This window comes from Luteimicrobium subarcticum (genome assembly GCF_002798015.1).
GTDB classification, from domain to species: domain Bacteria; phylum Actinomycetota; class Actinomycetes; order Actinomycetales; family Cellulomonadaceae; genus Luteimicrobium; species Luteimicrobium subarcticum.
Window position 1 is genome coordinate 1 of sequence record NZ_PGTZ01000008.1, and the last position, 56,748, is coordinate 56,748.

General features: G+C 73.5%; 51 protein-coding genes, 2 tRNA genes and 1 pseudogene (1 of these 54 only partly in view). 36 read left to right on the forward strand and 18 right to left on the reverse strand.

Features of this window, described 5'->3' with window-relative positions; translation table 11 throughout:
- The first annotated feature begins 144 nt into the window (after positions 1-144).
- The 11 genes from gatC to ilvC all read left to right on the forward strand — a co-directional run bounded on the left by gatC (position 145) and on the right by ilvC (position 13,432).
- Positions 145-441: an Asp-tRNA(Asn)/Glu-tRNA(Gln) amidotransferase subunit GatC gene (gene gatC / locus CLV34_RS08805; RefSeq protein WP_100349945.1), complete on the forward strand. Its 297-nt coding sequence runs from the start codon at positions 145-147 to the stop codon at positions 439-441.
- Between the two features lies 1 nt (position 442).
- A complete protein-coding gene (gatA, locus tag CLV34_RS08810; protein ID WP_100349946.1) occupies positions 443-1,957 on the forward strand; it encodes an Asp-tRNA(Asn)/Glu-tRNA(Gln) amidotransferase subunit GatA in 1,515 nt (504 codons plus the stop codon).
- Positions 1,954-3,459, forward strand: a complete 1,506-nt coding sequence (gatB, locus tag CLV34_RS08815; protein WP_100349947.1) for an Asp-tRNA(Asn)/Glu-tRNA(Gln) amidotransferase subunit GatB — start codon at positions 1,954-1,956, stop codon at positions 3,457-3,459. The genes gatA and gatB overlap by 4 nt, the downstream gene beginning before the upstream one ends.
- Before the next feature lie 3 nt (positions 3,460-3,462).
- Positions 3,463-4,041 carry a GNAT family N-acetyltransferase gene (locus tag CLV34_RS08820; protein WP_100349948.1) on the forward strand — a complete coding sequence of 193 codons (579 nt, stop codon included), beginning with the start codon at positions 3,463-3,465 and terminating at the stop codon, positions 4,039-4,041.
- 81 nt (positions 4,042-4,122) lie between these two features.
- Positions 4,123-5,691 carry a peptide MFS transporter gene (locus tag CLV34_RS08825; protein WP_100349949.1) on the forward strand — a complete coding sequence of 523 codons (1,569 nt, stop codon included), beginning with the start codon at positions 4,123-4,125 and terminating at the stop codon, positions 5,689-5,691.
- Between the two features lie 77 nt (positions 5,692-5,768).
- Complete coding sequence (ilvD, locus tag CLV34_RS08830; protein WP_100349950.1) at positions 5,769-7,496, forward strand: dihydroxy-acid dehydratase; 1,728 nt, start codon at positions 5,769-5,771, stop codon at positions 7,494-7,496.
- A gap of 112 nt (positions 7,497-7,608) precedes the next feature.
- Positions 7,609-8,658 (forward strand): ATP-binding cassette domain-containing protein, encoded by a 1,050-nt coding sequence (locus tag CLV34_RS08835; RefSeq protein WP_245859127.1) that lies wholly within the window; start codon positions 7,609-7,611, stop codon positions 8,656-8,658.
- Positions 8,655-9,626 (forward strand): ABC transporter permease subunit, encoded by a 972-nt coding sequence (locus CLV34_RS08840; RefSeq protein WP_100349951.1) that lies wholly within the window; start codon positions 8,655-8,657, stop codon positions 9,624-9,626. Before CLV34_RS08835 ends, CLV34_RS08840 begins: the two co-directional genes overlap by 4 nt.
- A gap of 311 nt (positions 9,627-9,937) precedes the next feature.
- A complete protein-coding gene (locus tag CLV34_RS08845; RefSeq protein ID WP_100349952.1) occupies positions 9,938-11,821 on the forward strand; it encodes an acetolactate synthase large subunit in 1,884 nt (627 codons plus the stop codon).
- 13 nt (positions 11,822-11,834) lie between these two features.
- Positions 11,835-12,359 carry an acetolactate synthase small subunit gene (gene ilvN / locus CLV34_RS08850; RefSeq protein ID WP_100349953.1) on the forward strand — a complete coding sequence of 175 codons (525 nt, stop codon included), beginning with the start codon at positions 11,835-11,837 and terminating at the stop codon, positions 12,357-12,359.
- A 47-nt stretch (positions 12,360-12,406) separates the two neighbouring features.
- Positions 12,407-13,432 carry a ketol-acid reductoisomerase gene (ilvC, locus tag CLV34_RS08855; protein ID WP_100349954.1) on the forward strand — a complete coding sequence of 342 codons (1,026 nt, stop codon included), beginning with the start codon at positions 12,407-12,409 and terminating at the stop codon, positions 13,430-13,432.
- An 85-nt stretch (positions 13,433-13,517) separates the two neighbouring features.
- Here the strand turns inward: ilvC and CLV34_RS08860 are convergent, their stop codons facing one another.
- The gene (locus tag CLV34_RS08860) at positions 13,518-14,732 is read right to left on the reverse strand and encodes an ROK family transcriptional regulator (protein WP_170044634.1); all 1,215 of its coding nucleotides are present in this window, start codon (positions 14,730-14,732) and stop codon (positions 13,518-13,520) included.
- Positions 14,733-14,908: 176 nt separating this feature from the next.
- Between CLV34_RS08860 and CLV34_RS08865 the strand changes: the two genes are divergently transcribed.
- Together CLV34_RS08865 and CLV34_RS08870 are read left to right on the forward strand one after the other, a co-directional pair.
- The gene (locus tag CLV34_RS08865) at positions 14,909-15,970 is read left to right on the forward strand and encodes a 3-isopropylmalate dehydrogenase (protein ID WP_100349956.1); all 1,062 of its coding nucleotides are present in this window, start codon (positions 14,909-14,911) and stop codon (positions 15,968-15,970) included.
- 74 nt (positions 15,971-16,044) lie between these two features.
- On the forward strand, positions 16,045-17,184 hold the full coding sequence (locus CLV34_RS08870) for a branched-chain amino acid aminotransferase (RefSeq protein ID WP_100349957.1): 1,140 nt from the start codon (positions 16,045-16,047) through the stop codon (positions 17,182-17,184).
- Between the two features lie 57 nt (positions 17,185-17,241).
- On the opposite strand, the gene CLV34_RS08875 is transcribed toward CLV34_RS08870, so the two are convergent.
- The 4 genes from CLV34_RS08875 to CLV34_RS08890 form a co-directional block, all read right to left on the reverse strand.
- Complete coding sequence (locus CLV34_RS08875) at positions 17,242-20,127, reverse strand: ABC transporter permease (RefSeq protein ID WP_100349958.1); 2,886 nt, start codon at positions 20,125-20,127, stop codon at positions 17,242-17,244.
- Complete coding sequence (locus tag CLV34_RS08880) at positions 20,124-20,921, reverse strand: ABC transporter ATP-binding protein (protein WP_100349959.1); 798 nt, start codon at positions 20,919-20,921, stop codon at positions 20,124-20,126. Before CLV34_RS08880 ends, CLV34_RS08875 begins: the two co-directional genes overlap by 4 nt.
- Positions 20,918-21,598, reverse strand: coding sequence for a PadR family transcriptional regulator (locus tag CLV34_RS08885; protein ID WP_100349960.1), 681 nt, complete (start codon positions 21,596-21,598; stop codon positions 20,918-20,920). Before CLV34_RS08885 ends, CLV34_RS08880 begins: the two co-directional genes overlap by 4 nt.
- A 165-nt stretch (positions 21,599-21,763) precedes the next feature.
- Positions 21,764-22,330 (reverse strand): DUF6069 family protein, encoded by a 567-nt coding sequence (locus CLV34_RS08890; protein WP_100349961.1) that lies wholly within the window; start codon positions 22,328-22,330, stop codon positions 21,764-21,766.
- Between the two features lie 492 nt (positions 22,331-22,822).
- On the opposite strand from CLV34_RS08890, the gene cimA reads away from it, so the two are divergent.
- Positions 22,823-24,412: a citramalate synthase gene (gene cimA / locus CLV34_RS08900; protein WP_100349963.1), complete on the forward strand. Its 1,590-nt coding sequence runs from the start codon at positions 22,823-22,825 to the stop codon at positions 24,410-24,412.
- Between the two features lie 6 nt (positions 24,413-24,418).
- Here cimA and CLV34_RS08905 read toward each other — a convergent pair whose 3' ends face one another.
- Positions 24,419-25,093, reverse strand: coding sequence for a hypothetical protein (locus CLV34_RS08905; RefSeq protein WP_100349964.1), 675 nt, complete (start codon positions 25,091-25,093; stop codon positions 24,419-24,421).
- Positions 25,094-25,253: 160 nt separating this feature from the next.
- Between CLV34_RS08905 and lplAB the strand changes: the two genes are divergently transcribed.
- Positions 25,254-26,324, forward strand: coding sequence for a lipoate-protein ligase LplAB (gene lplAB / locus CLV34_RS08910; RefSeq protein ID WP_100349965.1), 1,071 nt, complete (start codon positions 25,254-25,256; stop codon positions 26,322-26,324).
- Between the two features lie 92 nt (positions 26,325-26,416).
- Entirely contained in the window at positions 26,417-27,151 is a 735-nt protein-coding gene (locus CLV34_RS08915) for an MIP/aquaporin family protein (protein WP_100349966.1), read from the forward strand.
- 19 nt (positions 27,152-27,170) lie between these two features.
- Here CLV34_RS08915 and CLV34_RS08920 read toward each other — a convergent pair whose 3' ends face one another.
- Positions 27,171-27,959 carry a YggS family pyridoxal phosphate-dependent enzyme gene (locus tag CLV34_RS08920; RefSeq protein WP_100349967.1) on the reverse strand — a complete coding sequence of 263 codons (789 nt, stop codon included), beginning with the start codon at positions 27,957-27,959 and terminating at the stop codon, positions 27,171-27,173.
- Positions 27,960-28,032: 73 nt separating this feature from the next.
- Here CLV34_RS08920 and CLV34_RS08925 point away from each other — a divergent pair, with 73 nt between their 5' ends.
- Positions 28,033-28,464, forward strand: a complete 432-nt coding sequence (locus CLV34_RS08925) for a YccF domain-containing protein (protein WP_100349968.1) — start codon at positions 28,033-28,035, stop codon at positions 28,462-28,464.
- A 50-nt stretch (positions 28,465-28,514) separates the two neighbouring features.
- Here CLV34_RS08925 and ybaK read toward each other — a convergent pair whose 3' ends face one another.
- Together ybaK and CLV34_RS08935 are read right to left on the reverse strand one after the other, a co-directional pair.
- Positions 28,515-29,018 (reverse strand): Cys-tRNA(Pro) deacylase, encoded by a 504-nt coding sequence (gene ybaK / locus CLV34_RS08930; protein WP_100349969.1) that lies wholly within the window; start codon positions 29,016-29,018, stop codon positions 28,515-28,517.
- Between the two features lie 22 nt (positions 29,019-29,040).
- Positions 29,041-31,710 carry a DEAD/DEAH box helicase gene (locus tag CLV34_RS08935; RefSeq protein WP_245859128.1) on the reverse strand — a complete coding sequence of 890 codons (2,670 nt, stop codon included), beginning with the start codon at positions 31,708-31,710 and terminating at the stop codon, positions 29,041-29,043.
- A gap of 81 nt (positions 31,711-31,791) precedes the next feature.
- On the opposite strand from CLV34_RS08935, the gene CLV34_RS16970 reads away from it, so the two are divergent.
- Positions 31,792-32,436: a hypothetical protein gene (locus CLV34_RS16970; protein WP_245859129.1), complete on the forward strand. Its 645-nt coding sequence runs from the start codon at positions 31,792-31,794 to the stop codon at positions 32,434-32,436.
- A gap of 62 nt (positions 32,437-32,498) precedes the next feature.
- Here the strand turns inward: CLV34_RS16970 and CLV34_RS08945 are convergent, their stop codons facing one another.
- Positions 32,499-33,422: a 3-methyladenine DNA glycosylase gene (locus tag CLV34_RS08945; protein WP_100349972.1), complete on the reverse strand. Its 924-nt coding sequence runs from the start codon at positions 33,420-33,422 to the stop codon at positions 32,499-32,501.
- Positions 33,423-33,518: 96 nt separating this feature from the next.
- Here CLV34_RS08945 and CLV34_RS08950 point away from each other — a divergent pair, with 96 nt between their 5' ends.
- The gene (locus tag CLV34_RS08950; protein ID WP_100349973.1) at positions 33,519-34,151 is read left to right on the forward strand and encodes an FxLYD domain-containing protein; all 633 of its coding nucleotides are present in this window, start codon (positions 33,519-33,521) and stop codon (positions 34,149-34,151) included.
- A 114-nt stretch (positions 34,152-34,265) separates the two neighbouring features.
- Here the strand turns inward: CLV34_RS08950 and CLV34_RS17265 are convergent.
- Positions 34,266-34,598 (reverse strand): annotated as a pseudogene (locus CLV34_RS17265) (CHY zinc finger protein); the annotation flags it as partial.
- A complete protein-coding gene (locus CLV34_RS08960) occupies positions 34,523-35,533 on the reverse strand; it encodes an aldo/keto reductase (RefSeq protein ID WP_100349975.1) in 1,011 nt (336 codons plus the stop codon). The gene CLV34_RS08960 and the pseudogene CLV34_RS17265, both read right to left, overlap by 76 nt.
- A gap of 83 nt (positions 35,534-35,616) precedes the next feature.
- Between CLV34_RS08960 and CLV34_RS08965 the strand changes: the two genes are divergently transcribed.
- The 8 genes from CLV34_RS08965 to CLV34_RS08995 all read left to right on the forward strand — a co-directional run bounded on the left by CLV34_RS08965 (position 35,617) and on the right by CLV34_RS08995 (position 41,131).
- Entirely contained in the window at positions 35,617-36,525 is a 909-nt protein-coding gene (locus CLV34_RS08965) for a class I SAM-dependent methyltransferase (RefSeq protein WP_100349976.1), read from the forward strand.
- Positions 36,526-36,550: 25 nt separating this feature from the next.
- On the forward strand, positions 36,551-37,348 hold the full coding sequence (locus CLV34_RS08970; RefSeq protein ID WP_100349977.1) for a fumarylacetoacetate hydrolase family protein: 798 nt from the start codon (positions 36,551-36,553) through the stop codon (positions 37,346-37,348).
- Positions 37,349-37,423: 75 nt separating this feature from the next.
- Positions 37,424-38,869 carry a glutamate--tRNA ligase gene (gltX, locus tag CLV34_RS08975; protein WP_100349978.1) on the forward strand — a complete coding sequence of 482 codons (1,446 nt, stop codon included), beginning with the start codon at positions 37,424-37,426 and terminating at the stop codon, positions 38,867-38,869.
- On the forward strand, positions 38,866-39,639 hold the full coding sequence (locus tag CLV34_RS08980; protein ID WP_100349979.1) for an HAD family hydrolase: 774 nt from the start codon (positions 38,866-38,868) through the stop codon (positions 39,637-39,639). Before gltX ends, CLV34_RS08980 begins: the two co-directional genes overlap by 4 nt.
- A gap of 132 nt (positions 39,640-39,771) precedes the next feature.
- Positions 39,772-39,843 (forward strand) — tRNA-Gln (locus tag CLV34_RS08985).
- 98 nt (positions 39,844-39,941) lie between these two features.
- Positions 39,942-40,014, forward strand: a tRNA-Glu gene (locus CLV34_RS08990).
- A gap of 219 nt (positions 40,015-40,233) precedes the next feature.
- The gene (locus CLV34_RS16565) at positions 40,234-40,401 is read left to right on the forward strand and encodes a hypothetical protein (protein WP_170044636.1); all 168 of its coding nucleotides are present in this window, start codon (positions 40,234-40,236) and stop codon (positions 40,399-40,401) included.
- Positions 40,402-40,408: 7 nt separating this feature from the next.
- On the forward strand, positions 40,409-41,131 hold the full coding sequence (locus tag CLV34_RS08995; protein ID WP_157803775.1) for a PH domain-containing protein: 723 nt from the start codon (positions 40,409-40,411) through the stop codon (positions 41,129-41,131).
- Here CLV34_RS08995 and CLV34_RS09000 read toward each other — a convergent pair.
- A complete protein-coding gene (locus CLV34_RS09000) occupies positions 41,112-41,831 on the reverse strand; it encodes an IclR family transcriptional regulator (RefSeq protein ID WP_100349981.1) in 720 nt (239 codons plus the stop codon). The two genes, CLV34_RS08995 and CLV34_RS09000, sit on opposite strands and share 20 nt — an antisense overlap.
- A gap of 155 nt (positions 41,832-41,986) precedes the next feature.
- Between CLV34_RS09000 and leuC the strand changes: the two genes are divergently transcribed.
- Both leuC and leuD read left to right on the forward strand, forming a co-directional pair.
- Entirely contained in the window at positions 41,987-43,477 is a 1,491-nt protein-coding gene (leuC, locus tag CLV34_RS09005; RefSeq protein ID WP_100349982.1) for a 3-isopropylmalate dehydratase large subunit, read from the forward strand.
- Positions 43,478-43,567: 90 nt separating this feature from the next.
- On the forward strand, positions 43,568-44,206 hold the full coding sequence (gene leuD / locus CLV34_RS09010; protein ID WP_100349983.1) for a 3-isopropylmalate dehydratase small subunit: 639 nt from the start codon (positions 43,568-43,570) through the stop codon (positions 44,204-44,206).
- Positions 44,207-44,237: 31 nt separating this feature from the next.
- Here leuD and CLV34_RS09015 read toward each other — a convergent pair whose 3' ends face one another.
- A complete protein-coding gene (locus tag CLV34_RS09015) occupies positions 44,238-45,083 on the reverse strand; it encodes an LLM class flavin-dependent oxidoreductase (RefSeq protein WP_100349984.1) in 846 nt (281 codons plus the stop codon).
- A 286-nt stretch (positions 45,084-45,369) separates the two neighbouring features.
- On the opposite strand from CLV34_RS09015, the gene murA reads away from it, so the two are divergent.
- From murA to CLV34_RS09030, 3 genes are read left to right on the forward strand one after another with little or no spacing between them, the layout of a single operon-like run.
- Positions 45,370-46,686, forward strand: coding sequence for a UDP-N-acetylglucosamine 1-carboxyvinyltransferase (gene murA, locus CLV34_RS09020; protein ID WP_100349985.1), 1,317 nt, complete (start codon positions 45,370-45,372; stop codon positions 46,684-46,686).
- A gap of 31 nt (positions 46,687-46,717) precedes the next feature.
- Positions 46,718-47,467: a lysophospholipid acyltransferase family protein gene (locus tag CLV34_RS09025; protein ID WP_245859130.1), complete on the forward strand. Its 750-nt coding sequence runs from the start codon at positions 46,718-46,720 to the stop codon at positions 47,465-47,467.
- Positions 47,464-48,495, forward strand: coding sequence for an NAD(P)H-dependent glycerol-3-phosphate dehydrogenase (locus CLV34_RS09030; protein ID WP_100349986.1), 1,032 nt, complete (start codon positions 47,464-47,466; stop codon positions 48,493-48,495). Before CLV34_RS09025 ends, CLV34_RS09030 begins: the two co-directional genes overlap by 4 nt.
- 6 nt (positions 48,496-48,501) lie before the next feature.
- Here CLV34_RS09030 and CLV34_RS09035 read toward each other — a convergent pair whose 3' ends face one another.
- Positions 48,502-49,665 carry a trans-sulfuration enzyme family protein gene (locus tag CLV34_RS09035; RefSeq protein WP_100349987.1) on the reverse strand — a complete coding sequence of 388 codons (1,164 nt, stop codon included), beginning with the start codon at positions 49,663-49,665 and terminating at the stop codon, positions 48,502-48,504.
- A gap of 57 nt (positions 49,666-49,722) precedes the next feature.
- Between CLV34_RS09035 and CLV34_RS09040 the strand changes: the two genes are divergently transcribed.
- Complete coding sequence (locus tag CLV34_RS09040) at positions 49,723-50,868, forward strand: D-alanine--D-alanine ligase family protein (RefSeq protein ID WP_245859131.1); 1,146 nt, start codon at positions 49,723-49,725, stop codon at positions 50,866-50,868.
- 43 nt (positions 50,869-50,911) lie between these two features.
- Here the strand turns inward: CLV34_RS09040 and CLV34_RS09045 are convergent, their stop codons facing one another.
- Positions 50,912-51,388: a DUF3515 family protein gene (locus tag CLV34_RS09045; protein ID WP_245859132.1), complete on the reverse strand. Its 477-nt coding sequence runs from the start codon at positions 51,386-51,388 to the stop codon at positions 50,912-50,914.
- Between the two features lie 54 nt (positions 51,389-51,442).
- Between CLV34_RS09045 and CLV34_RS09050 the strand changes: the two genes are divergently transcribed.
- Positions 51,443-52,507 carry a thiamine-phosphate kinase gene (locus CLV34_RS09050; RefSeq protein ID WP_100349989.1) on the forward strand — a complete coding sequence of 355 codons (1,065 nt, stop codon included), beginning with the start codon at positions 51,443-51,445 and terminating at the stop codon, positions 52,505-52,507.
- A gap of 8 nt (positions 52,508-52,515) precedes the next feature.
- On the opposite strand, the gene CLV34_RS09055 is transcribed toward CLV34_RS09050, so the two are convergent.
- On the reverse strand, positions 52,516-53,043 hold the full coding sequence (locus CLV34_RS09055) for a GNAT family N-acetyltransferase (protein ID WP_100349990.1): 528 nt from the start codon (positions 53,041-53,043) through the stop codon (positions 52,516-52,518).
- A 181-nt stretch (positions 53,044-53,224) separates the two neighbouring features.
- Positions 53,225-53,416, reverse strand: a complete 192-nt coding sequence (rpmB, locus tag CLV34_RS09060; RefSeq protein ID WP_100349991.1) for a 50S ribosomal protein L28 — start codon at positions 53,414-53,416, stop codon at positions 53,225-53,227.
- Positions 53,417-53,718: 302 nt separating this feature from the next.
- On the opposite strand from rpmB, the gene CLV34_RS09065 reads away from it, so the two are divergent.
- Positions 53,719-55,365: a DAK2 domain-containing protein gene (locus tag CLV34_RS09065; protein WP_157803776.1), complete on the forward strand. Its 1,647-nt coding sequence runs from the start codon at positions 53,719-53,721 to the stop codon at positions 55,363-55,365.
- Positions 55,362-56,748, forward strand: partial view of an ATP-dependent DNA helicase RecG gene (locus CLV34_RS09070; protein ID WP_100349993.1) — the 5' portion only. 878 nt of this gene lie beyond the right edge of the window; only the first 1,387 of its 2,265 coding nucleotides appear in the window; the start codon lies at positions 55,362-55,364; its stop codon lies beyond the right edge, outside the window. The genes CLV34_RS09065 and CLV34_RS09070 overlap by 4 nt, the downstream gene beginning before the upstream one ends.

The following is a 56,748-nucleotide window of genomic DNA, read 5'->3' on the forward strand; positions in this document are numbered from 1 at the left end:
ACACCCATTCACTGCAGGCCACCCCCGACCCCGGGGGTGGCCTGCGGCATATCCAGAACCCTTCACCGCCGCGCCGCCCGTCCACCGAGCCGCGCACCCCCGATGAGGCCTCGGGCGGACGGTCCGGCACCGTAGGATGGGGGCATGTCCTCCATCTCTCGTGACGAGGTCGCGCGCGTCGCGGCCCTGGCGCGGATCGACCTCGACGAGGCGGAGATCTCCCGGCTCGCCGGCGAGCTCGACGTGATCGTCGACGCGATCGCCCAGGTCAGCTCCGTCGCTACGCCGGACGTCCCCGCGACGAGCCACCCGCTCCCCATGACGAACGTCTTCCGCGCGGACGTGCCGGAGCCGTCCCTTCCCGTCGCCGCCGCGCTGGCCGGTGCGCCGGACGCCGACGAGGGCCGTTTCCGCGTCCCGCAGATCCTCGGGGAGGAGTGACATGAGCGAGCTCACCCGTGACTCGGCGGCACAGCTGGCCGCCCGCCTCGCCGCGCGCGAGGTGTCGAGCGTCGAGCTGACGCAGGCCCACCTCGACCGGATCGAGGCCGTGGAGCCCGCCGTCGCCGCGTTCCTCCACGTCAGCGGCGAGACGGCGCTGGAGCAGGCCGCGGAGGTCGACCGCCGGCGCGCGGCCGGCGACGACCTGCACCCGCTCGCCGGTGTTCCCGTCGCTGTCAAGGACGTCGTGGTCACCGAAGGCGTCCCCACCACGGCCGGCTCGAGGATCCTCGAGGGCTGGGTGCCGCCGTACGACGCGACGCTGGTGGAGCGGCTGAAGGCCGCCGGCCTGCCCATCCTCGGCAAGACCAACATGGACGAGTTCGCCATGGGCTCGTCGACCGAGCACTCCGCGTACGGTCCCACGCACAACCCGTGGGACCTCGACCGGATCCCCGGCGGATCCGGCGGTGGCTCGGCGGCGGCGGTCGCGGCCTTCGAGGCCCCGCTCGCCATCGGCACGGACACGGGTGGCTCCATCCGCCAGCCCGGGGCGGTCACCGGGACCGTCGGCGTCAAGCCGACCTACGGCGGGGTGTCGCGCTACGGCCTCATCGCGATGGCGTCGTCGCTCGACCAGGCCGGTCCCGTGACGCGGACGGTGCTGGACGCGGCGCTGCTCCACGAGCTCATCGGCGGGCACGACCCGCGAGACTCGACGTCGATCCCGGAAGCGCTCCCGCCGCTCGTCGACGCGGCACGTCAGGGCGCGCTCGGCGACCTGCGCGGCGTGCGCGTCGGCGTCGTGACGGAGCTGGGCGGCGACGGTTACCAGGACGGTGTGCGCGCCCGGTTCGAGGAGTCGCTCGACCTGCTGCGCAGCGCCGGCGCCGAGATCGTCGAGGTCTCGTGCCCGCACTTCCAGTACGCGCTGGGCGCGTACTACCTCATCATGCCGAGCGAGGCGTCCAGCAACCTGGCGAAGTTCGACGGGATGCGGTTCGGTCTCCGGGTCGAGCCGGAGGACGGTCCGGTCACCGCGGAGCGTGTCATGGCTGCGACACGCGGCCAGGGCTTCGGAGACGAGGTCAAGCGCCGCGTCATCCTCGGCACCTACGCCCTCTCGGCGGGGTACTACGACGCCTACTACGGCAGCGCGCAGAAGGTCCGCACGCTCATCCAGCGCGACTTCGCCGCAGCCTTCGAGCGCGCGGACGTCCTGGTCTCGCCGACGGCTCCCACCACGGCGTTCCGCCTGGGCGAGAAGCTCGACGACCCGCTCGCGATGTACCTCAACGACGTCGCGACGATCCCGGCCAACCTCGCGGGCGTGCCCGGCATGTCCGTGCCGAACGGGCTCTCGGACGACGGGCTGCCCGTCGGGTTCCAGATCCTGGCACCGGCCAAGGCCGACGACCGCATGTACCGCGTGGGAGCGGCCCTCGAGGCCGCCCTGGAGAGCTCCTGGGGCGGTTCGCTGCTCGCCCAGGCGCCTGAGCTGGAGGTGTCCCGATGACCGTCACCGACGTCGACCTGGTGTCCTACGACGACGCCGTCGAGCGCTACGACCCGGTCTTCGGCATCGAGGTCCACGTCGAGCTGGGCACGCGGACCAAGATGTTCTGCCCGGCGGAGGTGAGCTTCGGCGCCGAGCCCAACACGCAGGTGACGCCAGTCTCGCTCGGGCTGCCTGGCGCGCTCCCGGTCGTGAACGGCACGGCGGTGGAGTACGCGATCCGTATCGGCCTGGCGCTGAACTGCCAGATCGCGGAGTCGTGCCGCTTCGCCCGCAAGAACTACTTCTACCCGGACGTCCCGAAGAACTTCCAGACGTCGCAGTACGACGAGCCGATCGCGTTCGACGGATGGATCGACGTCGAGCTCGAGGACGGCACGGTGTTCCGGGTCGAGATCGAGCGCGCGCACATGGAGGAGGACGCCGGCAAGAACACCCACGTGGGTGGTGCCGCCGGCCGCATCCACGGCGCGGAGTACTCGCTCGTCGACTACAACCGGGCCGGGATCCCGCTCGTCGAGATCGTCACCCGGCCGGTGGCGGGCGCGGGCGCGCGCGCTCCCGAGGTGGCACGTGCGTACGTCCAGACGCTGCGCGACATCTTCCGGGCGCTCGACGTGTCCGAGGCTCGGATGGAGCGGGGGAACGTCCGCGCGGACGTCAACCTGTCGCTCCGTGCGACGCCCGACTCCCCGCTCGGGACCCGCACCGAGACGAAGAACGTCAACTCGTTCCGGTCGGTGGAGCGCGCGGTGCGCTACGAGGTCTCGCGGCAGGCCGCGGTCCTCGACGCGGGCGGGACGATCGTCCAGGAGACGCGGCACTGGCACGAGGACACGGGCGTCACGACGTCCGGGCGCGTCAAGTCCGACGCCGAGGACTACCGGTACTTCCCCGAGCCGGACCTCGTGCCCGTCGAGCCGAGCCGGGCGTGGGTCGAGGAGATCCGCGCGGCGCTCCCCGAGCTTCCCGCCGCGCGCCGTCGCCGGCTGCAGAGCGAGTGGGGATACACCGACCCCGAGATGCGCGACGTCGTGAACGCCGGTGCGATCGACCTCATCGAGGCGACGGTCGCCGCCGGCGCGAGCCCCGCGGGCGCTCGCAAGTGGTGGATGGGCGAGCTGGCTCGCTTCGCGAAGGAGCGCGAGCTCGAGCTCGCCGACGTCCCCGTGACGACGGCGCAGGTCGCCGAGCTGCAGTCGCTCGTCGACGCCGGCACGCTCAACGACAAGCTCGCGCGGCAGGCGCTCGAGGGCGTCCTGGCGGGGGAGGGGTCGCCGACGGAGGTCGTCGAGGCCCGCGGCCTCGCCGTGGTGTCGGACGACGGCCCGCTGCTCGCGGCCATCGATGACGCGCTCGCCGCTCAGCCGGACATCGCGGAGAAGATCCGCGGCGGGAACCTCGGCCCCGTCGGCGCGATCATCGGCGCCGTGATGAAGGCGACCAAGGGCCAGGCCGATGCCGGACGCGTCCGGGAGCTCGTCCTCGAACGGGTCGGCTGACCCGTGCGCGGACCGGTCATCGAGGGTGAGATCGCCCGCCTCCGCCCGATCGAGCCGCGTGACGCGGACGAGATGTGGGAGAGCCTCCAGGACGACGAGGCGATGCGGCTCACGGGGACGACGCGGAGCTTCACCCGCGGTGAGATCGACGCGTGGGCGGCGGACGTGTCGGACCGGCCCGGTCGGTACGACTGGGCGATCGTGCCGGCGGCGCGGCGGGACGGGAAGCCGCTGTCCGACCGGATGATCGGCGAGATCGTCGTCAACGAGATCGACCCGGACGTGCGCAGCGCCAACCTCCGGCTCGCGCTGCTGCCGAACTACCGCGGTCGCGGCTACGGTCGCGACGCGATCTTCCAGGTCATGCGGTTCGTGTTCGACGGCACGCCTGAGGTCGAGGGTCCGCGGCTGCACCGGCTCGGGCTCGACGTCCTGGGCTTCAACCCGCGTGCGCGCATGCTCTACGAGTCGCTGGGCTTCCGTGAGGAGGGCCGGCAGCGCGACGCGGTGCGCGACGGAGACGGCTGGTCGGACGTCGTGATCATGGGGATCCTCGAGGACGAGTTCCGCGCGTCCGTGTGACGCCCGACGCGGCCGCCGTGCGCGCACCGCGGCGACCGCGCACGAGGTGCCGACCGCGGCGGGCGGTGGCAGGGTCGTCGCATGACCGGGTCGAGCGGGGCGTCGGGGCCGGACGCGGGGGACGCTCCGAACGGTCGCGCGGAGTCGCGGCCGGGTGGAGGCGACGGTCCGCGCGTGCCGGGCGACCGGGCGTTCTTCGGTCAGCCGATCGGCCTGATGACGCTCTTCACCACCGAGCTGTGGGAGCGGTTCAGCTATTACGGCATGCGCGCGATCCTGCTGTACTACCTGACGGACACCCTCGCCAACGGCGGCCTCGCGCTGCCGCAGACGACCGGCCTCGCGCTGGTGTCGATCTACGGGACGAGCGTCTACCTCCTGTCCGTGGTGGGCGGCTGGGCCGCGGACCGCCTCGTCGGCGCCCGACGGTCGACCCTGTACGGCGGGATCGTCATCGCGTCCGGCCACGTGAGCCTGTCGGTGCCGGGGGTCGGCTTCTCGGCGGTCGGGATCTGTCTCGTCGCGATCGGGACGGGTCTGCTCAAGCCCAACGTGTCGTCGATGGTGGGCGAGCTGTACGCGCGGGACGACCCGCGGCGGGACTCCGGCTTCTCGATCTTCTACATGGGCATCAACATCGGGTCGCTGGTCGCGCCGATCCTCGTGGGCGTCGCCCGGGACTGGGGCGGCTACCACGCGGGCTTCGCGGTCGCGGCGGTCGGCATGGCGGTAGCGCTCGTCTTCTTCGTCGCGGGGCGGCGCTATCTGGGTGCCGCGGGGAGCGCGGTCGCGAACCCGATCCGGCCGGAGGAGCACCGCACGCTGGTGCGCAACGGCCTCGTCATCCTCGCGGCGATCCTCGTCGTGCTCGGCGTCGCGGCGCTCACGACGAGCACCGGCGGGCTCGACGTCTTCATCAACACGATGTCGTACCTGGCGTTCCTCGCGCCGATCACCTACCTCACCGTGATGTACCGCTCGCCGCGCGTCACCGTCGCCGAGCGGGGGCGGGTGCTCGCGTACGTGCCGCTGTTCGTCGGCGCGATGCTGTTCTGGATGATCTTCGAGCAGGCGGCCACCACCCTGTCCGCGTTCGCTCAGGACCGGACCGACCGGCACGTCCTGGGCATCGGCGTGAGCCCCGAGTTCTTCCAGTCGGTCAACCCGGCGTCGATCATCGTGCTGGCCCCGCTCTTCGCCTGGATCTGGGCGCGGACGCACGACCGTCCGCCCACGGCCTACAAGTTCGCGATGGGGCTCGCGCTCGGTGCGCTCTCGTTCGTGTTCCTCGCGGCAGCGTCGGCCGTCGTGGGGGACGGGCTGGCCCCCGCGTGGGTGCTCATCGTCGTCTACGTGATCCAGACGCTCGGCGAGCTGTGCCTTTCGCCCGTGGGGCTGGCCGCGACGACGCTGCTCGCACCGAAGGCGTTCCGCAGCCAGGCGCTCGCCGTGTGGTTCCTCGCCGAGTCGGCGGGGCAGGCGATCACCGCGCAGCTCGTCAAGGCGACCGAGGGCGCCTCGGACACCGCGTACTTCGGGTGGATCGGCGCGGTGACGTTGGTCGTCGCGCTGGCGCTGTGGGCCGTCGCTCCCTGGGTGACACGGCAGATCCGGCGGTCCGACGCGCTCGAGCACGCTCCGATCGGCTGACGGCGCGGGCCCGGCGCCGGGGCGTCGGGGTCGGTGTCGTCGCGCGGCCCGGTGGGGCCGGTGCCAGACTCGCAAGCATGGCGACGACGACCCCCCGACCCGGCTCCGGCACCCCCGACGTCGACATCAAGCCGCGGTCGCGGCAGGTCACGGACGGGATCGAGGCGACCGCGTCGCGCGGCATGCTGCGAGCGGTCGGGATGGGCGACGAGGACTTCGCCAAGCCGCAGATCGGCGTCGCGTCGTCGTGGAACGAGATCACGCCGTGCAACCTGTCGCTCGACCGCCTCGCCCAGGCCGCGAAGGACGGCGTGCACGCCGCCGGCGGGTACCCGCTCGAGTTCGGCACCATCTCGGTGTCCGACGGGATCTCGATGGGGCACGAGGGCATGCACTTCTCGCTCGTGTCGCGCGACGTCATCGCCGACTCCGTGGAGACGGTGATGCAGGCCGAGCGGCTCGACGGGTCCGTGCTGCTCGCCGGGTGCGACAAGTCGCTGCCGGGGATGCTCATGGCGGCCGCGCGCCTGGACCTCGCGTCCGTCTTCCTCTACGCGGGCACGATCGCGCCGGGCTGGGCGAAGCTCGAGGACGGCACCGAGATGCAGGTGACGCTCATCGACGCGTTCGAGGCCGTCGGGGCGTGCGCGCGCGGGCTGCTCAGCGAGAAGGACCGCGACGCGATCGAGCGGGCCGTCTGCCCGGGCGAGGGCGCGTGCGGCGGGATGTACACGGCCAACACGATGGCGTCGGTCGCCGAGGCGATGGGCATGTCCCTGCCGGGGTCCGCGGCGCCGCCGTCCGCCGACCGGCGCCGGGACCAGTTCGCGCGACGGTCGGGCGAGGCGGTGGTGAACCTGCTGCGCGAGGGCATCACGGCCCGGCAGATCATGACGAAGGACGCGTTCGAGAACGCGGTCGCGGTGGTCATGGCGCTCGGGGGGTCGACGAACGCGGTCCTGCACCTGCTGGCGATCGCGCACGAGGCCGAGGTCGAGCTCACCCTGGACGACTTCGACCGGATCGGTGACCGGGTGCCGCACCTGTCCGACGTGAAGCCGTTCGGCCGGTACGTGATGAACGACGTGGACCGGATCGGCGGGATCCCGGTGGTCATGAAGGCGTTGCTCGATGCGGGCCTGCTGCACGGCGACGCCCTGACCGTGACCGGGCGGACGGTCGCCGAGAACCTGGCCGAGCTCGCGCCGCCCGACCCGGACGGCAAGGTGCTGCGTGCCGTCGCCGACCCCGTGCACCACAGCGGAGGGATCACCGTCCTGCACGGGAGCCTCGCACCGGACGGTGCCGTCGTGAAGTCGGCAGGTTTCGACGCCGACGTGTTCGAGGGCACGGCGCGGGTGTTCGAGCGGGAGCGTGGCGCGCTCGACGCGCTCGAGGACGGGACCATCCGCGCCGGGGACGTCGTCGTGATCCGGTACGAGGGCCCGAAGGGTGGCCCGGGGATGCGCGAGATGCTCGCGATCACGGGCGCGATCAAGGGCGCCGGGCTCGGCAAGGACGTCCTGCTCGTCACCGACGGGCGGTTCTCTGGCGGGACGACGGGCCTCTGCGTCGGCCACATCGCGCCGGAGGCCGTGGACGGCGGCCCGATCGGGCTCGTGCGCGACGGCGACCGGATCCGGCTGGACGTCTCGGCCAAGACGCTTGACCTGCTGGTCTATCCCTCCGAGCTCATGATCCGACGCCAGACCTGGGCGCCGATCCCGCACGGGTACACGCGCGGCGTGCTCGCGAAGTACACCAAGCTCGTCCAGTCGGCCTCACGGGGAGCGGTCCTCGAGTAGCTCCGGGTGCGGTCTCTCGTTCTGGCCCATTCCGCGTCTTTGTCTGAACTGTGCGGATGCTTGTACTCTCCGCCTGATGGCTCGACCGTGAGCCGTCAGGAGGGGGACGGCCGTGGCCGCCACTGCACCGGCGGGGGACGCTCCCGCCATCGTCACCAGGGGTCTTCGTAAGACCTACCGCACCCGCAGGGGCAAGCGGCGCGTCGCGGTGGAGGGGCTCGACCTGACGGTCCCGCGCGGCGGCGTCCACGGGTTCCTCGGCCCCAACGGCTCGGGCAAGACCACGTCGATCCGCATGCTCCTGGGGCTGGCACGTGCCGACGCCGGAACCATGGAGATCTTCGGCACGCCCGTGCCGGCGCGGCTCCCCGACGTCGTCGCCCGGGTCGGCGCGATCGTCGAGCAGCCCAAGTTCTTCCCCGCGTTCACGGGGCGCAAGAACCTCACGCTGCTCGCGGCCGCGATCGGCGTCCCGAGCCAGGAGGTCGGACGCGTCCTGGAGACGGTCGGGCTGGGGGAGCGTGCCGACGACCGCTTCAAGTCCTACTCGCTGGGCATGAAGCAGCGCCTCGCGATCGCCGCGACGCTGCTCAAGGACCCTGACCTGCTGATCTTCGACGAGCCGACGAACGGCCTCGACCCGGCCGGCATCCGCGAGATCCGACACACGATGCGCGGCCTCGCCGACCAGGGCAAGACGGTCCTGGTCTCCAGCCACATCCTCGCCGAGGTGCAGCTCGTGGCCGACACCGTGTCGATCATCGGTCACGGTCGGCTGCTCGCGAGCGGTCGCGTCGAGGACCTCGTCGGTGGCGCCGCGGGGCACGTCCGCGTCGGCGTCGACGAGGCCGACCGCGCGGCGGGCGTCCTGGAGGCGTCCGGCTGGACCGTCCGGCGGGAGTCGCCGCACCTGCTCGTCGAGGGCGTCGACGACGCCGCGGCGATCACGAGGGCGCTGGCCGCCGAGATGCTCTTCGTCCGCGAGCTCGTCCCCGTGAAGGCGGACCTCGAGCAGGTCTTCCTCGAGCTGACGTCGGGCGTCGACTCGGCGGGCGGCGACGTGCACCCCGAGGAACCACGGCACGCCGCGCCACCGGACGGCACAGGTACGGCAGCAAGGCAGGGCTCGACCGACGACACCACCACGGAGGACGCACGATGAGGCTGCTGAGGGTCGAGCTGACCCGGTTCGCGTCCCGCCGGCTCGTGCGCTGGGGGCTCCTGGTGGCGGTCCTCGGCATCCTGGCGATCGCCGTGACGAGCTGGGTCGGTGCCCGGCCGCCCAGCGCGTCGGAGGTCTCCCAGGCGCAGGAGTACGTCCAGCAGCAGAAGGACTACTGGGCGCAGGACGGCGCCGCGCAGATCCAGGACTGCAAGGACCACCCGGAGAACTACTGGGACGGGGTCGACTGCGAGCACGACCTCTACACCGAGCCGAAGGTCGAGGACTTCCTCCAGGCCCCGGGGTCGTTCGCCGCCGAGGGCATCGACACGGTCGGCATGGAGGCGATCCTCGTCGCCGTGCTCGCCCTGGTGCTCGGAGCGGCGTTCGTGTGCGCCGAGGTGGCGTCGGGCGCGCTGGGCAACTGGCTCACGTTCGAGCCGCGACGTGGCCGCGTGTACACGTCGAAGATCGCCGCGGCCGCGATCGGCGCCGCCGCGTTCGCCGCGGTCGTGCTGCTCGTCGCGACCGGGGCGGAGTGGACCGCGTTCGCGATCGAGGGACGCGCCGGAGCGTCCGGGCACGACTGGTGCCAGCTCGCGGCACTGGCCGGTCGGGCGGTGGCGCTCGCGGCGGGGCTCTCCGCGCTGGGTGCGGGGCTCGGGTTCTTCGTCCGGCACACGGCCGCCGTGCTCGGTGTCGTCGCGGGCTGGATGGCGGTCGTGGACGGCGCGGTGCTCGGCGCCCTGGGACAGCAGCGGTGGACGCTGCGGCTCTCCGGGCAGGCGTGGGTCGACGGTGGTGCGACGTACTACGTCGAGAAGTGCACCCCTGCCGACGGGGGGCTGTCGTGCGAGTCGGTCGAGCGCCATGTCTCGACCGTCCACGGCGGTCTGGTCCTGCTCGTCGTGGTCGTCGTGGTCGTCGGCCTGGGATGGTTCGTGTTCCGGCGTCGCGACGTGTCCTGAGGCCGGAGGCCGCGCCGCGAGGGATCGCGTCTCAGAGACTGGGACGCGATCACTCGCGGTGTGACATCCGCGAGGGGAGGGCGTAGCGTGTGTGCCGTGCAGACGATCCTCCTCGTAGTACTTCCTGAGCGCGCCGGCTGAGGCCACCGCACAGGTCTCGTCAGCGCGCACCCCTCGAAGCACCCGTGGACCGGGTCGAGGGGTTTTTTCGTGTCACGGTCCAGCACAGCCCAGCACCAGAACCCCGCCGAAACACCGCCCGCACGGGCAGCGTCGCCGCTGCCACGGGTGCAGAACCGAAGGAGGCACCGATGGTCCAGGGACCCACCCCTGCGCCGTCGCGGACCGGCTCCGCGACCGTGTCAGCACGGCCCGCGGCCCGCACCGCACCGGCTGCGAAGCCCGGCCGTCCGACGACCGGCACGACGGTGAGCGTCCCCGCGACGCCCGTCACCGGCGCCGAGTCGATCGTCCGGTCCCTCGAGGCGGTCGGTGTCGACACGGTCTTCGGCATCCCCGGTGGGGCGATCCTCCCGCTCTACGACCCGCTGATGGACTCGACGAAGGTGCGGCACGTCCTCGTCCGGCACGAGCAGGGCGGCGGCCACGCCGCGTCCGGCTACGCGCACGCGTCCGGCAAGGTGGGCGTGTGCATGGCGACGTCCGGGCCCGGCGCGACGAACCTGGTCACGCCGATCGCCGACGCGAACATCGACTCCATCCCCATGGTCGCGATCACGGGGCAGGTGGGCGCGGCACTCATCGGCACGGATGCGTTCCAGGAGGCCGACATCGTCGGCATCACCATGCCGGTCACCAAGCACAACTACCTCGTGACCGACCCGGCCGACATCCCGCGGACCATCGCCGAGGCGTTCCACATCGCGAGCACCGGGCGTCCCGGTCCCGTGCTCGTCGACATCGCGAAGTCCGCCATGCAGGCGCAGACCACGTTCTCGTGGCCCCAGGAGCTCGACCTCCCGGGCTACCACCCCGTGACCAAGCCGCACGCGAAGCAGATCCGCGAGGCGGCCCGGCTGCTCGCCACGTCCCGCAAGCCGGTGCTGTACGTCGGCGGCGGCGTGCTGCGGGCGGACGCGACGGCCGCGCTGCGCCGGCTCGTGGACCTGTCGGGCGCACCCGTCGTCACCACTCTCATGGCGCGCGGCGCGCTGCCCGACTCGCACCCGCAGAACCTCGGCATGCCCGGCATGCACGGCACGGTGCCCGCCGTCGCCGCGCTCCAGCAGGCCGACCTGATCGTCGCGCTCGGGGCCCGGTTCGACGACCGGGTGACGGGCAACCTCGACTCGTTCGCGCCGAACGCGACGATCGTGCACGCCGACATCGACCCGGCCGAGATCGGCAAGAACCGGACGGTCGACGTGCCCATCGTGGGCGACCTGCGCGAGGTGCTGGCCGACCTGCTTCCCGAGCTCGAGCGCGAGCACGCGGCGCAGGGCAAGCCGGACGTCGAAGGTTGGTGGCGCCTCATCGACTCCTGGCGCGAGACCTACCCGCTCGGCTACACGCCGACGGCGGACGGCCTGCTCGCCCCGCAGCACGTCATCGAGCGGCTCGGCGCGCTGTCCGGGCCGGAGTCGATCTACGTCGCGGGCGTGGGCCAGCACCAGATGTGGGCCGCGCAGTTCATCCGGTACGAGAACCCGCGCACGTGGATCAACTCGGGCGGCCTCGGGACGATGGGCTTCTCCGTGCCGGCGGCTATGGGTGCCAAGGTCGCGCGCCCGGACGCCACCGTGTGGTCGATCGACGGCGACGGCTGCTTCCAGATGACCAACCAGGAGCTCGCGACCTGCGTGATCAACGAGATCCCGATCAAGGTCGCCATCGTGAACAACTCGTCGCTCGGCATGGTCCGGCAGTGGCAGACGCTGTTCTACAACGAGCGCTACTCCAACACCGACCTGCACACGGGCCACGGCTCGCGCCGCGTCCCCGACTTCGTCAAGATGGCGGACGCCTACGGGGCGGTGGGGCTGCGCTGCGAGAGCGAGGCCGACGTCGACGCGACGATCAAGCGGGCGCTCGAGATCGACGACCAGCCCGTCGTGGTCGACTTCACCGTGTCCGCCGACGCGATGGTGTGGCCCATGGTCGCGGCCGGCGTGTCCAACGACGAGATCCAGTACGCCCGGGGGCTCACGCCGTCCTGGGACCGCGACGAGGACTGAGAGCGAGCGAACCATGAGCAGGCACACCCTCTCGGTGCTGGTCGAGAACAAGCCCGGCGTGCTGACGCGCGTCGCGGGGCTGTTCGCCCGCCGGGCGTTCAACATCCACTCGCTCGCCGTCGGCCCGACCGAGCACGACGACATCTCGCGCGTCACCGTCGTGGTGGACGTCGACGAGCACCCCCTCGAGCAGGTCACCAAGCAGCTGAACAAGCTCGTCAACGTCATCAAGATCGTCGAGCTCGAGCCGACCTCGTCGGTGCAGCGGGAGCTGCTCCTCGTGAAGGTCCGTGCCGACCAGGGCACGCGCACCGCGGTCCTCGAGGTCGTCGAGCTGTTCCGCGCCAAGATCGTCGACGTCCACCCGGACGCCGTCGTGGTCGAGGCGACCGGGACCGCCGAGAAGCTCGCCGCGCTGCTCGCAGCGCTCGAGCCGTACGGGGTCCGCGAGATCGTGCAGTCCGGAGCCGTCGCCATCGGGCGCGGACCCCGGTCGATCACCGACCGCGCGCTCGAGCGCGTGGCCCGCACCGCCTGAGCCCACCGAGATCCACCCGAACCCCCGATATCGCAAGGAGAACCACCGTGGCTGAGCTGTTCTACGACGACGACGCAGACCTGTCCATCATCCAGAGCAAGAAGGTCGCGATCGTCGGCTACGGGAGCCAGGGTCACGCGCACGCGCAGAACCTGCGCGACTCGGGCGTCGAGGTCGTCATCGCGCTCAAGGAGGGGTCGAAGTCGACCGCCAAGGCGCAGGACGAGGGCTTCGAGGTGAAGTCCGTCGCCGACGCCGCCGCCTGGGCCGACCTGATCATGATCCTCGCGCCGGACCAGCACCAGCGCTCGATCTTCGCCGACTCGATCAAGCCCGCGCTCACCGAGGGCAAGACGCTCGCGTTCGCGCACGGCTTCAACATCCGTTTCGGCTACATCGAGGCGCCCGAGGGCGTCGACGTGATCCTCGTCGCACCGAAGGCGCCGGGCCACACCGTGCGTCGCGAGTTCGTCGCGGGCCGCGGCATCCCGGACATCATCGGCGTCGAGAAGGACGCGTCGGGCAAGGCGTGGGACGTCGCGCTGTCGTACGCGAAGGCGATCGGCGGCACGCGTGCCGGCGTCATCAAGACGACCTTCACCGAGGAGACCGAGACCGACCTGTTCGGCGAGCAGGCCGTCCTGTGCGGTGGCGTGTCGCAGCTCGTCCAGTACGGCTTCGAGACCCTCACCGAGGCCGGCTACCAGCCGGAGATCGCCTACTTCGAGGTCCTGCACGAGCTGAAGCTCATCGTCGACCTCATGTGGGAGGGCGGCATCGCCAAGCAGCGCTGGTCGGTGTCCGACACGGCCGAGTACGGCGACTACGTCTCGGGCCCGCGCGTCATCGACGCCCGCGTGAAGGAGAACATGCAGGGCGTGCTCGCCGACATCCAGTCGGGCGCGTTCGCCGAGCGCTTCATCGGCGACCAGGACGCGGGCGCCCCGGAGTTCCTCGCGCTGCGCGAGAAGGCCGCCCAGCACCCGATCGAGAAGGTCGGCAAGGAGCTGCGCGCGCTGTTCGCCTGGAAGCAGCAGGACGCGGACTACGTGGACGGTTCCGCCGCGCGCTGACGCGTTCCGCACCGACGACGACGGCCCGGCCGCGACGTCCCGGAGACCTCGGTCTCGACGGGGCGGGGCGGCCGGGCCGTCGTCGTCAGGACGCCGGGACGGTGTCCGCTGCGGCGGTGAGCATCTGGGCGCGCACGAGGTCCGTCACCACGGTCCGTGCGCCCAGCAGCACCGGGTCCGTGACGACGGTCGCGGTCCGGACGGTGGTCGACCAGCCGTCGGGCCGGCCGAGCCGAGCGACGCGCTCGGCCAGCGGGACGCCGAGGGCGGAGCCGACGGTTCCACCGATGACGAGCTCCTCCGGCTCGACGACCACGGTGACCCCCGCGACGGCGTGGGCGACACGCTCGGCGTAGTCGTCGAGGAACGCCGCCGGGAGCGTCTCGGGCCCGTCGGCGCAGACGCGTGCGCAGAAGGTGTCCACGTCGGGCACGTCGAGGCCGTGCCGGCGGGCGAGCCGGACGACGGCGAGCCCGCCGACGAGGTCCTGCAGCTCGTCGGCGTCGGGCTCGAGGGCGGCGGCCGCGCGGCTGAGCGGCAGGTAGCCGATCTCTCCCGCGGAGCCGGACGCGCCGGCGAAGGGCAAGCCGTGGGTGTGCAGGCCGAGCCCGATGCCGGACCCGAGCCAGAGCAGCGCCGAGCTGTCCAGCGGCACGGTGGCGGCACGGTGCTCGGCGATCGAGGCGAGGTTCACGTCGTTCGCGATGGTCACGGGGACGCCGAGCGCCGACTCGAGGTGCTGCCGCGTGCTCGTCGTCGGCCAGCCGACGACGTCGCCGAGCAGCTTGAGGTCGCCCGTGCGGGGGTCGACGGCACCGGGCACGCCGATCGCCACGGCGCGGACGGCCTGCGTCGGCACGCCCGAGTGGTCGGCCGCCCGATCGAGGACGTCGCGCAGCACCGGCAGGACGTCGGGCAGGCTGCCGGTCCGGAGGCGGTCGGCGCGGTCCGTCGTGGTGGTGGTGACGGTCGGCTCGGCGAGCACGTCGCCGCGCGCGTCGACGACGGACGCCCGGATGGAGCGGGGCTGGACGTCGAGGGCGAGGCCGCAGTAGTCCGACGTGCGGGCGTCGTACGTGAGGGCGTGGGGCCCGCGGTTGCCGGCGAGGTCGCCGACGGTCTCGATGAGCCCGGAGAGCTCGAGCCGGGCCACCACCTGGGACGCGGTCGGCCGCGAGACCCCGGTGAGCTCGCTGATGCGTACCCTGGTGAGCGGGCCGGAGTCGAGCAGAAGGCCGAGGGCTGCGCGGTCGTTGATGCTCCGCAGCAGTCCGGGTGTGCCGGGGATGGGGCTCGACACGGGGGCGCCTCCTCGCGCGACGGGGTCGGAACCCGTAAACAGTAAACTTTCCTGACAGTTCGCGCCAGCGACGCGCCGAGGCGATGACGAGCAAGAACGAGTGGACGTGCCGGGCCGAGGGTCAGAGTGTGAGACGCCCGTCCCGCACCATGACACAGCCACGTACGCTGCCCGGCATGACGCGCAACATCGAGCTCGCCGTGGTCGCGGGCGACGGCATCGGCACCGAGGTGGTCGAGCAGGGTCTCCGGGCCCTCGACGCGGTCCTCGCGGGCAGCGGCACGACGGTCTCCACGACGGAGTTCGACCTCGGCGCCCGCCGCTGGCACGCCACGGGCGAGACGCTGAGCGACGAGGACCTCGCCGCGATCCGCACGCACGACGCGATCCTGCTCGGCGCGATCGGCGACCCGACCGTGCCGTCGGGAGTCCTCGAGCGCGGCCTGCTGCTCAAGCTCCGCTTCAGCCTGGACCACTACGTCAACCTCCGTCCGTCGAAGCTCTACCAGGGCGTCACGAGCCCGCTCGCCGAGCCCGGCGACATCGACTTCGTCGTCGTGCGCGAGGGGACCGAGGGCCCGTACACGGGCAACGGCGGCGCGCTGCGCGTCGGCACGCCGCACGAGGTGGCCACCGAGGTCTCCGTCAACACGGCCTTCGGGATCGAGCGGGTCGTGCGCAACGCGTTCGAGCGCGCGCAGGCCCGTCCCCGCAAGCAGCTCACGCTCGTGCACAAGCACAACGTCCTCGTGCATGCCGGACACCTGTGGCGCCGGACCGTCGAGGCCGTCAACGCCGACTTCCCCGACGTCACGACGGACTACCTGCACGTCGACGCCGCCACGATCTTCCTCACGACGAAGCCCAGCCGCTTCGACGTCATCGTGACCGACAACCTGTTCGGCGACATCATCACCGACCAGGCGGCCGCGATCATCGGCGGCATCGGCCTCGCGGCGTCCGCGAACATCAACCCGGACCGCAACGCCGACGGCAGCTTCGTCGCCCCGTCGATGTTCGAGCCCGTGCACGGCTCCGCGCCCGACATCGCGGGCCAGGGCAAGGCCGACCCGACCGCGACGATCGCGTCCGTGTCGCTGCTCCTCGACCACCTCGGCCTCCCGGACGAGGCGGCGCGCGTCGAGCGTGCCGTCGCGGCCGACCTCGCCGAGCGCGGTGGCCGAGTACGGTCGACGGCCGAGGTGGGCGACGACCTCGTCGCGCGCATCGCCGGCTGACCGGCTCACCCGCCGGCCTGCCGCCCCTCGGCCGTCCTCCCCGGTACATTCGGACCCGAGGAAAGGCCACCTTCATGACCACCACAGAGCAGACCAGCGCCGACACGACCGCCGCGAGCGAGCCGGTCACGGCATCGTCGTTCGACGTCCGGCTCACCGACACCCCGACGTCCGACGCGGACCGCGAGGCCGCGCTCGTCGCTCCGAAGTTCGGGACCGTCTTCAGCGACCACATGGCGCGCATCACCTGGACGTCCGTGGACGGCTGGCACGACCGGCGCGTCGAGAAGTACGGGCCGCTCCAGATCGACCCCGCCACCGCGGTCCTGCACTACGGGCAGGAGATCTTCGAGGGTCTCAAGGCGTACCGGCACGCCGACGGGTCCGTCTGGACGTTCCGCCCCGAGGCGAACGCACGCCGGTTCGCACGCTCCGCGCGGCGTCTCGCGCTGCCCGAGCTGCCCGTGGACGACTTCGTGGCGTCCGTCGAGGCCGTCGTCCGCACGGATGCCGCGTGGGTGCCGGCCGGTGAGGAGACCAGCCTCTACCTGCGGCCGTTCATGTACGCGTCCGAGGCCTTCCTCGGGGTGCGGCCGTCGCTCGAGGCGGAGTACCTCGTCATCGCGAGCCCGGTGGGCCCGTACTTCGCGGGCGGCGTGAAGCCGGTCTCGATCTGGGTCACCAGGGACTACTCCCGTGCGGGTGCCGGCGGGACCGGCGCCGCGAAGTGCGGCGGGAACTACGCGTCGTCCCTCCTGCCGCAGCAGGAGGCCTACGACAAGGGCTGCGAGCAGGTCTGCTTCCTGGACGCCGCGACGGGCACCGTGCTCGAGGAGCTCGGCGGCATGAACGTGTTCGTGGTCCGCGCCGACGGATCGGTCGAGACGCCCGAGCTCACGGGTTCGATCCTCGAGGGCGTCACACGGTCGTCGATCCTGCAGCTCCTCACGGACCGGGGTCACGAGATCTCGGAGCGGCGCATCCTGCTCGCCGAGCTGCTCGACGGCCTGGCCGACGGCTCCGTGACCGAGGTGTTCGCCTGCGGGACGGCTGCTGTCGTGACGCCGATCGGTCGGCTGGCGGGCGACGCCTTCGACGTGACGATCGGCGGTGGCCAGCCAGGAGCGGTCACCACGGCGGTGCGCGACGAGCTCACCGACATCCAGTACGGACGCGCGGACGACCGCCACGGCTGGATGCACCGGCTCGTCTGAGCGGCATGTCGGCGAGGGGCCCGCGGTCTCGACCGCGGGCCCCTCGTGTGTCCGGTCCTACCGGTCGAGGCGCCGCGTCATCGGCAGGCGGGACCGGCTGACTCCCCACGACGCGAGCGCGCCGAGCACGGGGATCGACACCACCAGGGCGGCCACCCAGAGCCACGGCACCTCGACCATCCAGCGGGGGTCGGGCACCGCGCCCCTCTCCCGCTGCGCGATGACGACGGTCGCCCCGATCACGAGCCCGGTGGCCGCCCCCAGCACGGCACCGGTGATCGTGATGACGGACGACTGCGCCGCGGCGAACGTGCGGCGGGTGCGCGGGGGAGCGCCCACCGCCTGCAGCGTCGCGAGGTCCGGGAGGGACTCCGTCCCGGCGAGCGCCGTCGCGATCCACGCGGCGGCGAGCGCGACGAGCAAGGCCCCGACGGTGATGAGGAGCAGCGCGAGACCGTCGTCGCCAGACATCTCGGGGTGCCCCTCCTCCTCCCAGACCGAGGTCGCCGAGATGTTGTCGCGGCCGGACTGGTCGACGGCGCCGAGGAGATCCGCGTAGAGGCTGTCCCCCACCGCGGTGCTCCACGCACCCGGCCGGACGCGTCCCGCAAGCGCCCCCGTCCCGACGCTCAGGTCCAGCGAGCGTGCTACCGACGGGGGCATGATCGGTAGGTTGGTCGGCGGGTCGAGCAGGCCGCCCACCGCGGTCGCGGGCAGGTGCCGGACCACCGGGTCGGGCATGGTCCCCTCAGCGGCGTCGCCCTCGGGCGGGTAGACCGTGACCTCGACGGTGCCGTCCGTGGCGACGTATCCCGGGGGTACGACGACGCGGCCGGCGGCGAGCGCGGCAGCAGCCCGGTCGGGGTCGGGGACGCCGAGCAGCCGGAGGCGCTCAAGGTCCGAACCGTCGTCGACGACCGACTTGAGGCCGGAGTAGCCCAGGTAGCTGTCGGTCCCTGGTGCCGACACCGCGCTCCACCCCAGGCCCATCCACTCGGCGCCGGCGCTGTGCACGACCCGCTGGACCGGTACCAGCGGACCGTCGGTCACGCCCGCCTTCTCGACGACCTGCCGGACGACTGCGGCATCGGCGTCCGACAGGCCCGGCCCGTCGCCCCCCAGAGGACCGACCAGGACCGTCCCGGTGGCCGCCTCGGGCAGGTAGGTGAGGCGGTCGTGCTGTGCGGCCGCGGCCGAGACGACCAGGCCCGCCACGGCGGCGGCTGTCGCGGCGAGGACGGCGGCGACCGCGGGCGCGGTGCGGGCGCGGTGGCGGGCGGCGTCACGCAGCGCCAGGCGCGGGGTGCCGGGCAGGTGTCGCGCCAGGCGCCCGATCCTGCCGACGATCGCGCCCGCTGCGACGACGAGGCCGACCTCTGCCATGACGATGCCGGCGACGAGCAGCATGACGGCCTGTCCGGTCGCGGCACCGACGAGTGCGGTAGTGATGCCGATCGAGGCCAGGCATCCTCCGACGACGCCTGCTCGGCGCCGCACGGGCGGATCGGCCCTGCGGCCGGCGAGCACCAGGACGGGGTCGAACCGTGCGGCCCGGCGAGCGGGGAGCCATGCGGCGCCGAGCGCGATGACCATGCCGACCAGCACGAACACGCCGAGCCACGGCCACGGGACGACCGGCTGGATGTCGGACCACGCGCGGAGCCCGGCCACAGCGGCCGCGGCCCCGACCGACGTCGCCGTGACAGACGCGAGCGTCCCGACGACGAGCCCGCCGGCGAGCACCGCGCGACGGACGGTACGCGAGTCAGCGCCGTTCGCGGCGAGCAGCGCGAGGTCGCGGGCGGCACGCCGGGCCCCGACCTGGAACGCGGGCCCGATCATGAGCACGCCCTGCAGGAGCCCGAGCACGGCGGCGCCCGCGACGACGGCCATCGAGGTGGCTGAGACGGCGACGCCGCTCTCGGGGTTGGCGGCGTTCCACGCCGCGACGGCGTCCGCCGGCGGGTGCAGCACGACGTCCCGGCTGAAGACGGTCGAGCCGAGGGCGTTGGCCGCCGTGATGTCCGCCCAGAGCACGGGGCGTGGACCGACGACGAGCCACGTGAGGTTGGAGGTCCTGGTGCTGCCTGGCGTCTGGTCGCCGCGCCAGAAGTCGAACGCGGTGGGCGCGTCGAGCGGTCCTGCGGCGCCCATGACGAGCGAGCTGTCGCCCGGGACGACCGCCGCGACCGTGTACCGTCCGATCTGGGTCGTGGCTCTGTCGCCGGACGTGTAGGCGCCGTGCCCGTCGTAGCGCATGACCGACTCCTCGCCGTCCGCCGCGGTGACGCTGACCTCGTCGCCCACCTGGACGTCGATGTCGCGAGCGACGTCCGCGCTGACGGCGACCTGGCCCGCAGCGAGGGGCGCGTCGAGCGAGAATCGGGCGCCCGCCTCGGGTGTGGCCAGCTGGTAAGCGTTGACGTTCCGGTGCAGCGCGCCGTGCGCGGTGGGCGCGACGGACATGTCCCACTGCTGGAGCACCGGCGCGAGGGAGTCCCCGTCGGGCAGCGTCGCGGCGAGCGCGCGCTCGTAGTCCGCCACGGAGACGGGCAGGACGTCGGCGGTGTCCGCAGTCTCTGCGGCGCCGTCCTCGGTGCGGAAGAGGTCCGACGCTGCGACGGACTCGCCCGACGTCCCGTACTGGGTCGCCGTCGGGTCCTGAGTCACGGTCCCCGGTCCGATGAAGGCTACCGATGCCTGGACGCTCGAGTCCGGGCCGAGCTCGGCGGCGACGCGGGACGACGCCGTGTCCGACGTCGAGCCGGCCAGGACGGCGGCCGCCGCACCCAGACCCGCAGGGAGCGCGACCATGATCGCGACGAGCGCGGTCCGGCCCTTGTGGCGCCGGGCGTCGCGGGACGCGTAGCGCAGGGCGACGCGCCAGCTCCCGCGGCGGGGGCGCAGGCGCGGTCCGGGCGCGGGGTCGGCTCGTCGGCTCACCGCTCGCCCTCCTGCGGCGTGCGGGGAGCGGCGGCGAGCAGGTCGTCGGCCTGCGCGGGGCGACCGGTGGAGTCGACGAGGCGACCGTCCTTGAGGAACACCGTGCGGTCGGCCCACGCGGCGTGCCGGGCGTCGTGCGTGACGAGCAGCCCGGCGGCGCCGGCGTCGACGCGGTCCCGCAGCACGCGCATCACGGACTCGCCGGACACCGAGTCGAGGGCCCCGGTGGGCTCGTCGGCGAGCAGCAGGCGTCGCGGGCCGACGAGGGCGCGGGCGATCGCGACGCGCTGCCGCTGGCCGCCGGACATGTCGTCAGGGAACCGGTCGGCGAGGTCGGCGAGGCCGACGGTCTCGAGCGCGTCGAGGGCCTCGCGGCGCGCGGCGCGCGCTCCGAGGCCGTCGAGCTCCCGAGGCAGGGACACGTTCTCGGCGGCGGTGAGCGCGGGCACGAGGTTGAAGTCCTGGAACACGAACCCGACGTGCCGGCGGCGCAGCGCCGCCCGGCCGCGGGCGTCGAGCGACGCGACGTCGACCCCGCCGACGACGACGGCACCGTCGGTCGCCGTGTCGAGGCAGCCGGCCAGGTTCAGCAGGGTCGACTTGCCCGACCCGGACGGTCCCATGACGGCGACGAGCTCGCCGGGGGCGACCTCGAGGCTCACGGCGTCGAGGGCTCGCACCGCGGTCGGGCCGCTGCCGTGCACGCGCGTCGCACGGTCGAGACGGAGCAGGGCGGCCGGCGCGGTGGGCTCCCGCGGCGCGGCGGGGGAGGGTTCGACGGCGACGGTGCTCATCGGCGTGCCTTCCTGGGGGTCGGGGTCGGGGTCGGGGTCGCGTGCGAGCCGGTGGCGGCCGCGGCGGAGGTCTGGCCGGTCGACGGCGGTGTGCGCCGCGCGGTGGTCCGGGCGGCGAGCACCCGTCCCTCGACGTGGTCGAGCCAGCGCATCTCGGCCTCGGTCTGGAAGATCAGCGCGTCCAGGACGAGTGTCCAGGCGAGGTCGGACCCGCCGGTGTCCGGGCTCTCGTGGCCCGAGCCGTCCGGCACGCCGCCCGCGGTGCGGTCCGGCCCGCGGCGCTTGAGCCGCGTGTAGTCCTGCAGGGCGCGCATCGACTCGGTGCGCTGCACCCGGACGATCGCCTCGACGTCGACGCCCGGGAGGGTGACGGCGAGGGCGAGCTTGATCGCGAGCTCGTCGCGGGCCGGGGCCCCGCGCTCGACGGGAGCGTGCCACCAGGCGCGGGCCTCGGTGCGGCCGCTGTCGGTGAGCTGGAACCGCTCCGGCTCGTCCGACGACGTGGAGGGCAGCGGCTCGACCAGCCCGTCGCGCTGGAGGCGCTGGAGGGTGGTGTACGCCTGCCCGATGTTGAGCGGCCAGGTGCCGCCGGTGCGGCCCTCGAACTCCTGGCGCAGCTGGTACCCGTGCATCGGACCGGTGTCCAGCAGCGCGAGCATGGCTTGTCGGATCGACATCGTCCCCTGCTTCCTCGACGCTGTAGTTACCGGGTAAGTCCCGGCGACGTGCACATAGTTACCGAGTAACCATGTCGCGTCAAGCGCCGTCCGCGTGCGGAGACGACGACGGCCCACCTCCGCTGAGGAGGTGAGCCGTCGGGGGTGTGCGGCGAGCGGTGGGCGTCAGCTGCCCGGCGGGATGCTCGGCGGGTACTCCGGCCGGGCGGGCCGCACCGGCGCCGGAGGCGTGACCGGACGGATGGTCCGCGTCGCCACGCCGGCGAGCAGCGACCACGTCGCCACGCCCATCACGAAGTTCACGAGAGCCGTGAGGATCGCGCGGTCGGTGTGGCTCGTCCATGCGAAGGGCAGCAACGTCACGAGGGCGATCGCCAGCACCATGATCCAGCCGAAGAACCGCTTCGGGCGCGGCGTCGACACGACGAGCAGCGCGAGCACCCCGGACGCCAGGAGAGCAAACAGGGCGCTGTCGATCGCGAAGGTCGCCGCGTGCGACCCCGAAGAGAACAGGTCCGGTGGCGGCACCATCGTCTGGTCGAACACGCCCTCGATGATGATCACGCCGATCAGCCCGACGAGCGCCGCGACGAGCGCCGTCGCCAACGCGCCCGCGACGAACCGTCCGGCGTCGAGGGTGAGCTTCGGGTCGAAGGGCTCGGTCGGGGTCGCCGGGGTGAAGTCGGACCCCGGGTCTTCCGGGACCTCGGCGGGCGGGTAGGGCTGGCTCACGGGCTCGTCCTCCTCGGTACGGCGCTGCTGGTGCGCCTCATCGTGCCGCTCGCGGCAGGTACCGGCACGCTGGACGGCCTCTTGTGCACGGTGCGCCCCGACGTGGCGGACGCGGCGCACCCCTCCTCACGGGTGTGCGCATCCTGGACGGGCGTGACAGCGACCCCGCTCGTGTGGCACCATCGCCGTGTGACCCACCCGGCTGCGGAGCTCATTCTCACCTAGCGCGTTCGACACACCTCGTCGGACGCGCAGACCTCCCGCACCCCGGGGGGTCTTTTTGTTGCCGGACCCACCACCGTCCGGCGCTGAGACTGACTCACCGGTCGTGACCCGACCGGGACAGATCGCCTGGGCCACGTCGTCGGGCTCGCCCGCACCAGCACGGTGCGGGCGGGCCGACGAGATGCCGCACCACCCGCCGCTCCGTGCGGCGACAGCCCCCGATCGTCGTGGCCCGGGCCGGCCCGGCGCTGAGAAAAGAGCACTCCGATGACCTTCCACGTCTACGACACCACCCTGCGCGACGGCGCGCAGCAGGAGGGCATGAACCTCTCCGTCGCGGACAAGCTCGCGATCGCCCCCCTGCTCGACGAGCTGGGTGTCGGATTCATCGAGGGCGGCTGGCCGGGCGCGGTGCCGAAGGACACGGAGTTCTTCAAGCGGGCGGCCAAGGAGCTCGAGCTGAAGAACGCGGTGCTCGCCGCGTTCGGCGCGACCCGCAAGGCCGGCGTCCGCGCCGTCGACGACGCGCAGGTGCGCGCGCTGCTCGACTCCGAGGCGCCCGTCGTGACGCTGGTCGCGAAGAGCGACATCCGGCACGCCGAGCGGGCCCTGCGCACCACGGGTGAGGAGAACCTCGCCATGATCACCGACACGATCGAGCTGCTCGTGCGCGAGGGCCGCCGCGTCGTCCTCGACGCCGAGCACTTCTTCGACGGCTACCGCTTCGACGCCGACTACTCGCTGCAGGCGGTCCTCGCGGCGTTCGGCGCCGGCGCCGAGGTCGTCGCGCTCTGCGACACGAACGGCGGGATGGTCCCGCGCCGGGTGACCGAGATCGTCGAGGCCGTGCGCGGTGCCGTCGGTCCCGACGCGATCCTCGGGATGCACGCCCACAACGACTCCGGCTGCGCCGTCGCGAACACGCTCGCCGCCGTCGACGCGTCCGTGGCGCACGTCCAGGGCACGGTCAACGGCTACGGCGAGCGGACCGGCAACGCCGACCTGCTCACGATCCTCGCGAACGTCGAGCTCAAGGAGGGCCGCCGGCTCCTCGCAGGGGACGGCCTGCGTGACGCGACCCGCATCTCGCACGCCATCAGCGAGATCACGAACATCAGCCCGTTCGCGCGCCAGCCCTACGTGGGCGTGAGCGCCTTCGCGCACAAGGCCGGCATCCACGCGAGCGCGATCAAGGTCGACCCCGACCTCTACCAGCACATCGACCCCGTGCTCGTCGGCAACGACATGCGCATGCTGGTCTCCGACATGGCGGGGCGCGCGTCCATCGAGCTCAAGGGCCGCGAGCTGGGCTTCGACCTCGCGGGCCAGGGCGAGCTCCTGTCGCGCGTGACGCACCGCGTCAAGGACGCCGAGGCGCAGGGGTACACCTACGACGCCGCCGACGCGTCGTTCGAGCTGCTGCTCCGCGAGGAGATCGACGGCCAGCGTCCCGGCTACTTCCGGGTCGAGTCCTGGCGGACCATCGTCGAGCGCAACGGCGGCCGCGGAACCGCGGCCACGGCCGAGGCGACGGTCAAGCTGCATGCCGGCGGCGAGCGCCAGGTCTCGACCGGCGAGGGCAACGGCCCGGTGAACGCGCTCGACCACGCGCTGCGGCAGGCCCTCGTCCGCGTCTACCCGGAGATCGAGGAGTTCGACCTCATCGACTTCAAGGTCCGCATCCTCGACCAGGAGCACGGCACCGACGCGACGACCCGCGTGCTCATCGAGACCACGGACGGCCAGACGTCCTGGTCGACCGTCGGCGTCGGCCCGAACCTCATCGAGGCCGCCTGGGAGGCGCTCACCGACTCCGCGATCTACGGCCTGCTGCACGCCGGCGTCGCGCCGCGCTGACGGACGTCAGGCGGCCGACCACCCGAAGGTCACGCGAGACCCGGCCAGCTGGTCGCTCATCGCGTTCAGCGTCTGCTCCGTCAGCGGACCGACGGCCGCGCCGGGCTCGTGACCGAGGTGCAGCGCGACGCGCACCGGGTACGACGTGCCCGCCGCCGCCGGCACGATGCCCTTGACCTTGTCGGTCGTCACTGCGCGGAGCGTCGCCTGGACCAGGCCACGCACCTCCGCACGGGTCGACTCGTCGTCCGAGCCGACGTGCGCGACGAGGTCGACACGGAGGATCCCGGCCTCGTCGTCCCACACGGGTGCCGCGCCGCCGCGCGGGTACGTGACGACCCCGAGCGGTGCGACGCCCTGGAGCCTGCCCGTGAGATCCTCGGCCTCGTGGCGGGTGTACGGGCCGAAGTCGTCGTCGCACAGCGCGACCTCGAGCCGCACCGACGCACCGGAAGCCCCCTCGGGCATCGAGTGCCCGAACGCGCCCTCCTGCACGCCCCGGACGACACCCAGCACTAGGTCGGACAAGGCCTCGGCGGTCTCGCGGTCCTCGTCGGCGGCCTCGTCGAGGGACGCGCGCAGCACGACCTCGTTCGTGGACGCGCGCCACGTCTCGGTGACGTCGTCGGGGACGGGGGGCAGCTCTGTCGCGGCCTCACGCCGGGCGAACGGGTTCTTCATGCGCCCAGGGTGGCACACGCCACGTCCTGTCCCGGAATCGTCCGGCACCGGGCGCCGTTCCACCTGACGGTGCCCCGTGTCACGGCGGCGCCGCGTCCCGCCCGAACCGCGGGACCCCGACGAACCGGGTCCGGTCGGGCCCGCAGGACGGAGCGCACAGGTGCGAGGCGAGTACAAGGTCCCGGGCGGCAAGCTGGTCGCGGTCGACGTCGAGGTGCGGTCGGGTGACGACGGTGACGTGCTCGCGGCCGCCGCGGTGAGCGGCGACTTCTTCCTCGAGCCCGACGACGCGCTCGAGCTCATCGACGCGGCCCTCGTCGGCCGCTCGGCGCAGGCCGGGGTTGCCGAGCTGGCGGACGCCGTCCGCGGCGCCCTCGCCGCGGCGCCGTTCGAGGTCACGATGGTCGGCTTCGACGCCGAGTCGGTGGCCATCGCCGTGCGCCGCGCGCTCGGGCACGCGTCCGGCTGGCACGACCACGTGTTCGAGGTCGTGCACGAGGGGCCGCAGAACCCCGCGATGCACATGGCGCTCGACCAGGCGCTCGCGGAGAGCGTCGGGCGCGGCGAGCGCCGGCCCACGCTGCGCATCTGGGAGTGGGGCGCGCCGGCCGTCGTCATCGGGTCGTTCCAGTCGCTGCGCAACGAGGTCGACGCCGAGGGCGCCGCGAAGCACGGCATCGAGGTCGTGCGCCGCGTCTCCGGCGGCGGCGCGATGTTCATCGAGCCCGGCAACACGATCACGTACTCGCTCACCGTCCCGTCGTCGCTCGTCGAGGGGCTCAGCTTCGAGCGCTCCTACGCGTTCCTGGACGACTGGGTGCTGGGCGCCCTGCGCGACGTCGGCGTCGAGGCGACCTACCAGCCCCTCAACGACATCGCGTCGCCCGCCGGCAAGATCGCCGGTGCCGCGCAGAAGCGCATGGCCGACGGCACCGTCCTGCACCACGTCACCATGGCGTACGACATCGACGCCGACAAGATGCTCGAGGTGCTGCGGATCGGGCGCGAGAAGCTGTCCGACAAGGGCACCAAGAGCGCCAACAAGCGCGTCGACCCCGTGCGGTCGCAGACCGGCATGTCCCGCGCGGACGTCATCGAGGCGTTCAAGAAGCACTTCGCGGGCCGCTACGACGTCGTCGAGGGGCACGTCACCGACGCCGAGCGGGCGCGCGCGGAAGAGCTCGTCGCCACCAAGTTCGGCACGCCGGAGTGGACCGCGCGGGTGCCGTGACCCGGCACCTCCACTAGCGTTCGACCCGGGGCCGTTCGGCCCGGGGCACCTCCCCGCGCGGACGGCCGGCCGCACGGGGACGGGGGAGGCGCATGGACGAGTACTCGTTCGCCGTGAAGATGACGTGCGAGTTCATCGGCACCGCGATCCTCGTGATCCTCGGCAACGGGACCGTCGCGAACGTCCACCTGCGCGGGTCCAAGGGGTACCACGCCGGCTGGAGCCTCATCGCGATGGGCTACGGCCTCGGCGTCATGATCCCCGTGATGATGTTCGCGGGGATCTCCGGTGCGCAGATCAACCCGGCCATGACCGTCGGGCTGGCGGCGCTGGGGCACCAGTCGTGGTCGGTCGTGCCGGGGTACGTCCTGGCGCAGATGCTCGGAGCGGTCGCGGGTCAGTGCGCCATCGTCACGACGCACAAGCCGTACTACGACAAGACCGAGGACCCCGAGGACATCCTCTCGACGTTCTCGACCATCAACGCCGCGCACTCGCGCTGGAACGGGTTCGCGAACGAGTTCCTCGGCACCATGATCCTGACCTCCGCGGCGCTCGCGATCCTGGGCAGCCCCGGCTTCGCGCACGAGTCGGGTGCGGCGAGCATCGGCGTCGGCTTCCTCGTGTGGGGGCTTGTCGCGGGGCTCGGCGGCCCGACCGGCCCCGCTCTCAACCCTGCGCGCGACCTCGGTCCGCGCATCGTGCACGCCGTGCTGCCCCTGCGGAACAAGGGCGGCTCCGAGTGGGACTACGCGTGGGTGCCGGTCGTCGCGCCGCTCGCGGGCGGCCTCACGGGGGTCGCCGGCTACACCTGGCTGCTCGGCTGAGCCGTCGGACGCGGCGTCCTCAGGCGCGACGCGCGCCGAACACCGCCGTGCCGACCCGCACGATCGTCGCGCCCTCGGCGACGGCGAGCTCCAGGTCACCGCTCATCCCCATCGACAGCTCGCGCGCGGACGACGTGCCCGCCGCCTGACCCGCCACGTCGTCGCGCAGGTCGCGGAGCTGGGCGAACCCGTGGCGCACCGTGGCGTCGTCGTTCGTGCGCGCGCCGATCGTCATGAAGCCCGTGAGGTGGATCGCGGGCAGCGCCGCGACGGCCAGCGCGAGATCGGCGGCCGCTGCGGGACGGACCCCGGACTTCGTCGCCTCCCCGGACACGTTGACCTGCACCATGACGTCCAGGTCGTCCCCTCGTTCGAGCGCCCGCGCCGAGAGCCGCTCGGCCAGCGCGAGCGAGTCGACCGTCTCGACGCAGGCGCACGACCGGAGCGCCGCCCCCACCTTGTTGCGCTGGAGCGGTCCGATGAGATGGACCTCCAGGGCACCCCGCTCGACGAGGTCCGCGAGACCCGGCGCCTTGGACTTGAGCTCCTGCACGCGGTTCTCACCCACGAGGTCGACGCCCGCCGCCACCGCGGCGCGCACCGCCGCGACGGGCTGCGTCTTCGTCGCGACGAGCAGGCGGACCGACGCGGGGTCGCGTCCCGCGTCGGCGGCCGCCCGCGCGATCCGGTCCCGGACGCGCGCCACGTTGTCGGCGACCCTGCGTCCGAGCTCGTCGTCCGCGGTGGGCACCCGCCCGTCTGTGGCGGGTGCCTGGTCGAGCGGGGTCACGGGCGCGTCGTCGAGCATGGGCCGAGTCTAGGTCGGCGCGCCGATCCTGCTCGCGCGGGCGAGCGGGGCGCGGTACGTCGACAATGGCGGGATGAAGGCGATCCTCAACGTGATCTGGCTCGTGCTCGCAGGGTTCTGGATGGCGCTCGCGTACGTCCTGGTCGGGATCGTGTGCTTCCTGCTGTTCTTCCTGGTCGTCACGATCCCGTTCGGCATCGCGTCGTTCCGCAACGCGGGCTACGCGCTGTGGCCGTTCGGCCGCACGATCGTCGACAAGCCCACCGCGGGCGTGGGGTCCGTGATCGGGAACGTCCTGTGGATCCTGTTGTTCGGGTGGTGGCTCGCCCTCGGTCACATCGCGACCGGCATCGCCCTGTGCGTGACGATCATCGGCATCCCGCTCGGGCTCGCGAGCTTCAAGATGGTGCCGATCTCGCTCGTCCCGCTCGGCAAGGACATCGTGAGCACCGACTCCGTGCGGGCGCGGGGCGCCGCCTACCCGGCTCCGTACCCGCCGCAGTAGCGCGCGCGACGGCCGAGGAGCCGTCGTCGGCGCGGCACCGCGCGATCCGGTCAGCCGCGGGCGATCGGCGCCGTCGTCGCGGACGTGAGCCGGACGAGGTCGGCGGGTGCCAGCCCGACGTCGAGCCCGCGCCGGCCGCCGGAGACGTACACGGTGTCGAGCGCGAGGGCCGAGTCGTCGAGCACGGTCGCGAGGCGCTGCTTCTGACCGAGCGGCGAGATCCCGCCGACCACGTAGCCCGTCGCGCGCTCGGCCGCCGCCTGCTCGGCGAGGACGGCCCGCTTGCCGCCGCACGCCCGGGCGAGGGCCTTGAGGTCGAGGAGCCCGTCCACGGGCACGATCCCGAGGACCAGCCGTCCGTCGACGTCCGCGACGAGCGTCTTGAACACCTGGGACGGGTCCGCCCCGATGGCCGTGGCGGCCTCCAGCCCGTAACCGAGGTCGCTCGACGCGTCGTGCGCGTACGGGTGGAGCGTGAACGGCACGCCGGCCCTCTCGAGCACGACGACCGCGGGCGTCCCGGCGTGCGACGTGCCGGCCTTCTTCCTGGTCATGCGGCTCACCTCTCAGGGTGGATCAGAGGGTGGCGACGCGGGTCACGGTGAGGACGACCTCGCCGGCCTCGTCGCTCGCCGCCAGGTCGACGACCGCCTCGATCACCCAGTCGTGGTCGCCGTCGGGGTCGTCGAGGGTCTGCCGGACGAACCACGTGCCGGCCGCGAGGTCCTCGCCGGACGGCGTCTCGCCCGACTCGACGACCGTGAGCAGCGCGGCCGACCGTGCGTCGGCGCCCACGCCGACCGCATCGTCGCCGTAGTGGTCGAACATCGGGTCGAGGGCGTCGGCCCACGCGTCGGCGGTCCAGGCGCCGTCGCCCCGCGACAGCGCCGCGAGACCGCGGTAGTCCTCGCGGGCGGCGAGCTCGACCCGGCGGAACATCGCGTTGCGCACCAGGCGCCGGAACGCGCGCACGTTCGCGGTGACGGGCCGGACGGGCGCCTCCGCCTCGGACGGCCCGGTGGCGGCGAGCACCCCGGCGGCGTCGTCGCCCTCGGGGCCGTCAGGCTGCGCGAGCCGCTCCCACTCGTCGAGCAGGCTGGAGTCCACGCCGCGGACGAGCTCGCCGAGCCACTCGGTGAGCTCGAGGACCTCCTCGGTGCGGTGCTCCTCGGGGACGGTGCGGCGGACGGCCCGGTAGGCGTCGGCGAGGTACCGCAGGACGACCCCCTCGGTCCGGTCGAGCTGGTACGTCGAGACGAGCTCGGCGAACGTCATGGCGTGCTCCGCCATGTCGCGCACCACGGACTTGGGGGACAGGCGCGCGTCCGCCACCCACGGGTTGGCCCGCCGGTACGTCTCGAACGCGGGCTCGAGCAGGTCGGCGAGCGGCTTCGGCCAGGTGACGTCATCGAGCAGCGCCATGCGCTCGTCGTAGTCGTAGCCCTCGGCCTTCATCGCGGCGACGGCCTCGCCGCGTGCCTTGTACTGCTGGGCGACGAGGATCTGCCGGGGGTCGTCGAGGGTCGCCTCGATGACGGAGACGGCGTCGAGCGCGTGCGTGGGGGAGTCGACGGCGAGCAGGTCCATCGCGGCGAGCGCGAACGGCGACAGCGGCTGGTCGAGCGCGAAGTCGCGCGGCACGTCGACCGTGAGCCGTACGCTCGGTCGCCAGCCGCGGGGGTCGGTGTCGTCGGGCACGCGCACGCGCTCGGCGACGCCCGCGACGCGCAGCGACCGGTAGATGCGGAACGTCTGGCGCACGTGCTCGGCCCGCTGCGCGTCCGTGTCGTGGTTGGCGAGCAGCAGGTGCCTCATGGCGAGCACCGGGTCGTCGGCGGCGGCGTGCGTCCGGTCGAGCCGGTGCGCGCGGTCGAGCACGTTGAGGACCATCGCGTGCGACACCTTGAAGTGGCTGCTCAGGGGTTCGGGGTCGGAGTCCCGCAGACGCTCGAACGTCTTGTCGGTCCAGTTGACCGACCCCTCGGGAGCCTTCTTGCGGACGATCTTCTTGAGCTTCTTCGGGTCGTCGCCGGCCTTCTCGAGCGCCTTGCGGTTCTCGATGACGTGCTCGGGCGCCATGACGAGCACGTCCCCCACCGTGTCGTACCCGGCGCGGCCGGCGCGTCCGGCGATCTGGTGGAACTCGCGCGCGGTGAGGTGCCGCATGCGCTCGCCGTCGAACTTCACGAGGCTCGTGAGCAGGACGGTGCGGATCGGGACGTTGATGCCGACACCGAGGGTGTCGGTCCCGCACACCACCTTGAGCAGGCCGCGCTGCGTGAGCCGCTCCACGACGCGGCGGTACTTGGGCAGCATGCCGGCGTGGTGCACGCCCACCCCGTGCCGCAGCAGGCGCGAGAGGGTGCGCCCGAAGCCGGACGTGAACCGGAAGTCGCCGAGCTCGGTGGCGATCGCGGCCTTCTCCTCGCGCGTGCAGAGGTTCATGGACAGCAGCGCCTGGGCGCGCTCGACCGCGGCCGCCTGCGTGAAGTGCACGACGTACACGGGGGCGCGGCGCGTGTGCACGAGGTCGTCGACGACCTCGGTGAGCGGCTCGACGACGTACGAGAACGTCAGCGGGACCGGCCGCTCGACGCTCGTGACGACGGAGACGTCCCGCCCGCTGCGCTCCTCGAGGTCGCCCGTGAAGCGCGAGGTGTCGCCGAGCGTCGCGGACATCAGCACGAACTGCGTGTGCGGGAGCTCGAGGAGCGGCACCTGCCACGCCCACCCCCGCTGCGGGTCGGCGTAGTAGTGGAACTCGTCCATGACGACCTGCGCGACGGCCGGGTCGTCCGGGTCGCCCGCCCCCTCGCGCAGGGCGACGTTCGCGAGGATCTCCGCGGTGCAGCAGATGATCGGCGCGCCCGGGTTCACGGCCGTGTCGCCCGTCATCATGCCGACGTTCTCGGACCCGAACGCGGCGACCAGCGCGAAGAACTTCTCGCTCACGAGCGCCTTGAGCGGCGCCGTGTAGTAGGTGCGGCCGGAGGCGACGCCCGCGTGCCGGTCGGCCAGCGCGAAGAACTGCGCGCCGAGCGCGACGAGCGACTTCCCGGACCCCGTCGGCGTCGCGAGGATGACGTGCGACTCGGACGCCAGCTCGATGAGGGCCTCGCTCTGGTGGTCGTACAGCGCGAGGCCCTGGTCGGCCGCCCACGACGCGAACGCGTCGTAGAGGGCGTCGGCGTCCGGCGCCTGGCCGGTCGGGGCGACGTCGGGCAGGAGGTCCGCGAGCGTGGTCACGGCTCCATCCTCCCAGGCCCCCGGTGGTGTGCGACGATCCTGCCGGCGCACGCGGCGCCGCCGAGCCGAGGAGTGGCGAGGATGATGCACGAGACGACCGGGTCGTCCGACGTCGACCTGACCCGCGCGCGCGGGGTGCAACGGTTCCGGGCGGCAGAGCGTGCGGTCGGCCGCATCGTCGGCGTCTGGCTGACGACCGCGGGTCAGGTGCGCTCGCTCGAGCGGGCGCTCACCCTGAGCCAGGACCGGTCGTCGCTCGACGCCGAGCAGGACGCAGCGGTGCAGGGGTTCGTGCGCCGGCTCGCCCTGCTCACGCCGTCGGACCGCGACGCCGTCGCGCGGCTGCTCCCCGCGGTGGCGGCGCGTCCGTCCGAGCCGCTGCGCTCCGGGCCGTACCTCGCGAGCGTCCAGGGCGCGACGCATCGGTGGTACCAGGCGGACCCGGGCCGGTCGGACGCCGCGCGCGAGGTCGAGATGCTTGTCGGTGCCGCGGAGCCGCCCTGCGACCGGCTCGCCGCCCTCCTGCGCGTGCTCGGTGACGAGCCCCTGCCCGCGGACGAGGGGGTCCTGATGCAGGCGTGGGGCGTCGTCGACGCGCTGGCCACGCCGGTGGAGCCGGACGCCGTCATGGGCCTCGCTCGCGCCGAGGGATCGCTCCGGGCCGTCACCGGGGACAGCACGCGTCCCGCGGCGCTGCGGAGGCACGAGGGGCGGGGCGACGGGTGAGACCGGCGGCCGGTTCGTCGTTCGCCGGTGACACGCCGTCGGCCGGTGGTGGCGGGCGCGGATCAGGCCCGTGCGCCCTCCGGCAGCACGGCGTCGCACACGGCGACCAGGCGCTCGCGGAGCGCGTTGCCCCGGACGGCGTTGTCGCGCTGGCGGCGCACGTACTCGGCCTTGCCGTCCGCTGTCTCGATCGCGACGGGCTCGAGCCCGTAGGACGACATGTCGTACGGCGACGCCTGCATGTCGGTGTACCGGATCTCGCGGGCGAGCTCGAACGCGTCGAGCAGGACGTCCCCCGGGACGAGCGGCCCGAGCTTGAGCGACCACTTGTAGACGTCCATCGCGGCGTGCAGGCAGCCGGGCTGGTCGGTGTCGAGCTGACTCTCGCGGGTGAGCGTGGTGTTGCGTCCGGACGCCTCGGGGGTGAAGAACCGGTAGGCGTCGAAGTGGGTGCAGCGCAGCGGGTGCGACTCGACGACGGCGTCGGTGCCGTCGCCGCCGAGGCGCAGGGGGAGGGGGTGCCGGTGGTCGCGTCCGGTGGCGTGGTCGCGGTAGACCATGGCCCACTCGTGGAGGCCGAAGCAGCCGGTCAGGGGCTTGCGGGCGGCGGTCGCGGCGAGCAGCGCACGCACGTAGCGGACGGTGTCGGCGCGCTCCGCGAAGAAGGCGTCGACGTCGAGCGCGACCCCCGGTCCGTCGGGTCCGTCGACGGTCCGGTACCAGCGTCGCCCCACAACCTCCGCCCAGGCCGTTCCCAGGTCTGCGGACGATCCTGGAGGCGCGGCGCCGAGGACGACACCGGCGCCCGGGTGCCAGCGCCGCAGCGCGGCCGGCCGGGTCGGGTAGTAGGTGAAGAGGAAGTCCTCGACGGCGTGGCCGCCGCCGCTCTCGCGTCCCGCGCGCCAGGTGCGGGTGAGACCGTCCGCGCGTTCCGCGTGCGCGACGGCACGGGCGTGCCACGCCGACGCGGGGACGGGAGGTTTCACCCGTCGAGCGTACGGCGTCCTCCCAGACTTTGCTGTTACGTTACACAAGCATCGACTTTTTCATGCATATACCAGGCGAACGACGGAAGGAGCGCCGTGGCAGACACCAGAGCCGGCACCCGCCGCCGCTTCCGCCCGCTCGTCGCGCTCTCCGTGGTCCTCGCGATCGCGTGCGTCCTCGCGGCGCCGTTCGCGAGCGTCGCCGCCGCCGTCCTCGGTGTCGGCGCCGTCGTGCTCGCCGTCGTCGCGTGGGGACGCGCCCGGCCGTCCGACCCCCGGGCCCTGCGCCTCGGTGCGTCGGCGTTCGTCGTCGCGCTCCTCGTCGGGATGGTGGTCGTCGGGAGCCAGGGGGCGGGGACGTCACCGCTCGGCGGCGACCCGTCCGACGACGTCGCGACCGTCGGCACCGCCGACGGCGTCCCGACGTCCGGGACGGCGATCGTGGACGACGTCTCGGCCAGCGTGCACGCCTACCGCCCGACGACCTCGACGAGGCCGGGAGGCGTCCCGGTCCAGGTCACCAACATCGGCGACGTCACCCACAGCGTCACGGTCGAGCTCGTCGCGCACGACGCCACGGGCGCCGAGGTCGCGCGGACGACCGTCGCGGTCGACGACCTCGCCCCCGGTGCCACGCACACGGCGCTCGCGTTCGCGGACGCCGACGCCGCCGTCCGGGCGGCGCTGCCCGACGCGACCGTCGAGGTCGTCGCGATCACGGGCGCCTGAGGCCTACCCCTCGAAGTAGAGGTGGTCGTGGGCGGCGCAGCCCGGGTTGAACGGCGCCGTGCAGCGCGGGCACGCGGACGACGACCGGTACTCGGGCGTCGTCATGCGGTGCCCGCAGACTCCGCACAGCGCGGACTCCTCGCCCCACGCCGCCCGCGGACGGGGGAGCGCGCGGTGGTCGGCGTCCTCCTCGTGGCACGTGTGGCACGGGTACCAGGTGCCGCAGCACCAGAACCGCAGCGCGACGACGTCGAGCGGGGACGCCCAGTGGACGCACCGGGTCTCGTCGTCGACCGTCGCGCCGCGGACGACCGGGAGCGCGGTCCGTCCGCCCGACCCGGTGCTCGGCCCGCCCGCGGGCCCGGTCCCGGTCAGAACGGCGCCACCCTGCGGGCGGGCGGGAACACGTCGTCGAGCTCCGCGAGGTCGTCCGGCGTGGGCACCCAGGCCGCGGACGCGACGTTCTGCCGGACCTGCTCGGGCGTCGTCGCGCCCGCGATCACAGAGGCGACCTGCGGGCGGGCGAGCAGCCAGCCGAGCGCGACGGTCGCGTCGCGCAGACCCCGGACCTCCGCGAACGCGTGCAGGCGCGCCAGCGCCTCCCAGGGTGCCCGGTCGAGCAGGTCGGGCTTGGAGTGGACGAGGCGGCCGTCGTCCGGCCGCGCCCCGTGCGCGTACTTGCCGGTGAGCAGACCGTTCGCGAGCGGGTAGTAGGGCAGGACGCCCAGCCCGTACGCCTGCGCCGCGGGCAGCACCTCCTGCTCGGCGAGCCGGGACGTGAGGTTGTACTCGTTCTGGGTCGAGACGAACCGGGTGGTGCCGAGCGCACGGGCGACGTGCTCGGCGTCGGCGATCTGCCAGCCGGCGCGGTTCGCGTGCCCGACGTACCGGACCTTGCCGGCGCGCACGAGGTCGTCGAGCGCGGCGAGCGTCTCGTCGATCGGCGTGAGGGGGTCCGGGGTGTGGAGCTGGTAGAGGTCGATCCGGTCGGTACCGAGCCGTCGCAGCGACCCCTCGACCGCCCGCACGACGTACCGGCGCGAGCCGCGGGCGTCGAAGTCGCGCCCGTTGAGGTCGCCCACGCTCATGCCGAACTTGGTCGCGACGACGACGTCGTCACGCCGGGACCCGAGCGCCCGGCCCAGGGCCTCCTCCGCGAGGCCCGGGCGCGCGCCGTAGTTGTCGGCCACGTCGAAGAAGGTGACGCCCGCGTCGAGCGCGGCGTCGATCAGCGCCTGCACGCCTTCCCGTGTCGCGGTGACGGTGTTGCTGCGGCCCAGGTTGTTGCAGCCGAGGCCGATCGCCGACACGACGAGGCCGGAGCGGCCGAGCCGGCGGAGCGGAGGGGGAGCGGACGACGTCGTGGCGGGGAGCGCGGACATGCTCCCGACTCTAGTGACGTGCCGCATGGTCACCATGTGAGAACCGCATGGTCACCATGCGGGCAACGCCCTACGGTTGAACAATGACCGACGCCACCGCACCGGGCGTCTCCTTGTCGGGCTCACCGCTCGCCGAGGACGACGTCGAGGCCCCGAGCACGCCGCAGCACCACCCCCTGTCTGCGGAGTCCGAGTCCTACACCCACGGCCACCACGAGTCCGTCCTGCGCTCGCACCGCTGGCGCACCGCAGCGAACTCGGCGTCGTACCTCGTGCCGCGCCTCGTGCGCGGCCAGTCGCTCCTCGACGTGGGCTGCGGCCCCGCGACCCTCACGGTCGACCTCGCCCGCATCGTCGCGCCCGGCCGCGTCGTGGGCGTCGACGCGTCCACGAAGGTCCTCGAGGACGCGCGCGCGCTCGGCGCGACGAGCGGTATCGAGGGCCTCGAGTTCCTCCAGGCGAACGCCTACGAGCTGCCCTTCGAGGACGACTCGTTCGACGTCGTGCACGCCCACCAGGTGCTCCAGCACCTCTCCGACCCCGTCGCCGCGCTGCGCGAGATGCGCCGGGTCGCCAAGCCGGGCGGTCTCGTCGCGGTCCGCGACGCCGACTACTCCGCCATGACCTGGTACCCCGAGAGCGCCGGCCTCACCGAGTGGAACACGCTGTACCACGAGGTCACGGCCGCCTACGGCTACCAGGCCGACGCGGGCCGTCGGCTGCTGTCCTGGGTCCAGGAGGCCGGCTTCGACGCCGACGCGATCGTCCCGAGTGCGGGCGTGTGGTGCTACGCGACCCCGCAGGACCGCGAGTGGTGGGGCGACCTGTGGGCCGAGCGCTGCCTCGAGTCGAACTTCGCCGTCCAGGCGCAGGAGTCGGCGCTCGCCGACGACGTCGCGCTCGAGCAGCTCGCCCACGACTGGAAGTCGTGGGCCGCGTCGCCCGACGGCTGGTTCGCGGTCCTGCACGGCGAGGTCCTCGCGCGTGCCTGACCGCCCTCGTCGTTAGGGTGGGGCTGTGCGCATCGCGAGATTCACGACCGGGGACGACCCCCGCTACGCCATCGTCCAGACCGAGGGTGACCGCACCTTCCTGGCAGTCCTGAGCGGTGACCCGCTCTACATGCCGACGACCCCGACGGGGGAGCGGATCGAGCTCGGGGACGGCGTCCGCCTCCTCGCGCCGGTGATCCCGCGCTCGAAGGTCGTCGCCGTCGGGAAGAACTACGCGGCCCACGCGGCCGAGATGGAGGACGGCGGTACGCCGCCGACGAGCCCGCTGCTGTTCTTCAAGCCGAACACGGCGGTCGTCGGGCCGGACGACCCGATCGTGCTGCCCGACTTCAGCCAGGAGGTCTCGTACGAGGCCGAGCTGGCCGTCGTCATCGGACGCCTCACCCGCGACGTCACGCCGGAGCGGGCGCTCGACCACGTGCTCGGGTACACGGTCGCGAACGACGTGACGGCCCGCGACGCGCAGCGCACCGACGGCCAGTGGGCGCGCGCGAAGGGCTTCGACTCGTCGTGCCCGCTCGGGCCGTGGATCGAGACCGACCTCGACATCGAGGACCTCGCGGTGACCAGCCGCGTCAACGGTGAGCCGCGCCAGGACGGCCGCACCAGCGAGATGGTGTTCGACGTCGCGTTCCTCATCTCGTACATCTCGGAGGCGTTCACGCTGCTGCCCGGCGACGTCGTGCTCACGGGCACGCCCGCGGGCGTCGGGCTGCTGAGCCCGGGCGACCGGGTCGAGTGCGAGGTCGAGGGGCTCGGCGTGCTGAGCAACCCCGTGGTGCGGCGCGACCCCTCGCTCTGACCCCGGGGGCCGGTGGCACGGTCCGGTGGTGCCACTCCGACATCACGGGCCCGGGACGGCGGATAACCTGGACCCGTGACCTTCCCCGCTGCCGGCAGCTCGCCGATCCGTGTCCGCTTCGCCCCGTCGCCGACGGGCATGTTCCACGTGGGCTCGGCCCGCTCGACGCTCTTCAACTGGGCCGTCGCCAAGCAGTCGGGCGGGACGTTCGTCCTGCGCGTCGAGGACACCGACGCGGCACGCAACCGTCCGGAGTGGACGGACGGGATCCTGTCAGCGATGGCGTCGCTGGGCGTCCACGAGGGCGACCCGACGTTCGAGGGCCCGTACTTCCAGTCGCAGAACGTGGCCATCCACCAGGAGGCCGCGGGGCGCCTGTTCGAGGCGGGTCGGGCGTACTACTGCGACTGCACGCGGGACGACGTGGTGGCCCGCACGGGCTCGCAGCACGCGGGCTACGACGGCCACTGCCGTGACCGCGGCCTCGCGTACGAGGCGGGCCGCGCGCTGCGCTTCCGCACGCCGGACGAGGGCGAGACGAGCGTCGTGGACGTCGTCCGCGGCAACCCGGTCTTCCCGAACGCCGCGATCGAGGACTTCGTGGTGGCGCGCGGCGACGGGTCGCCCGTGTTCCTGCTCGCGAACGTCGTGGACGACATGGACGAGCGCATCACGCACGTCGTGCGCGGCGAGGAGCACCTGCCGAACACCCCGAAGCAGCAGATGCTGTGGGAGGCGCTGGGCGCCGAGCCGCCCGTGTGGGCCCACCTGCCCGTCCTCGTCAACGAGAGGCGTCAGAAGCTCTCGAAGCGGCGTGACAAGGTGGCGCTGGAGGACTTCTTCGCGGAGGGCATCCTGCCGGCCGCCATGGTGAACTACCTCATGCTGCTGGGCTGGGCGCCGGGCAACGACGAGGAGATCCTGCCGTTCGACGAGCTCGTGTCCCGCTTCCGGCTCGACGAGGTGAACTCGGCGCCCGCGTTCTTCGACATCAAGAAGCTCACGGCGTTCAACGGCGAGTACGTCCGGGCCCTGCCCGTGGCGGACTTCGCCGCGGCCTGCGCGCCCTGGCTCGTCGCCCCGTACGCCCCGTGGACGCCCGAGGCGTTCGACCAGGCGGTCTTCGACGCGGTCGCGCCGCTGGCCCAGACGCGCGTCGCGCTGCTGTCCGAGATCACGAAGAACGTGGACTTCCTGTTCCTCGACGAGCCGGCCCGTGACGAGGCGTCGTGGGCGAAGGCCATGAAGGAGCCGGCCGCCGCGCTGCTCGCCGACGCGCGGGCAGCCCTCGCCGCGCTGGAGCCGTGGGCCGCCGAGCCGCTCAAAGACGCCGTGACCGCGGTGGGCGAGGCGCACGGTCTCAAGCTCGGGAAGGCGCAGGCGCCCGTGCGGGTCGCGGTGACGGGACGGACGGTCGGTCTGCCGCTGTTCGAGACGCTGGAGATCCTCGGCCGCGAACGGACGCTCGCGCGCGTGGACCGGGCGCTCGCGCGTCTCGCCGCGGAGGCCGACGCGTCGTGAGCACGCCGCCCGACCCCGCTGCGCCGGGGGAGTGGGCGGGCGCCGTGGACGCCGTGCTGCTCGACGTCGACGACACGCTCGTCGACACGCGCGGGGCGTTCACGGCGTCGGTCGACGCCGTCCGGCGGGCGTTCCTGCCCGACGTCGGCCCGGAGCGGCTCGACGCGATGGTCGCCCTGTGGCGGGCAGACCCGCACGGCCGCTACCGCGCGTACACCCGCGGCGAGGTCACGTTCGACGAGCAACGCCGCCGGCGCGCCGACGAGCTGCACCGGGCGTTCGGGGGCCCGCCCGTGGACGAGGCGTCGTACCCGGCCTGGCTGGAGGTGTTCTGGGGGGCGTTCGAGGCGGCCTGGCGGCCGTTCGCCGACGCTCGGACCACCGTGGACGCCCTGACCCGCGCCGGCCTGCTCGTCGGCGCCGTGACGAACGCGGGCGCGGACCTCCAGCGGCGCAAGCTGGCCGCGTGCGGGCTGGCCGACGTCCCGGTGCTCGTGACCGTGGAGACGTTCGGCGTCGGCAAGCCCGACCCGCGCGTGTTCCGTGAGGGAGCGCACCTGCTGGGGGCCGACCCCGGCCGGACGGTCTACGTGGGCGACGAGCTCGACGTCGACGCGCTCGGGGCGGTGCGTGCTGGTCTGCGGGGCGTGTGGCTGGACCGGCCGGGCACGCGGCGCGGTGGGCCGCACGCGGAGGACCCGGCGACGGCGGTCGCGGCGGGTGCGGTGGTCGTGCCGGCGCTCACGGGTCTCGTCGGCCTGCTGGTGTGAGACGGGCCCTGAGACGGGCCTCTGAGCGGCCGTTTTGGTCCTCGGGGCTCCTGTCCGGTAATGTTCTCGCCCGGTGAGACCTTCACGGAAAGCCGGCCGGCAGGCCGTCTGGAACGGGAGGAATTACCCCCATGGGGTATGGTGTAATTGGCAGCACGAGTGATTCTGGTTCACTTAGTCTAGGTTCGAGTCCTGGTACCCCAGCGGAGAGCTCTCCTCGAGAGCGGAGTGGTCAGAACCGCTCCGAAACTAGGGTAGAGTTCTCAACCGGCAGGTGATCGCGCAAGCGCTCATCGACCCAGGCCCCCATCGTCTAGCGGCCTAGGACGCCGCCCTCTCACGGCGGTAACACGGGTTCAAATCCCGTTGGGGGTACAGCAGAGGCCCGGTCACCATCACGGTGATCGGGCCTCCGTCGTTCCCCGGCGAAGTCGGTCGTCCACGGCGCGGCGCCCCGCTGCGAGGCGTCCCGCTATGAGTAGACTCGCGGCCGAGCGTCCGGTTCGACCCGATCGGAACGCCCGCGCCGTACAGCAGGCGGTCGTGGCCCTCGCGAGGGTTCCGGCCGGCCCCGCAGACCCCGAGGAGACCCCCATGCCCGGCAAGGTCAAGACGCTCTTGATCTGGCTCGCGGTCGCTTTCGTGATCTACGCGATCGTGACGAGCCCCGACCAGGTGGCCGACGTCATCAAGTCGATCGGATCGATCATCGGCCAGGCCTTCCACGGCATCGGTCAGTTCTTCTCCTCGCTCATGAACTGACGTGCCCGTGGCCACGTCCCGCACTCAGCCCCGCGGAGGGGCGTTCGCGCCCGTCCCGCAGGCCCCGCTGCTCCGCAACCCGCTGCTGCGCCGCGTCCTGCTCGTCGAGGAGCGCGTGGTCGTCGCCCAGCGGCGGCACTGGGCGGCCGTCGTCGAGCCGGTCGTGACGGCGCTCGTGGGCTTCCTCGTCGCCGGCTTCCTGTTCGCGGGGATCGAGGAGCGCTACGGCGTCGACGTGGGCCTCGTGTGGCTGCTCGGCTTCGTGCCCCTCGCGCGAGCCGCCTGGCGCCTCCTGGAGTGGCACCGGCACTGGTTCGTCGCGACCGACAAGCGGCTGCTCATGACGACGGGCGTCATCAACCAGCGCGTCGGGATGATGCCCATGGGCAAGGTCACCGACATGAGCTACACGCGGTCGTTCCTCGGCCAGGTGCTGCAGTACGGGACGTTCGTCCTCGAGTCCGCCGGGCAGGACCAGGCGATGCGGCGGATCGACTTCGTGGTCCGTCCCGACGACACCTACCGCCGCATCTGCGACACGTTGTTCGGCACCGGTGGCACCGGTGGCACCGGCGGCCCCGGAAGCACCGACAGCGCAGGAGCGCCGCGGACCGGAACCCCCGCGTCGCCGGTGCCACCGCCGCCGTCGGTCGTCCCGGGGTCGTCCCGGCCCCGCCCGGGCCGCTCGGACGGCGGGACGATGGAGATCCCTACTCGCCCGCGCGCTTGAGCACCTCGGTGAGGCGCCCCGCGGCAGCCGCGACGGCAGGAGCGTGCAGCCGACCGGGCTGACGCGTCAGGCGCTCCACCGGGCCCGAGATCGACACGGCGGCCACCACGCGCCCGGACGGGCTCCGCACCGGCGCGGACACCGACGCGACCCCGAGCTCGCGCTCGCCCACGGACTGGGCCCACCCGCGGCGTCGGACGCCCGACAGCACGGTGGCCGTGAACTTGGCGTCGCGCAGCCCGCGGTGCAGCCGGTCCGGCTCCTCCCAGGCCAGCAGGATCTGGGCGGCGGACCCGGCCGACATCGTCAGGGTCGCGCCGACCGGGATCGAGTCGCGCAGGCCGACCGGGCGCTCGGCCGTCGCGACGCAGATGCGCAGGTCGCCCTGGCGGCGGTAGAGCTGGGCGCTCTCGCCGGTGTGGTCGCGCAGCGCGGTGAGCACCGGGTTGGCCGCCGCGAGGAGACGGTCCTCACCCGCGGCGGTCGCGAGCTCGTTGAGCCGCGGGCCGAGGACGAACCGACCCTGCATGTCGCGCGACACGAAGCGCAGGTTCTCGAGAGCGACCGCGAGGCGGTGGGCGGTCGGCCGTGCGAGCTGGGTCGAGTTCACGAGCTGCGCCAACGTCGCCGGCCCGGCCTCGAGGGCGCTGAGCACGGACGCGGCCTTGTCCAGCACTCCGACTCCGCTACTATTGTCCATAGGTCGAATACTGGCGTCTCAAACGCTGAGATGCAAGCTCGGCCCCGCGACCCGCGTAGTATCGCCCCGCACCCGGCGGCGCGACCCTGGCGACGGCGCCGCGACCCCCCCGCGGCAGCCCACGGCTGCCGACGCGCGACGAGGAGAGGAACACCATGGCCGGCACGCTGGCAGAGAAGGTCTGGGAGGCGCACCTGGTGCGCCGTGGCACGGACGGCACCCCGGACCTCCTCTACATCGACCTGCACCTCATCCACGAGGTGACGAGCCCGCAGGCGTTCGAGGGGCTCCGTCTCGCAGGCCGCCCCGTGCGCCGTCCGGACCTCACGATCGCGACCGAGGACCACAACACCCCGACGCTCGACATCGACCTGCCGATCGCCGACGCGACGAGCCGCAAGCAGATCGACACGCTGCGTGCCAACGCCGCCGAGTTCGGCGTGCGCATCCACTCGCTCGGCGACGCCGACCAGGGCATCGTCCACCAGGTCGGTCCGCAGCTCGGCCTCACGCAGCCCGGCCTGACCGTGGTCTGCGGCGACTCGCACACGTCCACGCACGGCGCGTTCGGCGCGCTGGCGTTCGGCATCGGCACGTCCGAGGTCGAGCACGTCATGGCGACCCAGACGCTCCCGCTGCAGCCGTTCAAGACCATGGCGATCAACGTCGACGGCGAGCTGCCCCCGGGCACCACGAGCAAGGACATCATCCTCGCGATCATCGCCAAGATCGGCACCGGCGGCGGGCAGGGCTACGTGCTCGAGTACCGCGGCGAGGCCATCCGCAGCCTCTCCATGGAGGCGCGGATGACGATCTGCAACATGTCGATCGAGGCCGGTGCGCGCGCCGGCATGATCGCGCCCGACGAGACCACGTTCGAGTACCTCAAGGGCCGCCCGCACGCGCCCGAGGGCGAGGACTGGGACGCCGCCGTCGAGTACTGGAAGACCCTGCGCTCCGACGACGATGCCGTCTTCGACACCGAGGTCGTCCTGCACGCGTCCGACCTCGAGCCGTTCGTGACCTGGGGCACCAACCCCGGCCAGGGCCTGCCGCTCTCGGCCAACGTCCCGGTGCCCGCCGAGATCGCCGACGCCAACGAGCGTGTCGCCGCCGAGCGCGCGATCGAGTACATGGGCCTGACCCCCGGCGCGCCGCTGCGCGACCTCAAGGTCGACACCGTCTTCATCGGCTCGTGCACCAACGGCCGCATCGAGGACCTCCGGACGGTCGCGAAGATCATCCAGGGCAAGACCAAGAACGACGACGTCCGGGTGCTCGTCGTGCCGGCCTCGGCGCGCGTGCGGCTGCAGGCCGAGGCCGAGGGTCTCGACACGATCTTCAAGGACTTCGGCGCCGAGTGGCGCAACGCCGGCTGCTCGATGTGCCTCGGCATGAACCCCGACCAGCTCAAGCCGGGGGAGCGCGCCGCGTCGACCTCGAACCGCAACTTCGAGGGCCGCCAGGGCAAGGGCGGGCGCACGCACCTCGTGTCGCCCGTCGTCGCCGCCGCGACCGCCCTGCGCGGCACGCTGTCGTCCGCAGCCGACCTCGCCGCCGACGGGATCGAGCTCGACCTCGACCTCGCCGAGCTCGACGGCTCGCCGCTGACCCCCCTGGACCCGCGCGTCCCGCTGCAGGTCTGACCGGCGCGGGGTGGCACGCCGCCCCGGACGCCCACCAGCCCTGCAGCCCGCACCGAGGCCGCGCCACAGACCTGCGAAGAGAGACCTGTCATGGAGAAGTTCACCACCCACACCGGCGTCGGTGTGCCGCTGCGCCGCAGCAACGTCGACACCGACCAGATCATCCCCGCCGTGTACCTCAAGCGGATCACGCGGACCGGCTTCGAGGACGCCCTGTTCTCCGCCTGGCGCTCGGACCCGTCGTTCGTGCTCAACCAGCCGGCGTACTCCGCGGGGTCCGTCCTCGTCGCCGGGCCCGACTTCGGCACCGGCTCGTCCCGTGAGCACGCCGTGTGGGCGCTCAAGGACTACGGCTTCCGCGTCGTCCTCGCGTCGCGCTTCGCGGACATCTTCCGCGGCAACTCCGGCAAGCAGGGCCTGCTCGCCGGCCAGGTCGCCCAGGAGGACATCGAGCTCCTGTGGAAGATCCTCGAGGCGAACCCCGGCACCGAGGTGACCGTGGACCTCGTGGAGCGCACCGTCCACGCGGACGACGTCACCGTGCCGTTCCACGTCGACGACTACACGCGCTGGCGCCTCATGGAGGGCTTCGACGACATCGGCCTGACCCTCCAGCACGAGGAGGACATCACCGCGTTCGAGCAGTCGCGCGCGTCGTGGCGTCCCCGGACGCTCCCGGCCAAGCACCTGCCGAAGGTCGACATCGAGGCCGCGCGCCCCAGCGTCTGAGGCCTGCGCGCCACAGGGCCCTCCCGGACCGCTACGGACCGGGAGGGCCCTGTCGTACCCGCGTGAGGAGCGCGTCGGGCGTCGCCGACACGGGGTCCCAGCGCGCCTCGACCCACCACGTGGCGCCGGCGTCCGCCAGGGCGCTCAGCCGCACCCGGGAGGCGCCCGGGTCGGCGTCGTCCGTCACGCCCTGCACCACCACGTCGAATTCACCGGTGCGTCCCACCGCGGCGCGGCGCTGTGCCAGGTCGGTGCACAACGCCGCGACGTCCTGCGCCGCCAGGGGCTCGAAACCGCGCTCGCCGCGCAGCTGCGGCACGACACCTTCGAAGCGTGCGGCACGGTCCAGCGAGGACGCGCTCGGCCAGGCCGCGACGGGCCACACGGGCACGCGCGGCCGCTGGACCGGCCGAGGGAGGAACTGCATGCGGTGCGCGGTGACGTGCGGCCCCTCGGCGTCGAACGGCTCGCCCGTCCACGCCTGGTCGAGGAAGGCGAGCACCTCGTCGAGCGCCTCCGCGCGGTCGCGCAGCGCCGTCACCTGGCCGGGCACCCCCGCGAACGCCCGGTCGTCGACCGCGCCGACGCCCACCGGGAGCACCAGCCGGCCACCGGACAGGTGGTCGACCGTGAGCGCCTGCCGCGCGAGGTCCCACGCGCGGCGCCGGGGGACGGCCACCACGAGCGCGCCCAGGGTCACGCGCTCCGTGCGGACCGCCGCCGCCGCGAGGACCGCCCAGGGGTCCCACGTGTCGAGGGGGCCGATGCTCACGCCGTCCCACGTGAAGAAGCCGTCCCAGCCGGCACGCTCGGCCTCGACGGCGAGGTCGACGACCTGCCGCGCCGTGCCGCTGCTCGCGACGATCCCGTAGCGCATGCTGCCGACGGTAGACCGTGCGCCGCCGGACCGCGTGCCGCCGGGCCGCAGTCGGCCCGCGCCGCGGTCGTGAGGCGCCGCCACGAGCCGTGTGGAGGGCCTGCGAGGGTGCGGTGCGCGGCGCGTGTCCCGGACGGACCGACCCGCGATGCGCCTCGCTGGTGGCGTACCGTGGTGCGGACGCCCGACGAGGGCGTGCTGTGCGGGTGGGGGCCCGCACGACGAGCCGCGCCGCGCTGACCTCGCGTTGCGCGAACGACGACGAGCTGTGGGTGACGATAGGCCTATGTCTGATCTGCTGTACGTCAACGGGGGGAACCCGCTGAGCGGTGAGATCACCGTGCGCGGTGCGAAGAACTTCGTGTCGAAGGCGATGGTGGCCGCGCTGCTGGGCGAGACGCCGAGCGTCCTGCGCAACGTGCCGCAGATCCGCGACGTCAACGTCGTCACGGGGCTCCTCGAGCTGCACGGCGTGGCCGTCGACGCGGACGCCAAGGGTGGCGTCCTCACGCTCGACCCGAGCAACGTCGAGTCGGCCCACGTGGCCGACATCGACGCCCACGCGGGCTCGAGCCGGATCCCGATCCTGTTCTGCGGCCCCCTGCTGCACCGTCTGGGCGAGGCGTTCATCCCCGACCTCGGTGGCTGCCACATCGGCGACCGGCCGATCAACTACCACCTCGACATCCTGCGCCAGTTCGGCGCGGTGGTGGACAAGCGTGAGCAGGGCATCCACATCCGGGCGCCGCGCGGCCTGCACGGCACGAAGGTCAACCTCCCGTACCCCAGCGTGGGCGCGACCGAGCAGCTCCTGCTGACCGCCGTGCGCGCCGAGGGCGTCACCGAGCTGTCGAACGCGGCGATCGAGCCCGAGATCATGGACCTCATCGCGGTCCTGCAGAAGATGGGCGCGGTGATCTCGGTCGACACGGACCGCGTGATCCGGATCGAGGGCGTCGACCGCCTCGTGGGTTTCCGCCACACCGCGCTGGGCGACCGGATCGAGGCGGCGTCCTGGGCGTGCGCCGCGCTGGCGACGGGCGGCGACATCACGGTCAAGGGCGCGACGCAGCCCGAGATGATGACGTTCCTCAACACGTACCGGAAGGTCGGGGGCGAGTTCGAGGTCGGCGAGGACGGCATCCGCTTCTACCACCCGGGCGGCGACCTCGACGCGATCGTCCTGGAGACGGACGTCCACCCCGGCTTCATGACGGACTGGCAGCAGCCTCTGGTCGTCGCGCTCACGCAGGCGCGGGGCCTGTCCATCGTCCACGAGACGGTGTACGAGAACCGGTTCGGGTTCACCGAGGCGCTCGTCGGCATGGGGGCCACCATCCAGGTCTACAAGGAGTGCCTGGGCGGTCGGCCGTGCCGGTTCGGACAGCGCAACTTCCACCACTCCGCGGTGATCTCGGGTCCGACGCCCCTGGAGGCGGCCGAGATCGAGGTGCCGGACCTGCGCGGCGGGTTCAGCCACCTCATCGCGGCCCTCACCGCGAAGGGCACCTCGACCGTGCGGGGCATCTCGCTGATCGACCGCGGCTACGAGCACTTCCAGGAGAAGCTGGACGCGCTCGGCGCCGAGGTCGGCCGCGACTGACGGCCCCGACGTCCCGGTAGGCTGGTCCATCGTGCCGAAAGCCCACCCTTCGTCGTTCGGGTACCGCGTCATCGCGGGCATCGTCCGACCGCTCATGTCCTCGATCACCCGCCGTGACTGGCAGGGCGGTGAGAACATGCCGTCCGACAGCGGGTTCATCGTCGCGTCGAACCACATGACGAACTTCGACCCGCTGACGCTCGCGCACTACGTGTACGACAACGGGCACGAGCCGCGGATCCTCGCGAAGTCGTCCCTGTGGAAGGTGTTCGGCCTGCGGCAGGTGCTCGACGCGACCCGGATGATCCCCGTGGCGCGCGGCTCGGTGGACGCCGGGGAGTCGCTCCGCGTCGCCACCCGCGAGCTGCACGAGGGCGCCTGCATCGCGATCTTCCCCGAGGGCACGCTGACCCGTGACCCCGACCTGTGGCCGATGGCCGGCAAGACAGGCATGGCGCGCCTCGCGCTGACCAGTCGCGTCCCCGTGGTGCCGGTCGCCCAGTGGGGCGCGCAGGACGTGCTCGGTCGCTACTCGAAGGTGTTCAAGCCCTTCCCGCGCAAGCTCGTGCACGTGCACGCCGGCACGCCTGTCGATCTGAGCGACCTGTACGACCGCCCGCTCGACACGGTCACGCTGCGCGAGGCCACCGACCGGGTCCTCGACGCGATCACCGCCCTGCTCGCCGAGATCCGCGGCGAGCAGCCGCCCGCCGAGCGCTTCGACATGCGGCGCAAGCCCGCGGCGGGCGGCGGCGACGCGGTCCCGAGGGACGAGGCGTGACGGCCGGCGTCGTCGACAGGACGTCGCGGCACGTCGCGGTCCTCGGCTCGGGGAGCTGGGGCACCACCTTCGCCGCGGTGCTCGCGGACGCGGGCTGCGAGGTCCGCGTGTGGACGCGGCGCCCCGAGATCGCCACCGAGGTCGCCGCGCACCGGACGAACGAGCGTTACCTGCCCGGGGTCCGGCTCCCCGACGGCGTGTCGGCGACCACGGACGCCGCCGAGGCCGTCTCCGGCGCACGTCTGGTCGTCGCCGCCATCCCGTCGCAGAGCGCGCGCGACACGCTCGCGCCGTTCCGTGCGCTCGTGGCCGACGACGCCGTCGTGGTGTCGCTCATGAAGGGTGTCGAGCTCGGCACGGACCGGCGCATGAGCCAGGTGCTCGAGGAGGTCCTCGGGGTGCCGCCCGAGCGGCTCGTCGTGGTGTCCGGGCCGAACCTCGCGGGCGAGATCGCCGCCCGTCAGCCCACCGCGACGGTCGTGTCGTCGGTCGGCGCCGGCGCGGCGAGCGAGGTCGCCGCCGCCTGCTCGACCCCGTACTTCCGCCCGTACACCAACGCCGACGTCGTCGGGGTCGAGCTGTGCGGCGCCGCGAAGAACGTCATCGCGCTCGTCGTGGGTGTCGCCCAGGGTCGCGGCTACGGGTTCAACACGATGGCGACCGTCATCACGCGCGGGCTCGTCGAGATCACCCGGCTCGGGCTCGTCCTCGGGGCGCACGTCGAGACCTTCTCCGGCCTCGCCGGGATGGGCGACCTCATGGCGACGTGCGCGTCGCCGCAGTCGCGCAACCACCGGCTCGGCCGCCACGTGGGCGAGGGCATGTCCCTCGACGATGCGGTGGTCGCGACCGGGGGCACCGCCGAAGGCGTGAAGTCGTGCCGGTCGATCCTCGAGCTCGCGGAGCGGCACGGCGTCGAGATGCCGATCACCCAGGCCGCCGTCGCGATGTTCCACGAGGGCCGGTCGGTGGACGAGATCACGCGTGCCCTGATCGGGCGGCCGCAGAAGCCCGAGACGTCGGGCTGAGGCTGGTCAGGCCGCGCCCGCGGCCGCGTCGAGCGCCTGTGCGAGGTCGGCCCAGAGGTCCTCGACGTCCTCGATGCCTACCGACAGCCGCAGCAGGTCCTCCGGCACCGTGCGCGACTCGGTCGCGAACCGGCGGCGCCGCTCGAGCGACGACTCGACCCCGCCGAGGCTCGTCGCCGGGACCCACAGGCGCACCGCCGCGACGAGCGCGTCGGCGCCCGCCGCGCCGCCGACGGGCCGCAGGCCCAGCACCGAGCCGAACCCGCGCATCGTGCGCGCGGCGACCTCGTGGCCCGGGTCGCCCGGCAGGGACGGGTGGCGCACCTGCGCGACCGCGGGGTGCCCGGACAGGCGTGCCGCGAGCTCGGCGGCGTTCGCCTGCGACCGCTCGACCCGCAGCGCGAGCGTGCGCAGCCCGCGCAGCGCGAGCCACACCTCTGCCGGACCGGCGATCGCACCGTGCATGGTCCGGTGCTTGAGCAGGTCCGCGTGCAGCCGCTCGTCGTCGGTCACGGTCACCCCGAGCACGACGTCGGAGTGGCCGGCCAGGTACTTCGTCGCCGAGTGCACGACGACGTCGGCCCCCCACGCGAGCGGGTTCTGGCCCAGCGGGGTCGCGAACGTGTTGTCGACCGCGCTGAGGACGCCGCGCTCCCGCGCCGCCGCGAGCAGCGCGGGCAGGTCCGCCACCTCGAGCATCGGGTTGGTCGGCGACTCGAGCCACAGCAGCGAGCGTGCCGGGTCGAGCCCGGCGACGACCTCGAGGACCTCGTCGGTCCGGTCCACGTCGACGCGGATCACGGTCCCGCCGTGCCGGGCCGCCAGGTCGTCCGCCAGGCCGAGACTGACCTGGTAGGCGTGCCGCGGCACCACGACGGTCGACCCCGGAGGCACGAGCGAGAAGACGGCCGCCACGGCCGCCATGCCGGAGCCGAACACCAGTGCCGGCCGGCTCGCCCCCTCGAGCGCGCCCACGGCCTCCTCGAACGGCGTCCAGGTCTCCGTGCCCATCCGCGCGTACAGCAGCTCGCCGGCACCCTGGACGCCCTGCGAGACATAGGTGGACGACCAGACGAGCGGTGGGTTCACCGGGGCGCCCTGGGCGCGCGGCGGGCGTCCGGCGGCGACGGCGAGGGTGGCGGGGGACGGCTTCTCGGCGGGCGTGCTCACCCGGCCAGCCTAGTTGGCCGCGCGGGGCGTCGTGCCTGCTCGGGTACCCTCGACCCGATGTCCCCTCACGAACTCGCGCCCCACGAGCAGGCTGCCCGCCGTCCGCGCGTCATGGTCCTCTTCGGCGGTCGGTCGGGGGAGCACCCGATCTCGTGCCTCACGGCGGCGAGCGTGCTCCGCGCGATCGACCGCGACCGCTACGACGTCGTCCCCGTCGGCATCACGCGCTCCGGCGAGTGGGTGCTCGCGGACGACGACCCGGACCGGTGGCTGCTGACCGCGGGCGGGCTGCCCGAGGTCGCCGCCGGCGGGGGAGAGGTCGTCCTGCCGCTCGCGGTCGGGCGTCGTGGGCTGCGCGTCCTCGAGCCGGCGCAGCCGCCGCGCGAGCTCGGCGAGGTCGACGTCGTGATGCCGTTGCTGCACGGCCCGTTCGGCGAGGACGGCACGCTCCAGGGTCTGCTCGACCTCGCCGACGTCCGCTACGTCGGCGCGGGCGTGCTCGCGTCCGCCGTCGGCATGGACAAGCACTACATGAAGCTCGTGCTGCAGGGCCACGGCATCCCCGTGGGCCCGTTCACGGTCGTCCTGCCCGGCCAGTGGGAGCGCGACCGGGACGAGGTCACCGCCCGCGTCGCCGAGCTCGGCCTGCCGCTCTTCGTCAAGCCCGCCCGCGCGGGCTCCAGCCTCGGGATCTCGCGCGTCGACGACCTCGCCGACCTGCCGGCCGCGATGTCCGCGGCGCACGAGCACGACCCGAAGGTCGTGATCGAGGCCGGGATCGTCGGGCGCGAGATCGAGTGCGCGGTCCTCGGCGGACGCTCCGGCGAGCGCGCGCGCGCGTCGCTGCCCGGCGAGATCGTCGTCGCCCCGGACGCCCACGCGTTCTACGACTTCGAGGCGAAGTACCTCGACGAGGCGCACGTCGACCTGCGCTGCCCGGCGGACCTCCCGGACGACGTGGTCGAGCAGGTGCGCGACCTCGCGGTCCGCACGTTCGAGGCCGTGGGCGGCGAGGGTCTCTCGCGCGTCGACGTGTTCGTCACCGGGGACGGCGACGTCGTCGTCAACGAGATCAACACCATGCCCGGTTTCACGCCGTTCTCGATGTTCCCCCGCATGTGGGCGGCGTCCGGGATCGACTACCCGGCGCTCGTCGACGAGCTGATCCAGCTCGCGCTGCACCGGCCCACCGGCCTGCGCTGACCCACGGGTCGGCGCCGGCCCACCGGCGCCGGCCGCCGGGGCGTCAGCTGCACCCGGCGGTCGCCGGCGTGTCCTGGACGGCCGCGGACAGGTCGACCAGCGGCGCGGTCGGCTGCCCCACGTCGAGACCGTTCGGCACCTGGACCTCGACCGCGGGGTCGCGCCCGTAGGTGACGAACGTCCAGCCCGCGTCGCCCTGCGTGGCGACCCAGTCGACCGAGGAGCCGTCCGGGTTCTCCACCCCGACGCACTGCGCGGACGGTCCCGGCGGCTCCACGCCGCACCGCAGCGTGATCGCCGCCCCCGACCGTCCCCACGCTGTCGTCGCCTGGCTGCTCGTGGCCTGCCGGTCGAACGTGAGGAGCTCGTCCGGGGTGTCCAGCACGACGCTCGCGCACACCGGGTCGGTCGCGTCCGGCGCGACGTCCACGGAGATGGTGGGGGCGCAGGCGGCCGTCAGCCCGGCGGCTCCCACGACGACGAGGACGGCGGCCGGACGGCGGGAACGCGGCGAGATCACCGGCGAACCGTAGCGCGCCAACCTGGACGGGCGTGCGCCGGATAGGGTCGGTCCGTGCCGACCGACGCCCCCGACGAGCAGCTCGTCCGCGACCTCGACGAGACCGGCCTCCTCGCGCGCATCTTCCCGCTGCTGCCCGCCGGCGCGGCGACGCTCGTCGGACCCGGGGACGACGCCGCGGTGGTCGCCGCGCCCGACCGCCGCTTCGTCGTGTCGACCGACGTCCTCGTCGAGGGTCGGCACTTTCGTCGCGAGTGGTCGTCGGGCGAGGACGTGGGCCGTCGGGCCGCTGCCCAGAACCTCGCGGACGTCGCCGCCATGGGAGCCCGGCCGACCGCGCTCGTCGTCTCGCTCGTCGTCCCGGGAGACCTGCCGGTGGCGTGGGTGACCGGGCTCGCGCGCGGCCTCGCGGGCGCGTCCGAACCGTCCGGTGCGGCCGTCGTCGGGGGTGACCTGTCCGGGGGTCGCGACGTCGTCGTGGCCGTGACGGTGCACGGCGACCTCGAGGGACGGCCACCTGTGCTGCGCAGCGGCGCCCGGCCCGGCGACGTGGTCGCGCTCAGCGGCGTGCGCGGCTGGTCCGCGGCGGGCCTGGCGGTGCTCTCCACGGGCGGGGGAGCTGCGGGCGGTCGTCCCGACGGCGGTCCCTCCGAGGACCGTCGCGACGCGGACGTCGACCGTGCCCTCGCGGCCTACCGGGCGCCCGCGCCGCCGCTCGCCGACGGTCCCGCGGCGGCGGTTGCGGGCGCGACCGCGATGCTCGACGTGTCTGACGGCCTGCTGCGCGACGCGGGGCGCATCGCCGCCGCGAGCGGCGTGGCGATCGACCTGGACGGCGCGGCGCTGCGTCCGGACGACGGCCTGGTCGCCGTCGCGGACACCCTCGTCCGAGCCGGAGGCGAGCGTGGAGCCGGCGCCGAGCTCGCCGCGACCTGGGTCCTGACCGGCGGCGAGGACCACGGCCTGCTGGCCACGTTCCCTGCCGGTACCGCGCTGCCGGGAGGGTTCCGGCCCGTCGGCCGCGTGCGCACCGCCGCCGCGGGCGAGGGCCGGGTGAGCGTCGACGGTGCCGCGCCGCGCGTCAGCGGCACGGGCTGGGACCACTTCGGCGGTCGCTGAGCCGTCCGTCAGGCGCGGCGGCGGTACCGCACCTCGGTGAGGTCCGCACCGCCGAGGTCCTCGCGCCGTTCGACGCCGTCCGGCGCGAAGCCGTGGCGGCGGTAGAAGTGCCGCGCGCGGTCGTTGTCCGCGAGGACCCACAACGTGATCGTGGCGCCCGCCGAGACGGTCGCCAGGACGGTCCGCATGAGGTCCCGCGCCACACCCCGCCCCCACGCCTCGGGGTCGAGGTAGATCGAGTACAGCTCGAGGTCGCCCGGCTCGGCGTCCTCGTCGCGCGCCGGGCCGACGCTCGCGAACCCGAGGGTCCGCCCGTCGCCGAGCGCCACCCAGGTGTCGTGGGAGCCGTCGCCGAGCCACGTGCGCCAGGCGCGGGCGCGCTCGTGCTGGTCGAGGGACGCGAGGTAGGCGTCCGGCACGATGCCCGCGTAGGCACCGCGCCACGACGCGATGTGGACGGTCGCGATCGCCTCGGCGTCGTCGGTGTCGGCCACCCGGATCGTCACGGTCTCCGGCTCGTGCGTGCCCTGGTCCACGGGGTCTCCTTCGGACGGTGCTCCAAGCGTCCAGGGTCCCACCGGAACGGTGGCCCGTCGACCGCCCGCCGGGTGGCGGGGGCGTGGCGAGCGCGTGAACGTCTCGGGGCATGACGAGAGCCCGCCGGTCCGTGGACCGACGGGCTCCCGTCGAAAGGCTCGGGCGGTGTGCCCGCGCGGCTCAGGCCGGGCGGGTGACCTTGCCGGCCTTGAGGCACGAGGTGCACACGTTGACGCGCTTCGGGGCACCGCCCACGATCGCGCGGACGCGCTGGATGTTCGGGTTCCAGCGGCGCTTGGTACGCACGTGCGAGTGCGAGATGCTGTGCCCGAAGCCCGGGCCCTTGCCGCAGACGTCGCAGTTGGCAGCCACGGTTTGCTCCTGATCGTCGTGCACGCCCACGCGTCCGACACGTTCGGAAGCCCGGGCGAGGGGATTGGTCTGGGGGAGGCACGCCGCCCGTCTCCGGGGCGTGCGCATGCTGCCGGTGTGAACAGGCAACCTCGATATGGTAGCCGACGAACGACCCCGTACTCAAACCGCGCCTCCGGGCGCGCACCCGACCCGGCACCGACCTCGCACCCGTCCTGCACCGACGCGCTGCGGCGCCGACCCGTCACCGCGACGCACCCGAGCGACCCGAGCGACCACCGACCCCTCAGGAGCCCCCGACCGTGAGCCCCGTCCTCGACGCGACCGTCGTCCGCAGCTGGGTGCGCGCCACGGTCGACGCCCTCGGCGCCGTGCGCGCCGAGCTCGACGCCGCGAACGTCTTCCCCGTGCCCGACGGCGACACCGGCACCAACCTCCTGCTGACCTTCCGGGACGGCGCGCGCGAGGTCGAGGCGGCCGAGCACGCCGAGCACGCCGAGCACGCCGAGCACGCCGAGCACGGTGCGGGTGGGACGGCCGACGCCGCCACGCTCCTGGCGGCGCTCGCGCGGGGGTGCGCGCTCGGCGCCCGCGGCAACTCGGGCGTCATCCTCGCCGAGTGGGTCAGAGGCCTGGCCGCCGGGCTCACGGACGGCTCCGGGCCCGACGGGGCGGCGCAGGCGCTGACGCGCGCCGCGGCGGCCGCGCACGCGGGCGTCGCCGAGCCCGTCGAAGGCACCATCCTCACCGCCGCGACCGCGGCCGCACGCCGCGCCCTGCGTGCCGCGTCCCGCGGACCCGCGACGGTCGAGGTGCCGGTCGTCCTGGCGGCCGCGCTCGCCGGGGCCGTCGACGCCCACGCGCGCAGCGACCACGACCTGCCCGTCCTCGCGGAGGCAGGGCTCCGCGACGCGGGAGCCCACGGGCTCGTCGTCGTGCTGCGCGAGCTCGCGGTCGCGTCCGGCGCGCCGGACGCCGGCGTCGTGCACCCGGTCGTGTCGGTGCCGTCGGGGAGCATCGACGCAGCGGGCGGTCGGCCCGGCGCGCCGCCCCGGGCGGGCCGGGCTCCTGCGACGAGCCCGGTCGGAGCCGTCCGGGCGGACGACGAGAACGTCACGGGAGGCGAGTTCGAGGTCATGCTGAGCCTGGTCACGGGGGACGCGTCCGCCGCACGGGTGCGTCCCGAGCCCGCGGCGGCACTGAGGGGGGCGCTCGCGGCGGTGGGGGACAGCGTGGCCGTCGTGGGCGCCGCGCCGCTCTGGCGTGGTCACGTGCACACGGGGTCGCCCGTGGCGGTCCTGGCGGCGGCCGACGGAGTCGCGGGTGCGCTCGTCAGCGACGACGGGCCGCTCGGTGGGCGCGGCAGGCTCTCCGACGTCCAGGTGCGCCGGCTCGCGGGGACCGTCACCGGGCAGCGCCCGGGCGTTGTCGCCGTGTGCGCGGCTCCCGCCCTGGTGGGCGAGGTCGCCCGCGCGGGAGCCGTCGTCCTCGTCCCGGACGCCGGGGGACGCGTCGGCGCGGGTGCCGTGCGGCGGGCCTGCGACGAGTGCACACCGGACCCGGTGGTGCTCGCGCCCCGTACGGCGTGGGCGGGCGAGCCGCCGGCCCACGCGCTGGTCGCGCCGACGGACCTGCACGTCGTGGCGGCGCTCGGCGGGCTCGCGACGAGCGCGCCCGCGACACCCGGTGAGGTGCGGGACGTCCTGCGGGACGCGGTCGCCGGGATCCGGGTGGCGGCCGTCGCCGGCCCCACGGACCCCGCGCTCGACGACCTGCTGCACGGGGCGGCGGCCGGCGCTCTCGTGACGCTCCTGCACGGCGAGCGCGTCGACGTGGACGGGACGCGCGAAGCGGTCGCCGAACGGGTGCCCGGTGCGGAGGTCGTCGTCCTGGCGTCGGGCCGGGACGACGCCGCGCTGCTCGTCGGGGTCGAGGGCGGCGCGGCATGAGCGCGCGACTCGAGGAGCCGCTCACGAAGGCGCTCGGCGCCCGCACCGCGGGGGCGTTCGCGAAGCTCGGTCTCGAGACGGTCGGCGACCTGCTCGAGCACTACCCGCGCCGGTACGAGGCGCCGGGTCGACTCACCGACCTCGCGACCCTCGTCCCGGGGGAGCACGTGACCGTGCTGGCCCGCGTGCAGCAGGCGACCGTGCGGCGGATGCGTTCGCGCGACGGCGCGCTCCTGGAGGTGCGCGTCACCGACGGGGTGGGCTCGCTCGACCTGACGTTCTTCGCCCGCAAGGCGGGTGTCCTGGGCTTCCACGAGCGTCGGCTCGTGCCGGGCCGGACGGCGCTGTTCACCGGCACCGTGGGGGAGTACCGCGGGCGGCGCCAGCTCAGCCATCCCGACTACGAGCTGCTGGGTGCCGACGGCGAGGGCGCCGACGAGGCCATCGAGGCCGCGAGCCGTCCGATCCCGATCTACCCGGCGGGCGCGTCGGTCGCGACGTGGCAGATCCACCGGGCCGTCCGGACCGTGCTCGACACCCTCGCCGAGGACGAGGTCCCGGACCCCGTGCCGCACGACGTCCTCGCGGAGCGCGGGCTCGTCCCCCGGTTCCGCGCCCTGCACGACCTGCACGTGCCGACGACCGACGCCGAGTGGCGGCGTGGGCGGGTGCGCGTCCGGTTCGAGGAGGCGTTCGTGCTGCAGACGGCGCTGGCGCAGCGTCGGACGCGGGCTGAGCGGCGAGCCGCCGCCGCGCGGCCCCCTCGCCCCGGCCCGGGCGTCCTCGCGGCGTTCGACGCGTCCCTCCCGTTCACGCTGACGGGCGGGCAGCGCGAGGTCGGGGCCACGATCGCGGCGGACCTGGCCCGCGATCGCCCGATGCGACGGCTGCTCCAGGGCGAGGTCGGGTCCGGCAAGACCGTCGTCGCGCTGCGCGCCATGCTCCAGGTGGTCGACGCGGGCGGTCAGGCGGCGCTGCTGGCCCCGACGGAGGTCCTGGCGGCGCAGCACGCCCGGTCGCTCGCGGCGCTGCTCGGTCCGCTCGCCGAGGGCGGGATGCTCGGGGGCACCGAGCACGCGACCCGCGTCGCGCTGCTCACGGGGTCGCTCGGCGCGGCGGCGCGCAAGGCGGCGCTGCTCGACGCGGCGAGCGGAGCCGCGGGGATCGTCGTCGGGACGCACGCCCTGCTGGGCGACCAGGTGCAGTTCGCGGACCTCGGGCTCGTCGTCGTCGACGAGCAGCACCGGTTCGGTGTCGAGCAGCGCGACGCCCTGCGTGCCAAGGGGTCGTCCGAGCCGCACCTGCTCGTGATGACGGCGACACCGATCCCGCGCACGGTCGCGATGACGGTCTTCGGCGACCTCGAGACGTCGGCGCTCACCG

Bases quoted from the DNA above. Each gene is read 5' to 3' on its own strand.
- gatC (WP_100349945.1), top strand. From the start codon at position 145: ATGTCCTCCATCTCTCGTGACGAGGTCGCGCGCGTCGCGGCCCTGGCG.
- gatA (WP_100349946.1), top strand. From the start codon at position 443: ATGAGCGAGCTCACCCGTGACTCGGCGGCACAGCTGGCCGCCCGCCTC.
- gatB (WP_100349947.1), top strand. From the start codon at position 1,954: ATGACCGTCACCGACGTCGACCTGGTGTCCTACGACGACGCCGTCGAG.
- CLV34_RS08825 (WP_100349949.1), top strand. From the start codon at position 4,123: ATGACCGGGTCGAGCGGGGCGTCGGGGCCGGACGCGGGGGACGCTCCG.
- ilvD (WP_100349950.1), top strand. From the start codon at position 5,769: ATGGCGACGACGACCCCCCGACCCGGCTCCGGCACCCCCGACGTCGAC.
- CLV34_RS08840 (WP_100349951.1), top strand. From the start codon at position 8,655: ATGAGGCTGCTGAGGGTCGAGCTGACCCGGTTCGCGTCCCGCCGGCTC.
- CLV34_RS08845 (WP_100349952.1), top strand. From the start codon at position 9,938: ATGGTCCAGGGACCCACCCCTGCGCCGTCGCGGACCGGCTCCGCGACC.
- ilvN (WP_100349953.1), top strand. From the start codon at position 11,835: ATGAGCAGGCACACCCTCTCGGTGCTGGTCGAGAACAAGCCCGGCGTG.
- CLV34_RS08865 (WP_100349956.1), top strand. From the start codon at position 14,909: ATGACGCGCAACATCGAGCTCGCCGTGGTCGCGGGCGACGGCATCGGC.
- CLV34_RS08870 (WP_100349957.1), top strand. From the start codon at position 16,045: ATGACCACCACAGAGCAGACCAGCGCCGACACGACCGCCGCGAGCGAG.
- CLV34_RS08880 (WP_100349959.1), bottom strand. From the start codon at position 20,921: ATGAGCACCGTCGCCGTCGAACCCTCCCCCGCCGCGCCGCGGGAGCCC.
- CLV34_RS08885 (WP_100349960.1), bottom strand. From the start codon at position 21,598: ATGTCGATCCGACAAGCCATGCTCGCGCTGCTGGACACCGGTCCGATG.
- cimA (WP_100349963.1), top strand. From the start codon at position 22,823: ATGACCTTCCACGTCTACGACACCACCCTGCGCGACGGCGCGCAGCAG.
- CLV34_RS08905 (WP_100349964.1), bottom strand. From the start codon at position 25,093: ATGAAGAACCCGTTCGCCCGGCGTGAGGCCGCGACAGAGCTGCCCCCC.
- CLV34_RS08915 (WP_100349966.1), top strand. From the start codon at position 26,417: ATGGACGAGTACTCGTTCGCCGTGAAGATGACGTGCGAGTTCATCGGC.
- CLV34_RS08920 (WP_100349967.1), bottom strand. From the start codon at position 27,959: ATGCTCGACGACGCGCCCGTGACCCCGCTCGACCAGGCACCCGCCACA.
- CLV34_RS08925 (WP_100349968.1), top strand. From the start codon at position 28,033: ATGAAGGCGATCCTCAACGTGATCTGGCTCGTGCTCGCAGGGTTCTGG.
- ybaK (WP_100349969.1), bottom strand. From the start codon at position 29,018: ATGACCAGGAAGAAGGCCGGCACGTCGCACGCCGGGACGCCCGCGGTC.
- CLV34_RS16970 (WP_245859129.1), top strand. From the start codon at position 31,792: ATGATGCACGAGACGACCGGGTCGTCCGACGTCGACCTGACCCGCGCG.
- CLV34_RS08960 (WP_100349975.1), bottom strand. From the start codon at position 35,533: ATGTCCGCGCTCCCCGCCACGACGTCGTCCGCTCCCCCTCCGCTCCGC.
- CLV34_RS08965 (WP_100349976.1), top strand. From the start codon at position 35,617: ATGACCGACGCCACCGCACCGGGCGTCTCCTTGTCGGGCTCACCGCTC.
- CLV34_RS16565 (WP_170044636.1), top strand. From the start codon at position 40,234: ATGCCCGGCAAGGTCAAGACGCTCTTGATCTGGCTCGCGGTCGCTTTC.
- CLV34_RS09000 (WP_100349981.1), bottom strand. From the start codon at position 41,831: ATGGACAATAGTAGCGGAGTCGGAGTGCTGGACAAGGCCGCGTCCGTG.
- leuC (WP_100349982.1), top strand. From the start codon at position 41,987: ATGGCCGGCACGCTGGCAGAGAAGGTCTGGGAGGCGCACCTGGTGCGC.
- leuD (WP_100349983.1), top strand. From the start codon at position 43,568: ATGGAGAAGTTCACCACCCACACCGGCGTCGGTGTGCCGCTGCGCCGC.
- CLV34_RS09015 (WP_100349984.1), bottom strand. From the start codon at position 45,083: ATGCGCTACGGGATCGTCGCGAGCAGCGGCACGGCGCGGCAGGTCGTC.
- murA (WP_100349985.1), top strand. From the start codon at position 45,370: ATGTCTGATCTGCTGTACGTCAACGGGGGGAACCCGCTGAGCGGTGAG.
- CLV34_RS09040 (WP_245859131.1), top strand. From the start codon at position 49,723: ATGTCCCCTCACGAACTCGCGCCCCACGAGCAGGCTGCCCGCCGTCCG.